Source organism: Chitinophaga filiformis (genome assembly GCF_023100805.1).
In the GTDB taxonomy this organism is placed as follows: domain Bacteria; phylum Bacteroidota; class Bacteroidia; order Chitinophagales; family Chitinophagaceae; genus Chitinophaga; species Chitinophaga filiformis_B.
Window position 1 is genome coordinate 3,906,516 of sequence record NZ_CP095855.1, and the last position, 57,671, is coordinate 3,964,186.

Here is a 57,671-nt window from a genome sequence, read left to right on the forward strand (position 1 = left end):
AAATATATGCGCCTGATCCAGAAAGTGCCTGTTGAACTGCTGGAGATCCTGGAAGTTAAGGGATTTGGGGCGAAGCTGGTCAGGAAGCTGTATGAAGAGCTGAATATCGGCACTATCGAGCAGTTGAAGGCCTTTATTATATCGGGTAAGCTCAAGCGGGTGAGAGGGCTCAGTAATGCAAAGATCGATGATCTGAAACGCAGTCTCAAACTGTATAAATCCAAAGGTTCCCGTTTGTTGTTATGGGACGCCATTCTCCAGGGAAACGAGATACTCCGGGTAATAAGGCTGATCCCTGAAGTGGATGCTGCATCGCTGACCGGCAGCCTGAGAAGAGGCGCGGAAACGGTGGGCGATATTGATATGGTGATAAAAGTAGCAGACGAAGACAGGGAGCGGTTTTTACAACACCTGATGGAGGTACCCCAGGTACAAAGCCTGGCAGCTGCCGGCAGGAAAAGGGTTGCTGCTGTATTGTACAACGATACACAGCTGGATATCAGGATCGCGGATGATGATACTTATGGCGGTACGCTGTTGTATTATACCGGGGCCCTGGAACATATCAGCCAGCTGAGCGAAAGGGCACAGAAGAAAGGGTTTGAGCTGACGGCTCAGGGCCTCTTCGAGCTGGAAAGCGGTGTGCATGTGGCTGGCCGCACAGAAGAAGATATATACAGGCGGCTGGGCCTGTCCTTTATTCCTCCCGAATTGCGTGAAGGCGGCCGGGAAATATTCAGGGCCGCGCGCAATATGTTGCCGGAACTGATCCATGCCAGCCAGATGAAGGGCGACATGAGGATACATACTAATTACGGGAAAGGGGAGGACAGTATTTCTTCCATTGCCCATTATGCATTAAATGCCTTCCCGCATTACGAATATATTGTTATATCCGACCAGTTGCCAGCTGCTGCCTATGCCGGGCAGTTTGCTGAAATAGACCGTGTGAACAGGAGCATCGGGTTCCCTTTCCTGAAGAAAGGGATCGTGGTGGAGATGATGGAAGACGGTTCCACCGGTATTCCTGACGAGCTGCTGCAACAGGCTGACTGGGTAACAGCTGTCATCAATGAAACAGATGCTGAGCATTACAGGAATAAACTGATACAGGCATGCGAACATCCTTACATCAACTGTATTGCCAATCCTACAGGACGGATCATCGGGCAGCAGGAACCAGGGCCGCAGGACTGGTCACAGATCTTTAAAAGGGCCGCGCTTACCGGTACTGCGCTGGAGATCAATGCACAGCCGCAAAGGCTGGATCTTTCAGATCATCTGCTGAAAGGCGCTGCCGAAAAAGGTGTGAAGATCGTTATCAACAGCTGCGCACAGCTGTGCAGTCACTACGACTATATGCAGATGGGCGTCATCATGGCCCGCCGCGGATGGTGCAGCCGGGAAAATGTGCTGAATACCCTGCCCTGGGAAGAAGTGGAAGGCTTTAAACGTTTGTCTGCCGCCAATGCGCGGGTAAAGCTGCATTAGAGAATACCCTCACAGATTATTACTCATCACATAAAATGATATTTTCCATGAAAAAGATACTATATGTAACAGACGTGGTAAAACTGGACCCGGCCACGCTCGATTTTGCCTGCTACCTGTGTAATCTCTCCCATTCAAAACTGACAGGCATCTTCCTTGAAAATCTGAGAGGTGAGGCGCGGTCCGGAAAGATGTTGAAAGAAACGGCCCTGGAAGGCGGTATCAATGTACAGACGGAGAATGTGGAAGAACTTAAAGAACAATGCCTGGCCGACAACATCCAGTTGTTCAAAGACAGTTGTGAGAAGCGGGGTGTAACAGGCATCGTTCACCGCGATCTGGGAATACCACTGGAAGATGTTGTGATGGAAAGCAGGTATGCCGACCTGCTGCTGATAGATGCTGCTACCTCTTTCTCCGTTGCGAAGGAAAACGTTCCTACCAGGTTTGTGACAGATGTACTGGCCGATGCGGAATGCCCTGTTGTTATTCTGCCGGAGAGCTTTGAGGGCCTGAACAAGATCGTATTTACCTATGACGGACGCGGTTCCTCTGTATTTGCCATCAAACAGTTCACCCAGCTGTTCCCCGAGTTGAAAGAGCATCCCGTGGTGGTGATCACGGTTATGGAAGACAAGAATAAACCTTCTCCTGAAGAAAGATATAAGCTGAAAGAATGGTTACATGATCATTACAGCGATGTGGATTTTATTGTCATGGATGGTAATGTGAAAACCGGTTTGTTAGACAGCCTGCTGCTGCGCGATAAAGACTTTATTGTGATGGGCGCTTATGGCAGAAATGCTTTTTCCACCCTCTTTACGCCAAGTCACGCCGCCCCGATACTGAAGCTGATAGCACAACCCGTATTCATCGCACATCAGTAAACCCACAATAGCATTCGTATGAAAAAGATCATTGCCGCATTCGACGGACTTAAATTTTCCGACAGCACCCTGTCTTATGTCCTTACCCTCGGGCAACAGTGTGAGGCGCATATTGTAGGTGTCTTCCTGAATGATATGACCTACTACAGCCGGAATCCCTACAGGGTACTGGTTGAAGCCGACAACAATTACACTACACTGGAAGCGCTGCAGGAAGAGGATGCCGCCACCAGGGCGAAGGCAGTGGAAAAGTTCAGCGCCGCCTGTAGTGAGGCCGGCTTGAATTACAGCGTACATAAAGACCACAACATCGCCCTGATGGAATTATTGCACGAAAGTACCTATGCTGATCTCGTTATTATCGAGGCAAATGAGACCTTCAACAGGTATACGGAAGACCTGCCCACCCGTTTTATCAGGGATTTCCTGGCCGGTGTGCAATGTCCTGTGCTGCTGGCGCCAAAGTTTTATATACCTGTTGTGAAAACGATCCTGTTGTACGACGGACAGCCCTCTTCGGTGTATGCGATCAAGCAGTTCGGTTACCTGCTGCCGGTGTTGAATGCATTACCTGCCGAGGTCATTACGGTGAAAGACAGCAAGGAAGATCTTCACTTGCCGGATAACAGGTTAATGAAAGAGTTTATGAAACGGCATCAGCCTAACGCTACCTATACGGTACTGAAAGGTGATCCGGAAGAAGAGATCGTTTCCCGCCTGAGAAGTGAGGACGCTAAGGCCCTTGTTGTTGCGGGCGCCTACAGGAGAGGAGCAGTATCAAGATTCTTCCGGAATAGCATGGCCGATGTGCTGATGCGGGAACTGAAATGGCCCCTGTTTATTGCTCACCAGTAAAAGTTGCGTTATGGAAGCTTTGGTAAAAGGTTTTGCCGAAATCAGTATGCAGGATGTTGCCCAGGTAGGTGGCAAGAATGCATCTATGGGAGAGATGATGAAACATCTTACTCCACAGGGTATTAATATTCCCGGCGGTTTTGCTACTACCGCTTTTGCCTACTGGACATTCCTGGACTTCAACAACCTGTGGGAGCCGCTGGAAGCGCTGATGGGAGGCCTGGACCGCCGCCAGTTCAATAACCTGAAAGAAACAGGCGCCGCCGCCAGGCAATTGATCCTGCAGGCGGAAATACCCGACTTTATAGTGAAGGCCATCAAAGAAGAATATGCCCGCTTATGTACCAATGGACCTGCGCCGGTTGCCGTGCGTAGCAGCGCCACTGCTGAAGATATGCCTTATGCCAGCTTTGCCGGACAGCATGAGTCCTTCCTGAATGTGAAAGGTGAAGACCTGGTGGTGGAAGCGGTGCTGCATTGTTACTCTTCTTTGTATACGGACCGTGCTATCAAATACCGGGAAGACAATGGTATAGAACACAAGAAGGTAGCGCTCTGCGCCTGTATCCAGAAAATGGTGCGTTCAGATCTTGCGGGGTCCGGAGTTGCTTTTACACTGGAGCCTGAATCCGGCTTCCGCGATCTTGTGCTTGTTTCAGGTACCTGGGGGCTGGGAGAAAATATTGTGCAGGGCAGCATCGAGCCTGACGAATATTATGTTTTCAAGCCAACATTGCGGCAGGGTAAGCAGCCCATCATCCAGCGAAAGCTGGGCAGTAAACAACTGACGATGAAGTATGCCAATGACAGCAGGGACATCGTGAATGTACCTACACCGGAAGAGCAGCAACACCAGCCGGTGCTGACAGACGCGGAAGTGATACAGCTGGCCCGCTGGGGCATATTGATAGAAGAACATTATAAAGGCCCGATGGACATTGAGTGGGCGAAAGACGGACTGGATGGTAAACTGTATATCGTACAGGCCCGTCCTGAAACGGTCCATTCCCGGGAGACGGGCCACGAAGCATTTGAATACCGCCTGAAGCAGAAAGGACATGAACTGCTGCGCGGACAGGCCATCGGCAGTATGGTGGTAACGGGTATTGCCCGTGTACTGGCTTCTCCTGCCGAGGGAAATATGCTGAAAGATGGAGAGATCATCGTTACCCGTACAACAAGTCCGGACTGGGACCCCCTGCTTAAAAAGGCTGGCGCTATTATCACCGATTCCGGCGGGCGCACAAGCCATGCCGCCATTGTGGCGCGGGAGCAGCATGTTCCGGCCATTGTGGGCTGCGGGAAGGCGACTGAATTGATCGTAAGCGGCATGGTGATCACTGTTTCCTGCTGTGAAGGAAAGGAAGGTGTTGTATATGAAGGCGCTGTTCCTTACGAAAAGGTGGAAACCGACTTCAGTCATATCAAGTCTCCCGGCAGGGTAAAGCCGATGCTTATTATGAGCGATCCCGGGCAGGCCTTTAAGCTGGCAGCCTATCCCGCAGAAGGCGTAGGACTGCTCCGGATGGAATTTATTATTACTCATACTATAGGTATACATCCTATGGCACTGGTGCGTTATCCGGACCTGAAAGACGACATTGCCCGGAAACAGATCAGGGAACTGACCACTGGTTTTGACGACAAGAAACGTTTCTTCATAGAACGCCTTTCCCAGGGTATCGCCACTATTGCAGCGGCTTTTTACCCGCGGGAAGTGATTGTCAGGATGAGCGATTTTAAGACAAACGAATACGCCGCCCTGACGGGAGGAATGGAATTTGAGCCCGATGAAGAGAACCCCATGCTGGGATTCCGCGGGGCATCCCGTTACTATCATCCCGCCTATAAAGCGGCCTTTGGGCTGGAATGTGCCGCTATCAAAACGGTCAGGAATGATATGGGCCTGACCAATGTAAAGGTGATGATCCCTTTCTGCCGTACGGTGGCTGAAGGAAGTAAGGTATTGTCCGTGATGGAAGAATATGGGCTAAAGAGAGGCGTGAACGGACTGGAGGTCTATGTGATGGCTGAGATACCGTCCAACGTAGTGTTGGCGGAGAAGTTTGCCGCCATATTTGACGGGTTCTCTATAGGTTCGAATGACCTTACCCAGCTGACCCTGGGCATTGACAGGGATTCCAGCCTGGTGGCAACGCTGTTCAACGAGGAAGACCAGGCCGTAGAAAGCCTTTTATCCGAAGTGATAAAAAGGGCTATCAAATGCAAGAGGCCCGTAGGCCTCTGTGGCCAGGCGCCCAGCGACCTGCCGGCATTCACCGCTTTCCTTGTCAGGAATGGCATCAGTAGTATTTCCTTTAATCCCGATGCTTTGTTGAGGGGTATTGAAAATATTGTAGCCGCAGAAGATGTTGTCAGGGAAGATCAGCCGGGTAAACAACTGGTGAAAGATGACTATTAAAAATGTACAGTTAAGCGCATACAGACACCCTGTCGGAGAACTGGTCAGGATACTGGAAACCGACATACAAAAAGGACTTACCCTGTCACAGGTGGACCTGCGAAAGGAAATGTGTGGCCTCAACGAGATCGTCAATCCCAACAGTTTCGGGATATGGATAACCCTCTGGCGCCAGTTCAAAAGCCCTGTTGTATTGCTCCTGGTGGCCGCCGCGCTTATATCTGCGTGGTACCGCGAGTGGACAGATGCATTGGCTATTCTGGTGGTCGTGCTGATCAATACAGGCATAGGCTTCATCATGGAATGGCAGGCTTTCCGTTCTATGAAAGCCCTGAGCGCCCTTACGGTGCAACAGGCCCGTGTACTACGGGATAATGTGATGAGCCTTATTGATGTGAAGGACATTGTACCGGGCGATATTATCTACGTGGAGGCGGGGGACATTGTACCCGCTGATGGCAGGATTGTTACTGCTTTTTCTCTACAGGTGGACGAATCAACATTAACCGGGGAATCTGTGCCGGTAGAAAAGTACGCCGGCGATATTGACGCCGAGACCGTGCTGGCAGAGCAGACCAATATGCTGTTCAAGGCTACTGCTGTGAAGAAAGGGAATGCCAGCATATTGTGTACGGCCACAGGCATGGCAACCGCATTCGGCGGCATAGCGGGCTTACTTACCCGGACGGAGGATGTGACAGCGCCATTGGAAAAGAAACTGGCGGTGTTCGGCAGGCAGTTGCTGTTATTTTCATTATTGCTTGTTGCGGTTGTTATCGTTGCCGGTCTTGTGCATAAATTGCCAGTCTCCGATGTGCTCAGAACTGCCATTGCGCTAAGTGTGGCGGCCATCCCGGAAGGCTTACCTATTGTGGCTACACTGGCGCTGGCCAAAGGCATGCTGCGAATGGCCCGCAAGCATATTATTGTGAAGCAACTTGCAGCAGTAGAAACGCTTGGGCTTACCACCGTGATCTGTACAGATAAAACCGGTACTTTGACGGAGAACCAGCTGGAGCTGGTGCAGCTGGAATTTCCCCCGGCATATCAATGGCAGAAAAGTGATACCGCCATCGTCCGTTATGGCGAAAGCTATAAACGGTTTTTCCAGGTAGCTGTGCTATGCAATACTTCCACGGTGCGAAGGGAAGAGAACGGAAAGCTGAACACTGCCGGAGATCCGCTGGAGATTGCTTTGCAGCGCTTCATTATGGAAAATGGCAGTGATATCGAGGATGCTCACAGGGGATATGTGAAGGTCAGTGAGCAGCCTTTTTCTTCAGAAACGCGCATTATGGGAATGGTGCATGAGGGGGGAAGGAGCCTGTTGGTAACGGCGAAAGGGGCAATGGAGAACCTGTTACCCCGTTGTACATATATCCTGGAAAATAATCTGCCGAGGCCTGTAACAGCAGATGACCGGAAGCGCTGGTTGTTGCGTAACAACCAGCTGGCCGGAAAGGGCCTGAAGCCATTGGCCTTTGCCTATGGCGAAACGACAGCGACAGGGAAAGATTTTCTTCATGACCTTACTTTTATTGGCCTTGCCGGTTTCCTGGACCCACCCCGTAAAGACGTGGCAAGCGCTGTAAGCCTCTGCCAGCAGGCAGGGATCAGGATAGTCATGCTGACGGGCGATCATCCATCCACTGCTGTTTACGTTGCTGAAAAACTGCGGCTTTCTCCTCATCCGGCCATCATAACGGGCCAGGAAATGAAGCCTTATGAAACCCTGGATATGGCAGAGAAAAAGAGATGGGCGCAGACGGATATTTTCGCACGGGTATCTCCGGCGCAGAAGCTGGAACTGATCAATTTATTGCAGGAAGATCATGAGATCGTAGCTATGACGGGCGACGGTGTCAATGATGCGCCTGCCTTGCGCAGTGCAGATATTGGCATAGCGATGGGAATAAGAGGTTCACAGATCTCCCGGGAAGCAGCAGATATGGTCCTGCAGGACGACGCGTTTTCATCGCTGGTACTGGCTATCCGCGAGGGAAGGGTCATTTTCAATAATATCAGACGGTTTATTGTCTATCTGCTGTCCTGTAATTTAAGCGAACTATTGGTGGTAGGTGTAACCGCTGTTGCCGGCTTCCAGTTCCGCCTTTTCCCATTACAGATCCTGCTGATCAACCTGGTGACGGACGTTTTGCCGGCCCTGGCCCTGGGTATCACAAACGGGAACGGTAATGAAATGGCGCAAAAACCAAAGGCGCTGAATGCGCCGATCATCTCAAAGGCGAAATGGAGGGCTATCGCTATCTATGCTGTGATCCTGACACTGTTTACGCTACTGGGCGCTAAAATAGCAGAATACTGGTCTGCCAACGCTAACAATGTGCTATTCCTGACACTCACTTTTTCACAGTTGCTGCATGTGTTGAACATGGCAAATGCAGCCGATACGTTTTATGACAATCATATTGTAAGAAGTAAATACATCTGGATGGCTTTAGCCATCAGTACTGCGTTTATGTTGTTGATCATGCTGGTACCTGCCTTGGCAGCTCCTTTCAGGTTGCAGTCATTACATATTGCTGATTGGGCAATAGTCATATTGTGCAGTTTTGCCTCCCTGCTAAGTATCAGGATGGTCAGGAAGTTTGGCCTGAAGTATTTCCCGACAAACAATCATCTTTAATTGGATAAGTCAGCAAGCTTTTTCGCGTTGATGATATAAATACAACCTTCTCTTATCTCAATCAGTTTTTCATCTCTGAAATCGCCCACTGTCCGGATCAGCGATTCCTTAGCCACCCCTGCTATGGCAGCAAGGTTCTCACGGCTGATATCAATGCCGAATTTATCTGAAGAGGAAGGATTATATTTTTTGTTGACCGCCAGCAATGCTTCCGCTACTTTTTTACGCAATGAGTTGTAGGCAAGCCCCAGCAGCTGGATTTCCCTTTCTGCCACGTTATTGGCCAGGAGGCGGATAAACTGTTGCATCACCTGTGGGTTGATGCTGGTGAGGTCTTCAAAATCTTTACGGGGTATGATAGCCAGTTCAGTTTCTTCCATTGCCTCAGCGCTGTCTTTGTAGGTACTGCCTTCCAGCAGGGCGGAATAACCGAGGAAGTCGCCTTCATTATATAAGCCGGTGATCAGTTCCTTGCCGTCTTCATTCCTTTTATACGCCTTCACCTTGCCCTTCATCATGTAAAAGAGACAGGAAGGGTGATTGCCTTCCTGGTAGATAGATTGTTTCTTTTTATACCTGTTGCTGTTGCGCCCCTCTTTCAGGGATTCAATGGCCTGTCCGCCCGATACCATTGTCAGCAGGGAGTCAACACCGTTGATGCCATTCAGCGTCACTTCCCTGATACTTGCCGCCTTTTTTAGCCTGGACTCTACGGAGTTGAGTAATTCCGTCGGATTGAAGGGCTTTGTGATATAATCATCTGCTCCCATATCCATGCCCTTGCGTATATCTGCCCGTTCCGTTTTGGCGGTCAGAAAAATGAAGGGGATGTGCCGGACAGCATCTTTCTTGTTCAGCATATGTAATACGCCATAGCCATCGAGAACAGGCATGGCAAGATCGCATACTATCAGGTCCGGATGATGCTCTTCCGCCAGCTGTACGCCCACTTTTCCGTCGGGAGCTGTCAACACCTTATAGTTTGCCAGCTCAAGTATTTCAGCAGTATTTTCACGCACTTCGGCATTATCCTCGATCAATAGTATTGTTGCCATATGGAATGCTTTTACAGAAAATGGTGTGATGGGCAAAGCCGTTATTCAAGGTGTATTCAAATTTAAACATAATTCCTTAACCCTGGAAAATATTGGGTAATAATGTATTACATCTGCGGGCAGGAACGTTGACAGAAATCATCGGGAGCCTTGAGTATCATCATTTTTTCCAGCTGGTGTGGTAAGTAATTTAGCAGTGTTAACATTCCATTATTTCAATCGTAAAAAACAAGGAGGTAATTATGTCCACCAGCTTACTAAGGGCAACTCCACTGCCTGCATTTTTTGATGATGTGTTCAAACCCTGGAAAGATCTGTTTGATATCAATGGCGGCCGTAGCTGGACCGCTACCGTCCCTGCAGTCAATATCAGTGAAGAGAAAGATGCTTTTAAGCTGTCGCTTGCTGCGCCGGGGATGAGTAAAGCTGATTTTAATGTAGATGTTGATGGCGATACCCTGACCATCAGCGCAGAGAAAGAAGAAAAGAAGGAAACTAAAGATGAAAAGATCAGCAGGGAAGAATATAACTACTCAAGTTTCTCCCGTAGTTTCCGTTTGCCGGAAGGCGTGAAGAAAGAGGGTATATCCGCTGTTTACCAGGATGGTTTACTCAAAGTGACACTTCCTAAAAAGGAAGAAAGCCGGAACGGGGGACAAGCCAAAAAGATCGAGATCAGTTAACAATGAAATGAAGCGGCCGGGTACATTGAAAGCCCCGGCCGCTTTAGTTATTGCAGGCAAACAAAATAAAAGATAGCGACTCTCATCGCTATCTTTTATTTTGTTTGCCATTGGCGTTTGTTATGATCAGGTGTATATTACGGATGGGTGATGAACAGCGGTCCGTTCATCATACGAAGTATATTCTCTGCACTGCTGCTGTTAAAGAACCTGGATAACCTGCTGCGGCCATAGGCCCCGAAGGTGGTGACGTGGTCCTGTTTTTCTTCCAGGTAGGCCTGCAACACCGCATCTGCTCTACCGGAGAATATTTTGTAGCTGATATTTTTGTTGTAGCCGTCCAGGTATTCTTTCAGCAACTTTTCGTGCGGTATGGTGTCATGCCCTTTTTCGCATACATAGACCACCGTTGCATCTTTTGCAACCAGTTCAGGGAATATGTTCGCAAAGGCCCTTATAGCGTACATGGAAGAGAAGGTACCGTTGTACGTAAAGACAACGCCTTTCAGTACGGACATGTTCTCAGGTATTACAAGTACAGGGCATTGTGCATTGGCAAGCACATTTTTGACAAACCCGGTCGGTTCCGTATCGAACAGGAAGGGAAAGGACAGTTCTTTACCCAGCAGTACCAGGTCGGCAAACCGGCTTTCCAGAATGGTTTCTTCTGCAGCAGATCCTTTGTCTGTATGGATAGTACAGGTAAGCCCCCGCGCTGTTATTGCCTGACGCAGCGCTTCTGTATTGTCCTGGATGATCCTGCTTTTTTCTTCGGAGGCTTTTATCACGATCTCATAATACCGTCCTGGCACACCGGCGGCGAAATCAGGAGCCATCAGCGGGGTGATGGTGTTCACATCTTCCAGCATAACGATCGTGAGATTGCCGTTTAGCATACCGGATACATATTGTATGGCCTCCAGTTGTTCTTCTTTATAATTAACGGCATCAATAACAGCAAGTATCTTTTTCATAGTCTTTCATTTTTTCAGTGAGGGTTATGTAAACAAATCTACCTCCTTTACAGGGCTGCGCCTATGATGCTGATCCTTTCTGATGTGAACGTCGTTAGTGTTCCGGATGACCATGGTCATGTCCATTTCACCAGCGGCATGTCTGTACGGTGATACAGGAAATGATTTTTTGGAAATACCCTGAATGTATAGGTATATTCTCCACTGTGCAGCAAAGGGATATTGGATGCATAGGTCGCCTCATTGCGTCCCTGTCCGCAAAGTTGTAATTCATGTTTGAACATCAGGTTTTCATTCCTTTGCCGGGCGGTAAAAATGATCTCCACACCGATATCGTCTGCAGTCAGTATACCGGGATTGAGGGTTACAGCCGCTTCCAGGTGCTCTCCTGCTGTTTTTACGGCCAGCAGGCTTTTAGCGGGACTAACGGCAATGATCTCCACACTGTCCCAGCCCTTGCGGATCTTCTCTTTCCATGCTACCAGCTCCCTGGCCAGCGTATAGTTGTTTTCCCTGAGTGAGACGAGGCGTTCGGACAGCTTGTTGTAACAGGTAATGTACTCGTTCATCATCCTGTTCATAGATACCGGCTGTCCGGACAATATGATGGCCCTTTTGATCCTGGCGACCCATTCCAGTGGAATATCCTGTTGATTCCTTCTGAAATACATGGGAATGATCTCATGTTGCAACATGCTGTATACTTCTGCAGCATCCAGGGCATATTGTTTGTCTTCTTCGGGATAAAGTGATTGCGTCGCCAGGGCCCATCCGCTTTCGGGGTTATATTGTTCCGCCCACCAGCCGTCCTGCGTGCTGAAATTAAGCACACCGTTGACAAGGGCCTTCATACCACTGGTGCCCGATGCTTCTTTTCCCCTTACCGGGAAATTCAGCCAGAGATCCACTCCCTGTACAAGGAGGCGGGCAATATCGATATCATAATCTTCCAGGAAGATAATGTGTGTATGTGTAGTTGCGCCTGCGGCGTTACTGATCACCTGCTGCAACATACCCACACCCTCCATATCTGCAGGATGGGCTTTGCCGGAGAAGATGAAGATGACAGGCTGCTGTTCGTTTCCGATGATCTTTTTCAATTGCTCCGGATCGTGGAAAAGCAGGGTCGTTCTTTTATAGGGCGTAAAGCGTCTTGCCATGCCAATATACATGGCCTGTGGATGCAGGGCCGTCAACAGCGCCGCGACCTGTTCAGGGGCACTATGATGACGCATCTGCTGCTGTTGGAGCAATTGCTGCAATCGTTCGGTCATAGCGTGTTTCAACTTGCTCCTGATCTCCCAGATACGGGTTTCGGGCACCTCATTAAGGCGTTCCCAATGTCCTTTGCCCGACTGCAGATCGATATCGTATTCGCGGTACAGATCCTGCCATTCAGGCGCCACCCAGGTAGGGAGATGTACTCCATTGGTGATGTGCCGCAGGGGCAGCTCGTCGGGTTGGTAACCTGTCCAGAGCGGTTGCAATAGTTTGGCCGATACTCCCTGGTGCACGCGGCTTACAGCGTTGATCTCCTGCGCAGCTCTTGCCGCCAGGCGGAACATGGAAAAATCGCCCGGTGTATCACGTTCATCTGCTTTTCCCAGGGCCATCAATTGCTGCCAGCCGATATAGCAGCCTTCCGCCAGCCCGGAAAAATAAGCACGCAGCAGTGTTTCGTCAAATGTGTCCATCGCTGCCGGCACGGAAGTATGCGTGGTGAATAGCAGCGAAGCCTTTACTATTTCAAAAGCGTCTTCAAAAGAAAGGTGATCCCGGTAAATGAGTTGTCTTATCCTTTCCAGTACCAGGAAGGCCGCATGCCCTTCATTACAGTGATAGACGTCAATGGTCAGGTTAAGCGCCTGGAGTAGTTTAATGCCTCCGACACCCAGGAGTATTTCCTGTTGCAGCCGCAGTTCTTTCTCTGAGGGGTACAGCCTGGACGTGATCCTGCGGTCTTCAGTGCTGTTCTCCGGTACGTCAGTATCCAGCAGGTACAGGCTGGTCTTGCCCACCTGTACTTTCCAGGCTTTTGCGTAGACGGTCCTTCCGGGGAAGGCCAGGGATACCTGAGCAGGATTGCCTTTACAATCTCTCACCTCTTCAAAAGGAAGCAGTGAGGGGTCCAGCTGCTCAGCCACGGCCACTTGCCGGCCGTCGTCAGAGAACTGCTGCCTGAAATAGCCCTCCCGGTAAAAGAGGCCTATGGCTATCATCCGGACCTGCATGTCGCTGGCCGTTTTGAGGAAATCGCCCGCCAGCACACCGAGTCCGCCGGAATAGATCCTGAAGGCAGACAGCAAGGCGTATTCCATACAGAAGTAAGCTACTGAAGGACCGGCCTCCAGGGGCTGGTGCCTGTACAGGTCAAACTGTTCATCCAGTTTGTGTAAGCGCTGCATGAAATCATTGTTCCCGGTCAATGCGTCCAGCTTTTCATAATTGAGATGGCTCAGCATCCTGATGGCGTCTTCATGACATTCATACCATAGCACAGGGTCTATGCTGCGGAACAGTTCCCTGGCTGCGGGCGTCCAGCTCCACCATACGTTCCGGCTCAGCTGCCGGAGCGCTTCAAGTCCCGGCGGGAAGGAGGGAGAGATATTTATTTCCCGCCATAGTGGCTGGGCGCTGATGCCAGCATATGCTTCTGCAGGCAATGTTTGTTGTTTATCGCGGAAAAGCCCTTCCCGTTGCCTGCTTTTATGTAATGCCAGGTTATAGGCCTCATAATATCTTCCGATCAGTTTTTCCCATGTGAAATGCAGGCTCAGTGCCCTGGCGCTGTTGCGCATGTCGGCCACCGCTGCAGGCCCCAGTTGGAGAAAGGAGCGGACGAAGGAGGCAATTGCCTTCGGCGCCTCCTGCATGTCTGCATCACGTCTGTCTATCACGCTAACTCCATTCCGCTGGTTTTCGGGGAGTGCTTTTACTGCAATTCCAAAACCTGACAATGATGTTGTCAGGGAGGGGATATGAAATGCCATGCTTTCCATGGGCGTATAACCCCAGGGCTCATAATAAGAGGGAAATACAGCCAGGTCAAAAGCCGGCAGCATATCGTAGTAGCTGAGATTGAAAATGCCGTCCTGACCATCAAGATAAACGGGTGCATAGATCACCCGGAGCTTTGTACCTGGTGCATTATTGAGCCCGCGTTCTTTCATACGGCGGATGATAGCGTCTTTATCGGCGGCATACAGGTTATGCGTCAGTATATTGTCTTCAGGCGTATGCGCTGCCGGCGGATGGGCATGTTCCAGCAGTACTTCCCTGGGCCCTGTATGGCCGGCAGGGATGAACAGCAGGGCTACCACGGTCTTTGGCAGCGTTTCCTGCTGTAACAATGATAATGCGTCTATGAAGACGTCAATACCCTTGTTATGGAATTCATAACGGCCGCTTTTGATGATCAGCAGGCTGTCTTCCGGAAGCGTTTCCTTCACTACGGCGCCCGCCACTTTCAGGACGATGGCCCTGGCCTGTTTTCTTTTATCCTCATAATCATTCACAGGTACTATACCGGTATCGAAACCGTTGGGTGTTACATAATCCGGGTACTTGCCCAGGAAGCTGCGGCACTCCCTTGCTGTTGTTTCGCTGACGCAGGTAAAGCAGTCGGCGGTGGTAGCGGAGGTCTTTTCCAGGGAATATTTGGCGCTTACCTGGAAGTTTCCCGCCTGTGCGGCCGCATCGACCTTGTCGGCGATATTGTAAAAGGGCTGTCCGCTGCCGGCCAGGGTACGGCCCAGTACTGTTGCATGTGTGGTAAAGACGGTTGCCACCTGGGGCACATTCTTTTCCAGGTAGAGGATGCCTGCGCCGGTCATCCATTCGTGGAACTGTGCAATGATCCTATCGGTAGCGTTGAGGTGGAGCTTATAAAAACAGGCGATGATCTGGCCCGCGGCATAACCGAACAATGCGGGGTCTATATAGTCCCATTGCCCGGTGAGCGAGTCCAGTCTGAACCTGTTCCAGAGATCGCCGAAAATTTCGTTCTTATGGCTGTATAAGGGGCTGAAATCAACAAGAATGGTAATGGGTTTGCCCGGTATGTCCCAGCGCCCTGTACGGATACGCAGGCCTTCTTTTCCTGCCTGTTCCTGCCATAAGGGGAAGAGGGACCTGTCTTCGAGGAATGCCGGCTGCTGTCCCCCTGTTTTGGTGAGGTCAGGACCGATCGTGATATAATGGTCTTTCAGCTTCTCCTGCAGCAATTGGGCTTTCGTGCTTAATACGGTATGGATACCACCTACTTTATTACATACTTCCCAGCTTATTTCGAATATATAATCGGGAGACAGGAACGCATTGCCTGCAGGGTTCATATTTGTTGATTTAGGGTGTTGATGGTGTTGGATGACAGTTGCAGTGCCTTGAATCCTGATATAATATGTTCCATCCTGATCAGTTCAGCTACGCTCCATGCCTGGGCCACGGCGCCCCGCGCACTGTGGGGGAAATCGCCGTCAAACAGTTCCGGGATGTTATTGAGACAGTATTCGTCGAGCACATATTTAAAGCCGTCGTAGATCTTTTCCAGGAAGGGCAGTGCTACCGGGCCTTCGGCTTTCAGCAGTGCCTCTGTAAAATGTCCCAGCAGCCAGGGCCATACGGTACCCTGGTGATAGGCCCTGTCCCGGGTCGGTTGATCGCCACTGTATTCCGGCCGGTACTGCGGGTCGGCAGGAGAGAGTGTTCTCAATCCCCTCGGCGTAAGCAATTCTTCCTTTACTTTTTCCATCACCGCTCTTTGCTGTGCGGGCAATAATGGAGAAGAAGGCATTGATACGGCAAATAACTGGTTAGGCCTGACAGACCAGTCAGCGTTGTCGCCATTTACACTGTCGGCCAGGTATTTCTTCTCATTGCTCCAGAAACAGGCGGTAAAAGACCTGGCAATTTTTTCGGGGTATGCTTCCCAGCTTTCAATGAAAGCCTGGTCATTGGCCTCGATGGCGGTATTAAGACAGAAGCAGATGGCGTTGTACCAGAGGGCGTTCACCTCAACCGCTTTCCCGGTACGGGGCGTAACAGGGCCTTCAGGCGCTATTGCATCCATCCAGGTTAAAGCCAGGCCGGGGCCTCCTGCTGCTATCAGTCCGTCTTCTTCCATGTGTATATTGAACAGGGTACCATCCCGGTAAGCTGTCAGTATGCTTTTCAGGGTTTTGCCGTATTCATGCCAGATCTCTTTCCATGAATGTGTTCTCTCTACATATTGTTGTAAGGCCCATATCAGCCATAAAGAGGCATCCACGGTATTATATTGTGCATAGTTACCGGCGCCTGTGTTGGGGAGCAGGCCGTTCTTCACCTGTTTCAGGTGCTGCCGTACAATACTCTTAAAGAGGTTGATCTTTCCGGTCAGTAATGTGAGTCCGGGCAAAGAGATGCAGGTATCGCGTCCCCAGCTGCCAAACCAGTAAAAACCGGCTTTGATGCGGTCGGGCGCCAGGAATTGTTCTGCTGCCAGCAGCAGATGATCTTTCAGTGTTTCCGGTTTCCGGCCTTCCGAGCATTTGGTGAACCGCTCTTCCAGTGAGCTGACGTTGGCAGCAGACAGTCCTGCGCAGAAAATGACGGATTCTCCCGGCGCCAGTGGCACCTTAAAATAACCGGGTGAATACAGGTCTTCCTGGTAGTCGTAGCCCCGTTCTTTTTCCCAGCTGTATTCAAAATTGTAATACCAGCAGCCATCGGCCTGGAAGGAGCCGTTTTTGAGCTGCAGGAAAAGGTCATTGTAACCGGGGTAAAGATTGATACTGATACCCTGTTTAACGGTACGGATAACCGTGTTTGCAGCCGTATTGGCCCTTGTGAGCGCGTGCATATTGCGGAAGGCCACCAGTGGCCGTAGCTGTAGTGTAACCGGCTTTTTGCCGTTCAGCAGGGTATATCTTACCATGACGCTGCCATGCGCGTCCAGCACAATTTCTTTCAGCAACAGGTCTTCATCCAGCTGATACCACCAGCGGGGCAGCGGATTGGCCGAAAACGCATGGATATATTGCTGCGCCGTGGGGGTAGCAGAACCGGTGTAACGGTGAATAGAAAGCGGGAATGACTGGTCGTCGCAGATAAAGGTCTCATCCAGTGAGGAAAGGATCACATAATTATCGTCGCCCGGAAATGACTGAGGCGCCACCAGCAGGCCGTGGTACTTGCGGGTATGACAGCCGGATATTGTACTGGCGCTCCAGGTGCCTGAAGGTCCGGCCAGCAGGTACTCCCTGGACGCCGAGAAGTTCAGGTCCTGCATCAGCGGGCTATGGAAACAGTTATAGAGCATAATCGCAGAAATTAAGGAACAATGATCAGTTCATGCTTTATGTCAATCTTTACCGGTTTGCCATGAGGTCGTGTTAGTATTGAAGGTCTTTTTCTGATGGACGTATTGCAGCTTGGGAAAAGATTGACTGATACCGAAATTATTGCACACCGGCTGTTTGTTCAATGATGCTCATTGCAGGGGATACTGATGTTTATCCACCTGTTTGTATGACAGTCATCATTGATCGCCGGGCATTCATTTCGGAACTTCAATGTTCAATCATCTCTCATGAAAGCTACATTCAACCTGTTTACGCTGAAAGGCACCAAAATCGGGATACACTGGACCTTTATCCTGCTGATCAGCTGGATACTGATTGCCGACGGGATCACCGGTAAAACACCGGCTGAATCCCTGTGGAAACTGATAGCCGTTACGGCAGCTTTCGCTTCTGTTGTACTACATGAACTGGGCCATATGTTTGCAGCCCGTTTCTATGGCATACCCGCCAAAGAGATCCTGTTATTGCCCATCGGTGGTATGACGCAGCTGAAACGCCAGCCGGAAACGCCGGGGCAGGAAATAATGATCAGCCTGAGCGGTCCGCTGGTGAACCTGACGATAGCCATACTGCTGATACCCTTTCTGGCCGGTCATGCGCCTTTGTGGAGATCCGTGCCTTTCTTCCTAAGTATAGACCGGCTGAATTTTGTCTTCTTTTTACATGCGGTGAATGTTCTGCTGGGAGTGATCAATCTTATTCCTGCCTTTCCTATGGACGGCGGCAGGGTGCTGCGGGGCATGATGGAACTGTTCACCACACCCCTGAAAGCTACTAATATCGCGGTATGGGTGAGCCGTTTTGTGTCATTGTTGTTTCTGGTGTCCGGCCTGTTGAATATGAACCTGCTGCTAGTTGTTGGCGGGGTGGTATTACTGCTGCAGGGAACCATGGAGAAGCACAATGCCATGGTACGGGATGCCCTGAAAAATGTAGCGCTACAGGATGTCCTGGTGACAGACTATCGTACCATATCATCTTCTTTGACATTAAGAGAGGCCTTGCCGCTGCTGACAGACTACCGTCAGCCTTATTTTGTGATCACTGCCGCCAGCTACCCGGTAGGTGTTCTCAGCAGGGGAACGCTTGTCAGCAGCGTTGACAAGAAGCATATCGACCAGCCGGTAGAAGAACTGATCACCGAAGAGCATCCTCCTTTTGATATCAGTATGACAGCGCTTAGCGCCTGGGAAAACCTGCCTCCCGAAACAGACATGATCGTCCCTGTGATAAACAATGGAGACCTGGTGGGCGTTATCAGCCGCGATGCGATTATCGAATACCTGGCACTGCATAAGCATAGCAACGCGATCCAGGAAGTGTTCAGTTAATAATGCTGCATGATCAGCACTTCATACAACTTTTCGAATACGAATACCACAAGACTTTTCCATAAGGGGAAAGTCATTCCGGCAAGCAATAAGGCTGTCAGCCAGGCCAGGACCTTTTCAATCTGCACCTGCCATTGGCCGTGAATGTTGCCCTTTACAGGGAGCGGCGTGAGTTGTGTATACATGGTAATGATATTTGACGTTTGTATATGAAATCAGCGTACATCATTCATGGGTAATGAATAGCGGTCCTTTTGTTGTGCGGAGTATATACCCTGCGGTGCTGCTGTTAAAGAAACGGGATAACCTGCTTCTGCCATGCGCCCCCAGGGTGGTGATATGATCCGGTTTTTGTTCCAGGTATGCCTGTATTACGGTATCGGCTTTGCCCGACAGGGTCATGTAAGAGATATTCCGGTTATAAGCGCCCAGGTACTCTCTCAATAACCTTTCATGTGGCATGGCCTTATTCTCTTTTTCATTTATATAGATCACCGTTGCATGTTGCGTTACAATTTCGGGAAACATACCTGTAAATGACCTGATAGCGTACATAGAAGAATACGTGCCATTATAAGTGAAAACAACGCCCTTTACTGCCGGCATATCTTCCGACGTAACAAGCACCGGGCATTCTGCATTTGCGAGTACATTCCTGACAGATCCTGTCGGGCCGTTGTCAAACTGCAGGTGGAGGGACAGCTCTTTTCCCAGCAATACCAGGTCGGCAAAGCGGCTTTCGAGTATGATCTCTTCCGGAGTAGCGGCCCTGTCACCATACATTGCGCAGAACAGGTTCCGTGCCTGGCATGCCATCCGCATAGCGGTTGTATTGTGTTTGATGATGTCGTCCTTTTCCCGGGATGCTCTTATCCCCAGCTCAAAATAGCTTGCCGGTGCGTTGGCGGCAAAGTCGGACGAGGTAAGGAAGGAGCTGCCGTTTATTTCCTGTGGCATTACAATGGTGAGATTACTTTTTAATATCCCGGAGACATATTCTATCGTATCAAGTTGTTCTTCTTTGTAGTTAAGCGAATCAACAACAGCGAGTATCTTCTTCATGGTCGCTTTTTTCAGTAAAGGGTAATAGAACAAAAAATAACTCCTGAGCCGGCAGCACCTATGATGTTTAATTGTCCGGTGCAGCATTGTTATATGACAAGACGTTGGTCCTTACTGATACTGAATATAGACAGGGCTTGGATATAAGGCCAGCACTTCCTCCGGCCGCATTATCCGCCTGCCTGTCTGTGGATCTACTTTATAAAATAGTTTGAAACCGGTATACTGCACCGGTTCTGCGGCCACGAAGCCCTTGTAGCTATCTATCTTTTTGGCCGGACTGCCAAAACCATCCATGTTGATCACCAGCTGTACCTCAGGTACTTTTCTGATATCCTTGTAATTGGTGAGCATCGCCTGTGTAAAGCGGTGTACCACCAGTACTTTCGGAGGAAGGTGATATCTTTTTACAATGTCCGACAAAAACTTAATGGCATAGTTAATATCAGCCGCATCAAAGGTGCCGATACTGGAACTGGGGACCTGCAGGTTTTTCATAGAGTATTCCGGATCTATTCCCAGGTGTGTGCCGGGCAGGCGCAGATACGGTTCCAGTGGTGGCAGTTCATCCTGCAGGGTACTAAGTCCCACCTGTACGTCGAGGAATAGCATGGTCTTTTCCTGGTAGGCAAGGGCCACCACTTTGTCAAGCTGTGCCTGCGGCATTCGCAGCCGGTATTTACCTGAAGGTCCGGGATTGGCCTGAGCGGTAACAGCGATGTAATGTAGTGCGGGCAATACCGGCAGCATGGTGTCAGCCTGTTGCCATCTGGCGGTTTCCTCTTTTAATTTTGCAAGCATTTCCTTTTCCGGCTGCATGCCCAGTATGCCCATGGCGGGCGTATAAAGGTTGCCATAATAGGCAAGGATCCTGTGATATGGAAGCAATGCCCCTTCGGGGGGAACTGCTCCATACACAGGCCACTTCTCCGATGGATTGTTATGTACAAGATGAAGAAGGAAACGCTGATAGCCTATGGTATCCTTTATTTCATCTGACAACACTGCTGAAAAACCTGCAGATGCCTGTTGCTGACTATCCCGCGGGCTGGCGTGACGGTCTTCCGGCGCTGGCCGGGTACAGGCTAATAAAAAACCTGAAATGCACATGAACGCTGCTGACCTGTAGAACAGTGATAGCATACACAGTTGTTTTTCAGAAGTTAGGTGACGCTCTCCGTAGAAAAAGATACTATCCCGGTAGTCTGATGACCCCCATCATCACACAAAGTAATAGCTGGCATATTGACCCGGTCTACGGAGCATTGATACAACTGATAACACATATCAAAGCCCTAATGTTTGAAAAAACTGTATAAACTCTTATCTGAACTTATTATAAACGTCGTCATAGAACCGGATGCTGCCCTGTTGATCGGGCCAGGCTACTTCATACAGTATGAACAGGGGCGTTTTCTGCTTTACCTGGATGCTGACAGGGCCTTTCTGCGGTGCGGCAGCCGCTTTTTCAAGGCTGTCTATACGTTGCGCTTCCTCCGGCAACAGCAGCTTTGCCAGCGGGATGGCATCTTCCACCCTGATACATCCATGACTGAAATACCGTTTGTTGAACATAAAATAGCTTTTACCCGGTGTATCGTGCAGGTAGGTACTGTAAGGATTGAAGAAATTCAGCTTGATGATGCCCAGTGAATTGTCGCAGCCGTTCATCTGCCGGATGGTATAAGGAAAATTGGTCCTGCTGAGAGATGACCAGTTGATGGTGGAAGGATCCAGTATTTTGCCTGATTTGTCCAATACCTGGTAATTGCCTGCATCCAGGTAAGCTACCGGATTACCTTTGATGCCTGGCAGCAGTTCCCTCGTGGCAATGTTGTAAGGCACCGTCCAGTAAGGATACATGATGATCTCGTCTATACTGCTTGTAAGGGGAGAAGTTGGCGTAGCTTCTTTTCCCACGATGGTACGGGAATAGAGCAGCAGGCTGTCGCCCTGGTAAAGATACAGTCCCGCAGCGGGGATATTCACGACAATGACTGACTGGTATTGACGTACGCAGTTCAGCCAGCGGTATGTATTCAAGGCATGTTTTAACTCGGATAATCTTTTTTCCAGTGATATATTCAGCTCTTCCAGTACACCGCGTCTCAGGGCGCCATCTTCCATGAACTCGAACAGGCGTTGTGCTGCGCGGACCCTTGTCCTTAAAGTATCTTCCTGTATGCTGTAGCTGATGGTATCCAGGCAGCCCAGCTGGTAGAGCTTTTCTATCAGGGGATGATTGCTGCTGTCTACCAGGTCGGAACTGATCTTTACCGGATGGTAACTGCTTTCCTGCAGCCGCCGGGTGTATACAGCGATCATACTTTTGATGGAACGGTATTCCGGACAGGTCGGTTCCAGTTTATTGAGCAGTTGCCCGAATGTATTGTCTGCAAGCGCCTGGTGCAGCAGCTGGGGTATATCCCTGCAGTCGGGCGTATATTTCAATCCGTCGTATCCAACCCTGGTTACCTTCGTACCATATGCCACATCGGTAAAGAATGCGATGGCGGCTTCGGAGAGCTGTTTGTCTGCTGCTGCGGAATCTGCAGGCGCGCTACCCGCTTTCAACTGTTGTACCAGCGTGTAGGCATAATCATGTGGATCCAGCCCGAGTAATGGAGACTGTTCAAAATAGTTAAAAAGTGTCTGTCTGTCTCCGGCACGATCTGCGGGTAGCCAGTACATTTGCTGCCCGGCTGCAACACGGAAATACTGCATTAATATGATCAATAACAGGCAGGCTCTTTTCAGCATACGGTTTTTTACCATAAATGTAGTATGGCAGCAAGGAGGGGAAAATGATCATGGTTGCCCGGAAAGATGTTTGTGGTCATCCGGGATCAGTGCCCGATCCATTCATACAGCCGGTACGCGTCTTCTTTTTTGAAGAGCTGTGTGCCTGCGTTCATGGTAGCAGCGGTGCCGCAGGCCACACCAAATTTCGCGGCCGTCAGTAAAGGCTCGCCCTTGTCCAGCATCCAGGCCATACCACCTACCATGCTGTCGCCTGCACCCACAGCAGTACGCTTCTTTACGGCCGGAGCGCTGATCCGTTCACTCATCTCTTTGGTGACCAGCAGTGCGCCGGCAGGTCCCATAGAGATCACCAGCACTTCACAATAGCCTTTATCAATCACCTTCCTGGCTTCTTCCGTTACACTATCCAGTTCCAGGTATTCTTTACCCGCCAGGCTGCATAGTTCAGACATGTTGGGCTTCAACAGGTAAATGCCTTTCCCCGCCGCCTGCAGCAATGGTTCTCCGGATGTGTCGGCGATCAGTTTTGCCCCCTTACGCCTGCAGAGTGCCGCCAGCTGTGCAAGAAAATCGCCGGGTACACCAGGCGGCAGACTACCGCTGGCTACAATGATGTTGGGTACCGGTTGTATGGCTTCGATAGCGGCAAGACATCTTTCTACATCTTCTTTGTCGAGCGTGGGGCCCGGCATAACAAAGCGGAATTGCTGATTGTGACTGAGCTCCGTAACAGTGATGTTCTCTCTTGTTTCTCCCTTCAATGGTACCACGGCACTGCGGATGCCCGCTGCTGTGAGTATTTCCTGCAATCTTGCGCCATTGGCGCCGCCGGCAGGGTAGAACGCTATACTTTCTCCCCCCAGTTCCCTGATGGCCTTACTGACATTGATACCGCCACCGCCGGCTTCTGTGACTGGTGCTGCACAGCGGAGTTTTTTCTCGGGGAATAATTTATCGACAGTAGTGCTTTTGTCAAGTGCAGGGTTCATTGTTATTGTCAGGATCATAAGAACTGGTTTACTATCCAAAGGTATTTTATTAATGGATGTGGTAGTATGATCGTGGTCAGGGTTTTTTGAAAACGCTGTGGTATGTGACATGACCGTTCAACCCTGTTGTATATAAATAGTATAATTAGTATTATTACAAGATCTATACGTAAGGCACTGTTATGAAAAATTACAGGTTGCTGACAGCGGTGGATGCATGGCATCTGCTTCAGCAAGTACTTTGCGTAAAGGGCTGCAATATTGCAGGTCACGGTTTACAAGGGAAATGAATGTATGCAAGACGAAAAGACGTTTCAGCTGGCTCAGAAATTATGGGACTATCTATGCCTGCACCAGGATATCAAAGTATCGGATTGTATATTGGTATTGGGGAGTCATGATACCAGTGTTGCCGAAAGAGCTGCAGATATTTTCCTGGAAGGCTTCGCACCGCTGGTCGTATTCTCGGGCGGTTTCGGATACCTGACACAGGATAGCTGGAAAGTAAGCGAAGCTGAAACATTTGCGGAAATAGCGATAAAGAAAGGGGTGCCGGAATCTGCCATCATCCTCGAGCGTAAATCGACCAATACCGGGGAAAATGTTATTTTCAGTATGCAGTTACTGAAGGAGCGGCATATCAGTCCCTCGAGCTTTATACTGGTGCATAAACCTTATATGGAGCGGCGTACATACGCCACCTTCAGGAACCATTTTAAGGAAGTACCTATAACAGTAACATCTCCGCAAATATCAATGAGCGATTATTTATCGCGTGGCACTATTTCCTATGAAACATTTCTCGATACGCTGGCCGGTGATCTGTACAGGATAAAAACATACAGCAGTAAAGGATTCCAGATACCTCAGGAAATACCGGAAGATGTATGGAAGGCCTATACAGAACTTGTAGCATTAGGATTTGATAAGCGCATCAATTAGTATTTATATCCTTTTATCTGGCTTTTGGCTTAACCCTGTGTATATTCTCCGGGAACGGGCTTCCTTTCCCGTGGCCCGACCTTGAAAAATACCTTTCTTACCCAAATAAATACTCTTCCATTGGTATACTTTGCCTCAATTTTGAGTTGTCAATGCAGGCAGAAGGCAAGATGCTCCATCATCATGCTCCTGCTTATTAAACAGTATTAACATACAAGCAATGAAAGCGATTATCATCAGGGAATTTGGCGGAACAGACAAATTGGAATATACCACTGTTCCAGAACCGGTTATTAAAGAAAATGAAGTATTGATAAAGGTGCATGCAATTGCCATTAACCCGGTAGATGTAAAGACAAGAGCGGGGAAGGGGATGGCTGGCCGTATGAAAGATGAGTTGCCGATCACCCTGGGCTGGGATGTTTCGGGTACCGTAACAGCGGCAGGCGCTGGAGTGACAGCATTTGTAGTAGGAGACGAGGTATTTGGCATGGTGAATTTCCCCGGCCACGGCAGGGCTTATGCAGAGTATGTGGCAGCTCCTGCTGCTCACCTGGCGAAAAAGCCTGCTAATGTTACGCACCAGCAGGCAGCGGCCACCACGCTGGCCGCGCTGACAGCTTACCAGGGCTTGTTCCAGCAGGCCAACCTGAAAAAAGGCCAGCGGGTATTGGTGCATGCGGCGGCCGGCGGAGTGGGGCATTTTGTGGTACAGTTAGCCAGACATGCAGGCGCTTATGTAATAGGCACCTCCTCAGTCGCCAATAAGGATTTCGTATTGGGACTGGGCGCAGATGAGCATGTGGATTACCGGAACCAGCGCTTTGAAGAAGTTGTGAACGATGTGGACCTGGTATTTGACGGTGTAGGAGGGGAACTGATCAGCAGATCTATATCTACAGTTAAGCCGGGCGGAATGATCATCAGCATTCCCACCGGTGTGCCGGCAGAAATTGCTGAGACAGCAAAGGAAAAGGGGGTAAAGGCCTTCTTCTTCCTGGTTGAGTCCAATGGCCGTGATATGGAGGCCCTGGCAGGACTGCTGGAGCAGGATATTATCCGCCCATATGTCAACCATTTTGACTTTTCCCAGATGGATATCGCTCATCAGCAGCAGGAAACAGGTAGTACCCGGGGACGGATTGTGCTGACCCTTCCCTGATACTTATCGGATGGTGATAAAAACAGGTGTTTTTGCATTAACTTGACGGCCGATTCAGGATCTAATTTTCGACGAGTAAATCAGGAATACACATGCAGGTAGAAAATTCAGCTCAGCCTTTTTTCATTACAAGAGAGGAATTACAGGAATGGAACCAGCGGCCGCATAAGCATAATTTTTTTGAGCTTGTTTATATCGAAGCCGGTAGTGGTCAGCAATGTATCAATCATAGCGTAATTCCCTACCAGCAGGATAACATCTTCCTGTTGCCTCCTTACGACTGCCATTCGTTTGAGATAACAGCGCCGACCACTTTCATTTTTATCCGCTTCAATAGCTTGTTCTTCAGGAAGGATAGTATGCAGATGATGGATTACACGGAGTGGTTCCAGAACCTGCACTATATCTTGAGCAGCTACAACAGGCAGCCCGGAGATATTGTACACAGCGCTTCCGATAAGAATATGCTGGCCCATCTGATCAAGGGTATATATGATGAGTATACGAATAAACGCGGGCAGTCGGACTCTATCATACGCGGTCATATGTTTGCACTGCTTAACATTCTCCGGCGTAATTTTGAACAGACCTTCAAAAATGATCATCCGGCGGGAGACAAGCAGATAAGCGATATCCTGCAGTACATACAGTTCAATTTATTTGACAATGAGAAATTACGCATTGAAGCGATTGCCGGCGAATTTCATCTGTCTGCTACCTATGTAAGCGAGTACTTCAAGAAGAAGACAGGAGAGACCCTGAAGGAATATGTGCTGAAATCGAGGGTGAATGTGGCCCAGAGCCGGTTGAAACATTCCGATCAGAGTGCAAAGGAGATAGCTTATGAATTAGGATTTACAGATGCCAGCCATATGGCGAAGGTGATCAAGAAATATTATCCTGCAGGCGCAGATTCCTGCTCACCATTAGGTGTATGATGTATTTAAGCGGCAACCGGTACTGTACCGGTTGCCGTTATTATCGATACCTCTTCTTTCACATTCTCATCTATTCGGAAAGATACCTTACAGATCAGCCCATAAGTGGTTATTTCCTGCTTGTGCCAGACAGAACACGGCTGCAAGCGGATTGAGGTATAATTATTGTGGCTTGATCAATGTTAAAACCTGACGCTATGCATGTTTTGACAGCTACCGAGGACAGCAGATCATATTGTTCTGTTCAGTGGCATGCATTTTGAGCCGATTACAGAAAAAAGACCATGAAAAATTTCGTCAGATTATATTCGGGTCTTGTAGTTATTTCCTTCCTTTTCAGTTGCAATAGCAAAGCTCCCGATAGTGTAAAGAGTGCCAAAGAGGTAAATGCCAAAAGGATCGAAACAGAGAACCGTCCGGACGATTCGACGGCTATTGTATTGACCAGGGATGATGCAGATTTCCTCGTTAATACAGCCAGTGGAGTAATGCTGGAAGCGGAAATGGGTCAGATGGCCATGGATAGATCCGAAAATCAGCGGGTAAAAGATCTGGGTGCGATGATCGTCAAAGATCATAAGGAAGCAGAAGCCCGGCTGAAGAAGCTGGCAGCCGCCAAGAATGTAACACTTCCAACAGACATTTCCAACCATCAGCAGAAGCAGAAGGAAAATCTGCTTCAAAAGAAAGGCATTGAGTTCGACAGGTCGTATGTAGACCTTACGGTGAATGACTATAACAAGGACATCAAAGATTTTGGAAAGGCTGCAAAGTATGGTACAGACCCGGAGATAAAATCCTTCGCCAGTAATAGTCTGCCACTGCTATACACACATCTTGACTCTGCAAGAAGTCTGCAGAAGGAGATGAAAAAGCGGATAGATATCAGTACGGCGGTGCCGAAGTAAGCTATTAAAAAATGCTGGCCGGAACATTCCGGCCAGCATTTTAGCATATCAGCGGCCGATTGACCGCGTTAGTGTCATTAACAGGTATTTTCAACAGTAAGGGTATACGTTCGTGTATACATACCGTTGTTTAGCTAACCATCGGGAGATATTTTTCCCTGTTCTCGATGATCACCCAGATGTTGATGGCCAGTAATGTCAGTGCAATAGGCAATCCTGACGGCGCTACAGTGATATTGGTGAGAATGATCCCGACCATTACCGGCAGAATAATGATGGCGCCCAGAGCCCTGGTTTTGGGAATAATGAAAAGGATGCCACCTACGATCTCCGCGATCCCGATAAGCGGCATTAACCAGGTGATCTTCATGAACGCACCCATTGCTTCCATCATTTTTTCAGGCATATCTTTCGGAGGCGGCATGTAATTGAGGAACTTGTTTAATCCTGCGTTGATGAACATTAGTCCAAACAGCAGGCAGACAACAAATAGAATTTTTTTCTTCATAGTGTTTGTTTTTCCTGAATGTGGTTTTCTGTTTACGTGGTGAGATAGGTCTAAATTTAACTTATTTTTTTAATGAAGGCAACAATTCGTCCAGACCTTCCATAGCCATTGACAAACCTTCTCTGAAGCCCATCTGGATAGTTGTTTCCAGCTGAGCCAGGTCATCGTAGGAGATATGTATCTGTACAAGGGTAAGCTGTCCTTTCTCAATGAAAGAGATCTCCCATTTAGACTGTGGCAGCTGTTTATTTACATTGCCTTCTGCATCAGCAAAGGCATCAAGTCCGGTAAAAGCTTTTTGCGGTTGTATCTGCACGTAGTTAGCCAGTGCCCAGTGTTCTTCACCTTCCGGGCCTACCATGGCATAATGCCAGTATCCACCTTCTCTGAAGTCCATGGTTTTGGTCCTTGCTTTCCAGGGTTTTGGCGCCCACCACTGGTCAAGGAGCTCGCTTTTGGTGTAGGCGTCCCATACCAAAGCAACTGCTGCATCAAATTCCCTTTTTACAGTGATTGTCTTGTTTTCCTTATCAACGGAAAAATCAAAGGCTAAGTTGACGTTCATTTTTTATCATTTTTAAGTGTTAGTAATAATTTATCGAGCTCGTTAAAACGGCTCTCCCATATTTTCCGGAATTGGTCGAGCCATTTGTCGATCTCTTTCATTTTGTCACCGTTTAACTGATAATAAATTTCCCTGCCCGACTGTTCCTGCTTTACCAGCTGGCATTCTGCCAGGATGCGCAGATGTTTGGACACCGCCTGCCGGGTGGTGTTAAAATGCTCTGCTATAGTATTGGGTGTCATCGCCTGCGATGCGATCAATAATATAATAGCTCGTCTTGTCGGATCTGCGATGGCTTGAAAAACATCTCTCCTCATTGCTCAGATAATTAGTTTTAGAAACCGTTCGGTTGCGAATATATGCAAATAATCGGTTGCGGATACTGTCTGGCCGGTTTTTTTAAATCTTGAAAAGTTGGGAACAGTGCTTGGGTTATTGCTTATCAGCGGACGTCGGGACAAGCGTGATATCATTTCACCGGTGTTGTAACCGGAACGTAATACAGATATTGCTGATGCCTTTGAAAATGCACGGCAGATGGTGGCTGATCTGACAAAGCGGACAAATTGCGGGAAGAGAGGGTAAATGTGTCTATCTCTCAGTTACCGGAGATTGTATGGGAGGTCATAGATGTTTTTGTTACAAAGAATTCCTTAGAATTAATTTAAAGGGATTTTTGATCCGTGCCTGTTTTTTCTCAGTGATCATTCGTGCAGCGGCGGCGCCCATCTGCTCATGATCGGTTGATATTACTGTAATACCATCGAGTAATATTTCTTTTAACAGGGTTTCATTATATGAAACTATGCCTACGTCTTTTCCAATGGTGAGCTGTTCATTCCTGCATATCTTCACCAGGTTCACCAGGTCAGTTTCTTCTATAATCACATAGGCTTGTCCTTTAGTAACGGGCGTATGCATTTCTATACCTTCAATGACTGAAAAATTAAAGTCCTGCATACGACAGAAGTACCGGAAGCCTTTTTCGATCTCTATCGGGTAAGGAGTAATGCCCGGGTTTACAAATACCAGGTTATCGTATTTTTTCAACACGGGTAGTGCTTCATGCAGTGCTTCATATATATCCTTTTCAAAATTCTGATATACCGTTCCGTAATTGCCCTTTAGTTCCTGCAGGTCTTTATCGAGCAGGATTAATTGCTCAGCGGGTATCTTCCGCAGTATTTCCAATACTTTCCCAGGTTGTTCGTAAAAATGCGGCATGATCACATAGTAATCATAATCTCCGAGATGATTGTTGATCAGGTTTTCGAACAAAGGAACACTATGGTGATGAATATGAAGATCTACAAATACATTGTCTCCCAGGGCCTTTACAAAGGAATTATACACCTGTTTTTTATAGTTACTGATCTTGTTGAAGATCAATAATATCCGGAGGGGAATGACTACGTCTGTCCTGTTAATGAAATATCCTTTGCCTTTTACTGATATAATAACCTTTTTATCCCGCAGTTCTTTATACGCCTTCTCTACCGTGCCCCGTGAAAGCAGATATTGTTCGCTCAGCTCATTGATGGAAGGGATCTGCTGGTCGCGGGTCAGCATTCCATCGCGGACTGCCACCATAATGGAATCCACAATCTGCATATATACGGGAACTTTGCTACTGGTATCTATTTGCAAGCCTTTCATTGCGGTAAAATAACAAAGAAATCGGAATTAGAAGCGGATGGCAAAAGTGAGGTCCCTTCGTTCAGATAGTGATGCAAGAGAACAGAAAGCGGACATTGGCAATGGAGTTGTTTAAAATGGCCGGTCAGATGGTATTACTCGTATTAGTATATATTGAGAAAGAGCTTCCCGGGCAGTCAAAGGAGCCCGGCAGGGGATCGGCGCCCGGGCCCAGGCGCTGAAAGACATCTATCCCTTATTGGAGGGATGCTAAAAGATTCATCCTCATGTACTTAAAAAAGCATGGTGTCCTGCGGCTCCATATGGGGTATTGGCCTGGAAAAAGATGATTGACAGCATCAACTGATTTGCAACTTTACGTATATAAAGTACTTCTCAAAGTAAAAATTAAATTAATGCAATAATAATATTATTTGTATTTTTGTACAGTAGTTCGTGAACAAACTACGATCCCTTACCAGACTAATTAATTACCTATGAGTTACATTTTGCTACAGGGCTCATCTTCCAACGTGGAGCGTATTGAATTGCATGATTGCCCTAAATGTAAACACGGTGTTCTTGAAGACAGGGTACCCCGTGGTTTCTTTGTTAAATATGTGTTGGGCTTATTTCCTATCCGCAGGTATATCTGCTATTCATGTCTGAAGAGAAGTTACGTATGGCATAAACCGCAGAAGAAACAGATCTTCACTGAAGAGGCTATGCCAGCGATCAGAACAAAACCTGTGGCTATACCGGCACACTAACTGTGGAATAACGTTAAGACATATATTTTTTTGTAGTAAACTTTACCCGGTGCGGCTTTTCGCTCCGGGTAATTTTTTTTCAGATAGCCCCAAGTGTTTATACAATCAATAATTTGAATTTGTTTATTTTTTTATTTGTTAGTCCTTTTTGTTTAAAGACAACGGATGAGCTAAAGGTTTTTAAAATCCCAAAACAAACACTCGTCAATAGTTGTTATCAAGTGTAGCCTTGAGAAAGAATTGGCATTGCTGCTTTTTGGTATAGTGTTTGTTTCAACTGTCTCACCAAATCACTTGAATAGCAAACATTACTTTAAAGTCTGCTTATAACGCCTTTAGAGTGCAAAGTACATAACCAAGTAGTCAACTTAACTTGCATGCCATGGAAAACTCATTGCTTCACGCTAATACCATATTCTTAAGGATAACAACCTATGTAAGGTGGCGTACGTCATCAGGATATTTGTTGTGTCTTTAGATATGTATGATGCATTGATAATGTCACTTTAACGGCGCGTAGAAATACGCAATATTAAAATAGGCATAAGTGTTACTTCCAAAAGATTGAAAAACCCTGCGGTGGAGAAAAGGCCGGCAGCAAGCAGTATAGAAGAATTGTATGAATCAATGTGTTTTTAATATTAAGGAATAAAAATATTAGTGATAAAAACATGTGGTTAAACTCATCTATAAACTGGACAAAATTTCACATTATGTATTTATTTTGCACACAGGTTAAAACATAAATTGTTGAAAAAGACACTGTTTTAAGAGATTCCGTTATAGAAAAAGTACTGATACAGTTTTAACCTTATCTAATTAAACCGATGACTAAGAGATCATGGATTACCCCATCCTGGCTGATTTTGTTATTAGACCTCGGGTGTTCGATTGTTGCAATGAGCTTGTCTTTTTTACTCAGGCTTAACTTCGACCTCGAAGACTTTGGTCGATACCCCATGCAGGATATTGTATTGGTTGTTGTGAGTGTGAATTTATTACTGTCGTTATTGTTTCGTACTTACACAGGCATTGTGAGGTATACGAGTATGGCCGATATAGGACGCATATCATGTGTGAGTCTTATCAGTGCTGTTATCTATTATTATATCAATGTTGCTGCCGTTACATACACGGCAGAGAACATGATCCCACTATCCGTTATCACTATCAACTTCTTCATCAATACCTTCTTCCTGTTGTCTTACAGGCTTTTTGTAAAATGGGCTTTCCGTTATTACAGCAGGTATGGCGGCATCAACAAAACCAAAGCTGTTATATATAACGCAGGCCATTCCGGGCTGATGGTGCGGAAGGCTATCAGCGAAGATCAGACAGGAAATATCCGTGTCAGCGGCTTCCTGGACGACAAGCTTACCCGCGCGGGTAAACGATTGGACGGACTGCCTATATTCGCCACTTCCAGGAGCTCGCTCGAGCGACTGATGAAACAGGAGAAGGTCAGGTTGCTCATCGTTGCAGAAGAAGCACCCGATGCACAGGTACTCAACGACCTTGTTGATAATTGCATTGCACTGAACATTAAAGTACAGAAGGTATTACCCGTTCATAAATGGATCAACGCTGAATGGAGCCCTGCCAAATTGCAGGATATAAAGATCGAAGACCTGCTGGACAGATCTGTGATCAGCATCAATAATGAACAGGTTAGCCGTGAAGCAAGAGGTAAAGCGATCCTCGTTACAGGCGCTGCCGGTTCTATTGGTAGTGAGCTGGTAAGACAGCTGGTGAAGCTTGAACCTGCTGTGGTCGTAATGTGCGATAAAGCAGAATCACCCTTACACGAACTGGAACTGGAAATGGCAGAAATGGCGCCGAATACGCCCGTAGTGCCTTATATCGCAAATATCTGTGACCGCATCCGTATGCAGCAGTTATTTGAGGTGTATGAACCTTCTGTGGTGTATCATGCTGCTGCCTATAAACACGTGCCCATGATGGAAAAGAACCCCTCTGTGGCCGTGCTGAACAATGTAATGGGCACGAAGATGCTGGCAGAGCTGTCAGTAGAATTTGGGGTGGAGAAATTTGTAATGATCTCTACCGACAAAGCTGTGAACCCTACCAATATCATGGGCGCTTCCAAACGCATAGCCGAGATATTTATACAATCCTACAATAACCATGTTAACCGTCAATATAAAAAGTCAGGTCCCGTATATGGTATGCCGCCTACACGGTTTATTACAACGAGGTTTGGCAATGTATTAGGATCTAACGGATCCGTTATACCGCGATTTAAACAGCAACTGGAAAAAGGAGGTCCGCTGACTGTTACACATCCGGATATCACCCGTTACTTCATGACCATTCCCGAAGCATGTCAGCTGGTGCTGGAAGCAGGGGCAATGGGACAAGGTGGCGAGATATTTGTGTTTGATATGGGACAGCCGGTGAAAATTGCAGATCTGGCCAATAAGATGATCCGCATGAGCGGGAGAGAGCCTGGCAAAGATATACAGGTCGTGTTTACAGGATTACGCCCGGGGGAAAAACTATTCGAAGAACTATTGAACAATGCAGAAAATACACTCAGTACCTATCATGAGAAAATCATGATAGCCCGCGTTCGTGAATATGATTTTGTTGAAGTGAATGAACATGTTGAAAAGCTGATCGCTTCTGCCCAGAAGCATTACATTACCCCTACAGTAGTTCTCATGAAGCAACTGGTACCGGAATTTATCAGTAAGAATTCTGCATACGAACAACTGGATAAGGACAAAATTAAACTATAGTAACCAATCAATACATGATTATCGGGCATGTCCAGCGGTATGCCGGTAATAGACCTTTTTTAAACAGTTAATTTTATAATGAGGATTATTAATCGCGGGAGTCGCACTACAAAACCTGGAGTTTACCTGCTACTGCTTTTGGCAGGTGCTATGTCTCTATATTTTACATCCTGTTCCAGCCCGAAGAACATCGCCTATTTCAAAGATATTCCTGATTCCGTAAAAAAGACAGCCATCGATCAGGCTGCTTTTACTACCCCGCCCATACAGCCTGACGATATCTTACAGGTAAGCATACAAACACTCGATCCTTCTGCTACAGCTTTGCTGAACCAGCAAAATACCGCTACCTGGCCTATCGACGGGAATCCCCTGGGGGCCGGCAATTCACCATCTTCTCCCGGTTCTTCCATCAGCGGATACCTGGTTGACAAAGACGGGTATGTAGTGCTGCCGCTCATCGGGAAGGTGTTCGTAAAAGGAAAGACCACCGACATGGTGCGCGATGAGGTCAGGGCAAAAGCTGCTGAATATTACAAAGACCCTGTAGTAAACGTCCGCTTTGTCAATTTTAAGATCACGGTATTGGGTGAGGTAACAAAACCTTCCTCTTATGTCATGCCGAATGAGAAAGTAACATTGCTGGATGCGCTGGGTATGGCAGGCGATCTTACCATTTATGGCAGAAGGGAGAACATCCTGCTGATAAGAGATGCGGGCGCCAAAAAAGAATTCATACGTTTTAATATCAACGATAGTAAAATGTTTACTTCCCCCTATTTCTATTTACGCCAGGGAGATGTTATATACGTAGAACCGAACAAGACTAAAGTTGCGTCTACAGATGTTGCAAAAACAAGGAATTTCACCATCGCCGTGTCTCTGTTGTCTTTATTAGTTGTGCTTGCAACCAGAATTAAATTATAATTAATCCCATAATATGAGTGGTACGAATCACATTAACGGTGCGGTAAATAACAAGATAGAAGCGGAGCTTTTACCTGACAATACGCTTGATGTACAAAACATCGTAGAAAAGCTGCGCAACAGGTGGTATTGGTTTGTAATATGCCTGTTACTGACTGGTACGCTTGCATGGGTGTATCTGAGATATTCAACCGCGAGGTATAATATCAATGCCAAGATCCTGGTGAAAGACGACAAGAAGGGCGGCGACATCCAGGGCCAGGAAATACTGGATCAGCTGGGGGTGTTCAACACCAAAAGTAACGTCGATAATGAAGTGGAGATCCTGAAATCAAGATCTATCATCGAAAAGGTAGTAAGGGATCTGAAGCTGAACGTTACCTATGTAGTGGAGGGGCATCTGAAAAAGGCAGAGGTACTCGATGTGCCCTTCACTGCCAGTTGGTTGTATCTGAAAGACACCCTCAAGAATGTACAGTATGTACTAAAGCCGCTTGATGAAACCAAATTCAGGTTCAATACCAGCCATAGGGAGAAAACCCTGAACTGGGGCGATACCATTCAACTGGAAGAAGGTGTCCTGCGTGTTACGCGGAACAAACAGGTTGAGCTGGTGGGTGAGGAATATCTTATTAACGTTACCTCCTTTGATAATGCTGTGGCCGCCTATCAGCAGAAGATCAACGTTGAAATACCGAACAAACAGGTTAGTGTGATCAATCTCAGCATAGAATCCACCATTCCAAGGAAAGGAGAGATCATCCTGAACAAGCTGATCGAGAAATACCTGCAGGCCAGCGTTGAAGATAAAAACAGGATAGTAGACAGCACGATCGCATTCGTCGATAACCGCCTCATGCTGGTAAGTAGTGAACTGTCCGGCGTTGAAAAACAGATCCAGCAGTTCAAACAGGAAAATGACCTGGCCGACCTCGAGGAACAGTCCAAGGTATTGGTATCCGGTACGGAAGACCTCAACAAGCAACTTACCGAGCAGGAAGTCAGGCTGAGTATTGTAGAGTCTATTGAACAATACATCAAAGACCAGAACAACAGTAAACGTATCGTACCTTCTTCGCTGGTCGTACAGGATCCCACCTTCCTGGCCATCGTCGAGAAATATAATGCCATGCAGTTGGACAGGCAGCGTAGCCTGATGACCACCACAGAAACGAATCCTTTTATAAAGAACATTGACGAGCAGCTGGCCTCCCTGAGGGCCGACCTGAGCGCTAATATTGCCTCACTGAAAAGTGGCATTGTCATAGCCATTAATCAGCTGAAAACCCGTATGGGGGGCATCAGCAGCCAGATCAAACAGGTGCCTGGCAAAGAAAGGGTATTCCTGGACTTCTCAAGGCAACAAGCCGTAAAACAGGAACTGTACCTGTTTCTGCTAAAGAAAAGAGAAGAGTCAGCCATCTCCAAATCATCCAACCTGGCTATCGCCAGGATCATAGATCCGGCTAAGAGTGATTCCGCTCCGTTTGCTCCCAAGCGGACCATGATCTACCTGTTTGCCCTGGTGGCCGGCCTGGCAATTCCGGCAGTTGCATTATATCTCAAAGATCTGTTCAACCGCAGAATAGGAAGCAGGGAAGATATTGTTCACAATACAACTGTGCCTATTCTGGCTGAAGTAGGTCACTCAGATCATAAGGAACTGGTTGTAGTGCGGAAAGGCTCTGTTGCACCCGTGGTGGAACAGTTCAGGGCTATCAGGACAAACCTCCAGTTTATACTGGGCGACAAAGGACAGGTGATCCTGCTGACTTCCAGTATGAGTGGCGAGGGTAAATCTTTCGTGGCTACCAACATAGCCTCTGTACTGGCGCTGTCCGGCAAGTCGGTTGTACTCATGGAAATGGACCTTCGTAAACCGAAGATCTCTGAACAACTGGGATTGGTGAACCAGTACGGGTTCAGCACCTATGTGATCGGTAAATCAACGGTAGATGAGCTGATCAAACCTTCCGGGTTTCACGAGAACTGTTACATCGTTTCCTCTGGCCCTATTCCGCCTAATCCAGCGGAATTGCTCCTGCTGCCTGCTACAGAAAAATTGTTCCGCGAGCTGAGACAGCGTTTTGATTATGTCATTGTAGATACCGCGCCTGTGGGCCTTGTAACAGATGCGCAGCTGCTGGGACGCTTTGCCGATGCAACGCTTTACCTGGTAAGACAGGGATACACGTTCAAGCAACAGCTGCTGCTCTCCAGGGATCTGCATGTCAATGGTAAACTGCCTAAGATGAACATCATTGTGAATGATGTGAAGATCGGCAGTGGTTACGGTTATGGATATGGTTACGGATATGGTTATGGTTACGGTTACGGATATTCGGATACAGTACGGCCTACCAATGGATTAATATCAAAGGTGAAACGCTCGCTGGCAAAGAAATAAACGATATGTCAACTGGAATTTTATTCTAAACATCTTTTTTAATCTGTTTTTTATGAACAATGTGGTCGAAGAAATTAATCAGGTTCAGATAGCTGCAGAGACAGAAATCGTTGTAGCGCAACGCAGCATCGCGATAATAGGCTTAGGATATGTTGGATTACCCCTGGCCATTGAATTCGGGAAACATTACAATGTGATGGGTTTCGACATCAACCAGGAACGCATTGCAGAATTGAGCGAGGGGCATGACCGCACAAAGGAAGCGGATATGGAAGAGTTGCTGGAAGCAATGAACATGAAGAAGAAAAGCGGTAAGTCCCGTAAAGGATTGGGTTTTTCTTTTAACAAAGAAGAACTGAAAGACTACAATACATTCATCGTGACGGTGCCTACGCCGATCGACCAGTTTAAGGCGCCTGACCTGAAGCCCCTGCTAAAGGCTTCAGAAATGATCGGAGCAGCCCTGAAACCGGGCGATATCGTGATCTATGAATCCACCGTATACCCCGGCTGTACAGAAGAGGATTGTGTGCCTGTACTGGAAAGAGTGTCGGGCCTGAAGTATAATAAAGATTTCTTCGTTGGTTATTCCCCTGAAAGGATCAATCCCGGCGATAAGGTGAATACACTCACCAAAATAAAGAAGGTCACCAGCGGTTCCACGCCGGAGATAGCCACCATCGTGGACGATCTCTACAGCTCCATCATTAAGGCCGGCACGCATAAAGCGCCGAGCATCAAGGTGGCGGAAGCATCCAAGGCTATTGAGAATGCACAGCGTGACCTGAACATCTCATTCGTGAATGAACTGGCCCTGATCTTCGATAAGATAGGTATAGATACCAACGATGTTATTGAAGCAGCAGGTACCAAATGGAATTTCCTGAAGTATAAACCAGGACTGGTAGGTGGTCACTGTATCGGTGTGGATCCTTATTACCTGGCGCATAAGGCGGAATCACTGGGATATCATCCACAGGTGATCCTGTCGGGAAGAAGGGTAAATGATACCATGGGACAGTTTGTAGCCAACAAGGTAGTGAAACTGATGATCGAAAAGGATCATAAAATAAAAGGCTCCAAAGCCCTGATACTGGGTATCACCTTCAAGGAGAATTGTCCTGATGTAAGGAATACAAGAGTAGTGGACATCTACCATGAACTGGAGCAGTTCGGACTGGATGTGGACATATATGACCCCTGGGCAAATGAAGAAGCGGTGTACCATGAATACGGCGTGGATATCATCAAGCAGTTAAGCAATTCTGTTGTGTATGATGCCATCATCGTAGCAGTAGCCCACCAGGAATTCCTGGAACTGGACTATAAAAAGATAATCCGAAATAACGGTGTCATTTTCGATACCAAAGCCTGTCTTAACAGGGATCTTGTGGATGCAAGGTTGTAAAGCACAACATATATGAGGAAAAAAAAAGTACTGGTTGTTTTTGGCACGAGACCGGAAGCCATAAAAATGGCTCCATTGGTAAAAAGATTGATGAGCCATCCGGAGCAATTTGAAGTGATTGTATGTGTGACAGGACAGCATCGTGAGATGCTTGACCAGGTGCTGAAGATCTTTGATATCACACCGGATTATGATCTGAATATTATGAAGCAGGGGCAGGACCTGACAGATGTAACCGTCAGGGTGCTGCAAGGTATGAGAGATGTACTGAGTGAGGTGACGCCCGATATTGTGCTGGTACACGGCGATACAACAACATCCACCGCTGCCGCACTGGCGGCCTTTTACAGGCAGATCCCGGTGGCGCATGTGGAGGCCGGACTGAGAACGCATAATATCTACAGTCCATGGCCGGAAGAAATGAACCGCAACCTCACAGGGCGCCTGGCCAGCTGTCATTTCGCACCAACGGAAACCGCCAGGCAGAACCTCCTGCGGGAAGGGGTGCCCGATGAAAGGATACATGTGACCGGCAATACGGTGATCGATGCACTTTACCTGGTGCTGGACAGGGTGCTGACAGATGAACAGTTAAAACAGGAGACAGAGTGCGAGCTGGCGAAGATGGGCATCTCACGCGAGCTGATCAATGAATGGCAACTGAAAGATGGTAGCGCGGGCCGGCGGATGATACTGATAACAGGGCACCGCCGAGAGAATTTCGGTGACGGATTCCTGAATATCTGCAGTGCTATCAGAGAGCTGGCAGAGAAGCATAAGAACGTAGACTTTATTTACCCGGTACATCTTAATCCGAACGTAAGAAAGCCGGTAGCAGATGTACTACTGAATGAACAGTTACCGAATGTGTTCATTATAGAGCCGCTGGAATACCTGCCTTTTATCTACCTGATGAACCGCAGTTATCTTATTCTCACCGATAGCGGAGGCATCCAGGAAGAGGCGCCGGGACTGGGTAAACCGGTACTGGTGATGAGGCATACCACTGAAAGGCCGGAAGCGGTGGCAGCGGGAACAGTGTCACTTGTAGGTACAGACAAAACAAAAATATACGAGTACGTTGATAGTCTTCTTACCAACCGCCAGGCATACGAAAGTATGTCGAATGCGGTAAACCCTTACGGGGATGGAAGATCGTGCGAGAGGATAGTAGCGCACATAAATGAACTGGAAGCAATATGAATCGCAGTGTGCTGATTTCAAGAGTGGCAGGCATTTTACCCGAAAAAGCGACTGGCTTCATTAAGGGGAACCTGAGCTCAGACCTTGCCAAAAAGGTGTCTTCGGGCATCATCTGGAGTTTTATCGGAACTATCGGCTCAAGACTGCTGATCTTTCTGACGTATGTGGCTATAGCCAGGATACTGAAGAAACAGGGCTTTGGAGAGCTGGGCATGATCCGGTCCACGGTAGATATGTTCTCAACATTTGCCGGGCTCGGGCTGGGTGTAACCGCAACGAAGTTTGTTTCTGAATATAGTGTGAAAGATAAGATCAAGGCAGGACGTATTATCAGAATGTCGTACCTGATCTCGTGGGTAACAGGTGTAGTGGTGGCCGGATTGATCTTTATTTATGCCAAACCGCTGGCATCTGTTTCTTTGAAATCGACAGAGCTGATCAGGGATCTGCAGCTGGGCGGACTTGCCATTCTCTTCTACTCTGTAAATGGTGTACAGAACGGTATACTGCTGGGGCTGGAAAAGTTTAAGAGCATTTCCAGGATCAACCTGATCGGAGGCCTTATCAATATACCGGTGGCTATCGGGCTGTCGTGGTTCTTTGGCGTGGCGGGTGCTGTCATTGCTTTGGCGAGCAATGCCGTTGTGATCTGCACCATCGGTTTTTTCGAAGTGAGAAAGGCGGCCAGGGCGTATGATATCAATGTGAATGAGACTGGTTTTACAAAGGAACTGAATGTACTGTTCTCTTACAGTCTGCCGGCGGTATTGAGCGGAGGACTGGTGTTGCCGGTGAACTGGTTTTGCAACGCCTTCCTGGTGGAGCTGCCGAATGGTTATCAGCAGCTGGGTATCTATAATGCCGCCTTAAATATCATGCTGGTAGTAACGGTGATCAATGGCATGATAGGACAGGCTTTTTTACCATATGTGGTAAAAAACCTGGAGAATATGAACAAGAAGTTCGAGATGGCGAACAATTACCTGCCCTGGATCGTTGGCATCTTTATATCACTTCCGTTCATGTACGTTCCCGAGCTGGGCAACCTGCTGTTTGGTCGTGATTATGCCGGTGAGGCCCTGAAGAGCTCTATTGTACTGGTCATGTTCACCACTGTCATTGTTGCACATCGCCAGGGCATAGCGCGGAACTTCACGGCCAGAGGGTACATGTGGTGGAGCCTGATCACAAATGTTGTATGGGGCGTAATGGCCCTCGTCAGCATGCAGTTCCTGAAACACTATGGCGCCATCGGGCGTTCCGCTGCTTACGCAATTGCCTATTTTCTGAACACGCTTGTGTTCATCCCGTTCTATACCTCGAGAAAGTTGTGCGAAAAGGACTTTGTCTGGTCGTTCGAAAGTATATCAATATGGCTGCTGATCCTGTTTTCGGCAGCGCTGATGATCTTTACTGAGATCGCGATCGCATTGAGAATATTCATATTACTATCTGTGTTGGGAGCAATAGTTTTTTTTCTGATCAGGACATTTAAGCGACATACTGCTTAATGAGCAGGGTATCGCGAGGTGTATGATCAATGTTAATCAAGAGAATCGGCGAACTAAATTTTTATGAACTATGTTCAATACAGACCTATATGCGAGCGGCCTCATTGGCTAAATACCCTTTGTTGAACATAGTTTGTTAATTGTTATACCATGGGAAAAAATGTTGTAGTAAAAGGTGCATACGGCGAAGCGAACTTTGGAGATGATGCTTTAATGTGTACAATAGAAAATTTCTTTATAACGAATGATCTGAGTCTGAATGTTGATTTTTGTGGCAGCTCGAGCGATTACTGCCAGCGCTTACTGAGGAAGTCGGGATATGTAGACGCAAATGACAATAAGAGAACGGCGGTTGATGTATTGATCTATGGCGGAGGAACACAGTTCTTTTTATTTAACTCGAATAAAGGTGGGTTCTATCTGAAGCTATTCTGGAAGTTGCTGACAGATAACCCGGCACTACTTGTAAAAAAGGTCATCAACAAGTTCGCGCCGCCACCGCCGGTACCGGCCAAGAAATCGGTAGGGCTGGGACTTGGACTAGGGCCCTTCAATCCTGAGAACGACAGGATAGAGCAGGTGAAAACACTGGTGGGGCAGATGGACCTGTTGTACGTGAGGGACGACACTTCGTTGTCATATTGTAAGGATTGGGGATATGAAGCAGTGAATGAAGGCGCAGATATCTGTTATTCCAGCTTTCTGAATTACGATAAAGCTGTGGCCAAAAATGGAGTAGATCATCACAACGGGCAAAAGCGTAAGAAGATAGGAGTAATAGTGAGGGACTGGCGATATGAAAATGGTGGTAATGCATACCAGGACACTTTGCTGAAAATGGTGGACGAGCAAAAGGATGCCGGTTATGAGTTTACGTTCATTATTTTCTCCAGCCTGCGCGATGTGGAATGGAAGAAGCTCATCACCGAAAGAGGGTATCCCTGTCTTGAATGGGACCCGTTTAAAAGCCGTATAGAACATTTTATGGACAAGCTGGATGCGTTTGATGGGTTTATAACAGCGCGCTACCACGGAGGCGTAATGGCCTCGCTGCTGAATAAACCTGTTGTGTGCATTGGCATAGAGCCCAAGCTGGGCATACTGACCCAACAGGTCAAAGGTTTCAGACTGTGGGATATGCCCTTCCGGGCGGATGACCTGCGACAGGCCATGAAAGTATTTGACGAAAAGGATTTTGATTGTTCCGATTCAGTGAACACATTAAGAAAAAAGGCAGACGCAATGTTTGATTCATTACACCAGTATTTATGTGAGCTGTAAATTCTTATAATGAAAGGACCTGCAGTAATAAAGTGATAAAACTAACCACGATAAATGAAAGTTGAGACGTCATACAAGTTGGCTATTATAGTATGCAAGGGTAATCCGTCGTTTATTGCACCCGTTCTGAATGTGGTGCTTGGGCTCTCGAAATTGTATGAAAGCGTAAAGCTGATCTGCGGTGATATCAGTAAGGAAAGTGAAACCTTCCTTTTGGGAGAATGTAAGAACCTTTCCATAGAGAACCTCCGGCTGCAAAGCAGGGGCACTTCCAAGATATTATCTGTTTATTACTTCAGGAAAAAAGTATTCCAGCTCGTTAACAGTACCCCGCATGATCTTTTATGGATCGCTACAGGCGATACTGCTGTCAGCCTCGGAACAAAACTGAAAGAACACCGGTTTGTGATGTGCCTGCTGGAATTGTATGATGCGGTGCCTGTATATAATTTTTTGCTGAAGCGTCTCTCTCAGTATGCACATAAGATCGTAACGGCAGAATACAACAGGTCTGCTATTCTCCGGGTGCGATGGAAACTGAAGCATACACCTTATGTATTGCCGAACAAGCCTTATTTCAAACCGCTGGAACAGGCCAGCATCAACGGATCGAACGGGCCGTTGGTACAGCAGGTGAAAGATGAGATCGGCAAAGGGAAAAAGATCATTCTTTACCAGGGCATCATCACCCATTACCGCAGGCTGGATACTATTGCGAAAGCGACATTGGAAAACGATTCACAATTCGTATTCCTGATTGTAGGCAAGGACTTTGACTATATAGATACCCTAAAGGAGATCAATCCGAATATCATTCATATTCCTTTCATTGATGCGCCTCTGCACCTGGAGATCACGAAGCTGGCAGATATTGGTATCGTGGTATACGATTTCATTGACCTGAACAATATCTACTGCGCGCCTAACAAGATATGGGAATATGCCATGTTCTCGAAACCCATGCTGTGTAATGACATACCAGGATTAAAGTATACAGTGGAACATTATAAGGCAGGGCTTTGTACGGATTTTAACTGTGTGGAGTCTGTGAAGGATACAATGGGAAAGATCTTCTCTGATTATAAAGAATATGCTGCCAACGCGGCTACATTTTATGACAGCGTAGACCTTGATTCAATTATAAAAAACATTGTAAGATGAGCCTGAGACCCGGAAGACTGTTTATTATCAACAAGGTGATCCGTGCGCTGCCCGGCACCAGGATGTTCGGCCTGAAAAGAAAGTTGCTGGCCTTTGCAGGCGCCAGACTGGGCATGAATGTGCGGGTGATGGCAGCGAAAATATCAGGGCCCTTTGAACTGCAGGTAGGCGACAACACCTTCATCGGTGAAGATACTTTCCTGGTGGGCGCTGTTAACAGCCGCATTAAGATCGGAAAGGACTGTGATATCTCCTCCCGGGTGACCATCGTTACGGGCACGCACGAGCTGACCCCCGACGGAGATAAGATGGCAGGAGAAGGGTACGGTAAGGATATAGTAATCGGTAACGGCGTCTGGATAGGTATCGGGTCTATTATCCTGGGAGGCGTTACCATCGGGAACCGGGCGATTATAGGCGCCGGATCTGTGGTAACAAAAGACGTTCCGGATTATTGCGTGGTAGCAGGTAATCCTGCAAAAATTATTAAGAAATATGATAACGTTCTGAAGATATGGGAAAAGACATGAGTATACGAAACTTTGTGAAGAAAGGATTGAATGTTGTTTTCATCATGTTCATCGTTTTGAACTTCGGCCTGAAATACGCCCATCTCAGCTTTCTGAATGGGGATGTCCTTTTTGTGCCCGTAATGGCCGGCTTGCTCCTGTTCATTTCCTTCCTCAGGAGAGAGAAGGTGTTTTCCCTGTTCATTCAATTCAGGCTGTTTACAGCGCTGACATTGCTTTTTATTGTTTACTATATATTCCTGGACCCCCTGAAGGATGAATCATTTGTGTACCTGGTGTCCAAAACACTGTTGTTCCTGATGTTTGCGCTGTTTATGTCACTGAATACTGACGAATATAAACAGAAGTGCTTAAAGGGACTGGCCATATTGATCCTCCTGGGGCTTATTTATGGCTCCTTTTCACAGACGGTGGATTCGGAGACATTCAGGCTGAGCTTTGGATTTATGAATGCGAACAGCGCTGGTACGCTGGCAGCTATTGCGTTTGGTATCATCATACAGAACAAGTTCTTCAAAAAGATCATAGCTATACCGCTGATGATCTACCTGACCTATGTGGTGCTCATGACGGGATCAAGGGCGGCACTTGTTGTCTATATCGTAGCATGGTTCTTTTCCGATGTCAGGAAAATGCCTGCATACAAGTATCTGTTGCTGCTGTTGCCCTTGTTGCTGATAGTACCTTATTTCATTTCCTATATGGGTGATATGGATGCCAATAATGCTGTTACCAGGTTGATGGACAGCCTTAGCGGCAAGGAGAGCATTTTCCGTAACAGGGAGTACGCATACGGATGGGGACTGAAAACCTTCGAGGACCAGTTTATGAGGGGACACGGCCTGGCCAGGTATGGCTGGACAGACCCCAAGTTCAGTAATAACAATATAACGAGTAATCCGCATAATGGTTACCTGGGCCTTGGTATCATGATAGGGGTGGTGTTCGGGGCCATTTTTGTGATCATACTATTCTGGAACTGCGCTTTGTATACGATAGACTTCTTTAAGCATAAAAAGGAAGAGCTACGCACTTATCTGTTTATTGTTATCAGCATCCTGATAACGGCGTTCGTAGAGTCTTACCTGATCGGGATCAATGAATTGATGACAAGCCTGTTTTGGTGTTGTGTGGCCAATATTCAGTTCGATTACTATATAAAATCACGTGTTGAATTGCATACCGGAGAAAATAGATATGCGCATGGCTAAGAATAGAAAGTTCGTTTTCTGGCAGAATATGGTGAGCGTACACCAGTCGTGCTTCCTGCATTGCCTCTCGATGAGGGAGGATGTGGAGGTTGTGCTGGTAGCGGTTGTTGCTATAGAAGAAAAGAGGAGAAGGATGGGCTGGACACTTCCGGATATGGGCCGCGTAAAACTGATCATATCACCGGAGCAGGCAGTGATCAATGATATTGTCAAGTCCTCGGACGAGCATACCTATCATATTTTCAGTGGTTTCGACAGTGAGCCTTTGTTCAGAAATGCTTTCGCCTATCTGACCGCTCACCGCCATCACCTGGGCATTATGGCGGAGCCATATAGCTGGCTGGGAGTAAAAGGGCAGCTGAGGTATCTGCGCAGCATCTACCACAGGCTGCGGTACGGCAACCTGTTTGATTTCATTCTGGCGATAGGCAGCAAGGGCATGGAAGTGTATAGCAAGGCGGGATATAAGAAGGATAAACTCTTTGAATGGGGATACTTCGTAGAACCTGCACCTCCGGCCGGAACGGCAGCAGACGGGCCTTTCCGTGTGATGTATGCAGGAGGGCTGGTACCTAACAAAGGGGTGCATACCCTTATAAGGGCCTGGTCAAATGTGAGGGGTAGTAATACCGAATTGAACATCATTGGAGACGGGCCGGAAGCGCCTATGTTGAAAAGCCTGGCGGGTGAGCTTGGTTTGCAGAACGTATATTTTTCCGGCTTCCAGGACAATGAGACCGTTACAAAACTCATGGGCCAGCACGATCTGCTGGTGCTGCCCAGCATACTGAAAGAAGGCTGGGGCGCTGTGATCAATGAAGCGTTGCAGCAGGGCACGCCAGTGATCTGTACAGACCATTGCGGCGCCTCTGTGCTGCTGGGCGATCATAATTTCAGTACCGTCATCCGGGCTGGCGACATCAGCCGGCTGTCGGACGAAATGAATAAAAGGATAAGGGCCGGCAAAGTACCCGCCGGCGCCCGGGAGAAGATCAGGAGCTGGTCTGAATGCCTGTCGGGCGCGCATGCGGCCGATTATTTCCTGGATATCATGAATTGCGTGTATGAGGAAGGGGCTGCTCCGCTGGCGCCCTGGCGGAAAGGGAAGCGGAGGGAAACGCTTGTTGACGGTTAAAAATAAAGGATACAAATGATACTATTGGACGCGGTGTATATCAATAATAGCGGAGGAAAGGTCTTACTGGATTATCTCGTATCGGAGATCAGTAGTGCAGGGCTGGACTGTTTCTATTTATTCGATGCCAGGTGTGAGGGTGATTACGGGTTTATAGCAGCAGACCGTAAGACTTTTATGAAAGCATCGCTGATGGAGAGGCACCGGTTTTACAGGCAACGCGGCAAGCAATTCGATAAGGTGTTTTGCTTTGGTAACCTGCCGCCCACTATACGTTTGAAAGCAAAGGTCTTTACTTATTTCCATAATGTTTCGCTCTTCAGCTATCCGGCCAATTATGGCTTTAAGGAGAAAACGCTGAAGAAGATCAAAGGGAGGCTGATCACCTTTTTAAGCGGGAACACCGATTATTTCCTCGTTCAGACGAATGAGGTAAAAGCCCTGTTGGGACAAAAAGGTGTGAAGGCTGATAAGGTGATCGTAACGCCGTTCTATCATGTAGCACCTTGTAATGGCAATGGCAGCAGAAAAGATTCTTTTGTGTTCATCAGCAATGGTAACACACACAAGAATCATAAGAACCTGCTCCAGGCCTGGCGTTTGCTGGCAGAGAGGAGTATGTTCCCCGAACTGCATTTAACTGTCACGGGCAATTACAGTGAGTTGATCAACACCATCGAAGCCGACAGAAGCAAGGGACTGAAGGTGGTCAACCATGGATTTGTAAATGCCTACGATCTCTACAGCCAGCATAAATACCTGGTGTATCCCTCCCTTTGCGAAAGCTTTGGATTAGGGCTGATCGAAGCTGTGAAATGTGGTTGTGATGTGGTGGCGGCTGATCTGCCATATGTATTTGAAGTAGTTGATCCGACACTGGTGTTCGATCCCATGGAGCCCCGTTCAATAGCCAATAGCATCGAACAGGTACTGAAAGGTGATCAGCTTAAACCGACAACACTCGTAGTAGAAAATAAGATCAAAGAAATTGTAGACTATTTAAAATAACATATGAAACAACTGATTCAATCCTTCAAAACAGGTGAAACCATCCTGGAAGAAGTACCTGCACCGCAGGTGGCGAGAGGGCAGGTATTGATAAGGACAACAAGAAGTCTTGTTTCACTTGGTACGGAAAGAATGCTGGTGGAGTTTGGCAAGGCGAACCTTGTCCAGAAAGCCAGGCAACAACCTGATAAGGTAAAGCAGGTGCTGGACAAGATCAGGACAGAAGGACTGATGCCGACATTGGAGGCGGTATTTAACAAGCTGGCGCAACCGCTTCCGCTGGGTTATTGTAATGTGGGGAAAGTAATAGCAGTAGGAGAAGGCGTCAGCGAATTTAAGGTAGGCGACCGTGTGGCCTCCAATGGTCCGCATGCGGAGATAGTATGCGTGCCACAGAACCTGGTGGCCGCAATCCCTGCAAATGTATCTGACGATGAAGCGGCATTTACGGTGATCGGCTCCATCGGGCTGCAGGGCATCCGCCTCTGTAACCCTACACTGGGAGAGACGATCGTGGTAACAGGACTGGGGCTGATAGGTATGATCACCGCTGAACTGCTGCTGGCCAATGGCTGCCGGGTAATAGGCATTGACCTGGATGCGGAGAAGATCGCGCTGGCGAGGAAGAAAGGTATTATCGGCATCAATCCGGCAGAAGGCGGAGATGTGGTGAAATCAGTGCTTGACGAAACGCATGGACGCGGTGCAGATGGTGTGATCATCACTGCATCCGCCAAAACGGACGAGATCATATCACAGGCGGCGAGAATGAGCCGCAAACGGGGAAGGATCATATTGGTAGGCGTGATAGGGCTGAACATCAGCCGGGCGGAGTTCTACGAAAAGGAGCTCACATTCCAGGTGTCGTGTTCCTATGGACCGGGACGATATGATGAAGAGTATGAACAGCGGGGAGTAGATTATCCGCTGCCTTTTGTAAGGTGGACAGAGAAGCGAAACTTCGAAGCCGTTTTACAGGCTGTTTCTTCGCGTAAACTGGACGTGGCTTCACTCATTTCTGAAAGGGTGCCGCTGGACGAATACGACCGGGTATATGGCAGTATTGGTAAAAGCCGCTCCATCGCCTCCCTGCTGGTGTACCGGGAAGATGCCAACCCTCAGCATACCGTACATGTACTGCCTGCCACTTCCTTTGCAGGCAAGAAAGGCGTATGGGGTATCATCGGTGCGGGCAACTTTACGAAGATGACCATGCTGCCGGCATTGGAGAAGGCCAGAGCAGACATCAAATATATCGCCAGTGCAGGCGGCATCACCGGCACAGCGCTGGCGAAGAAATATAAAATAGCGTTCAGCACAACAGATTACCAGGAGATACTGAGAGACAGGGAAACAGATGGCGTGATGATCACCACACGTCATAATACCCATGCAGCGATGGTATTGAAAGCGCTGGCCGCAGGGAAACACGTGTTTGTAGAAAAGCCTCTGGCATTGAATGAAGAAGAACTGGAACAGATCATAGACGCCTATGACGGCTCAGTGACACTGACAGTGGGCTTTAACCGCCGCTTTTCTCCCCATGTACAGAAGGTGAAGCAACTGGTAGGGAATACCCCGATGAATGTGATAGCGACCATGAATGCAGGCGCTATTCCACCGAATGTATGGGTGCATGATATGAAGGTAGGCGGTGGCCGCATTATAGGAGAAGCCTGTCACTTTATTGATCTCATTACCTACCTGACCGGCAGTAAGATCATTGCCGTCTGCATGAATGCGATGGGGGTACATCCGGCAGAGAATACCGACAATGCCTCTATACTGTTGCAATATGAGAATGGGTCTACCGGTGTGATCAACTATTTCTCAAACGGATCGAAAGCTTATCAGAAGGAGAGGATAGAGGTCTATTCACAAGACAGAACTGCCATCATCGATAACTATAAACAGACCACCGGTTATGGTTTCAAAGGGTTCTCGAAACTGAAGACAACGTTGGACAAAGGGCATAAAGCGCAGTTCCAGGCTTTGATCAGCAGCATCAAAAACGGTGGCGCTCCGCTGATCCCCTTCGATGAGATCGTCAATACCACCAGGGCCAGTTTTGCCGCTGTCAGAAGCCTGCAGCAAAGCGGATGGGTGAGACTGGACCAGGTCAGGGTAGCAGCGCCGGTTACCGCAGAGCCGGAAGAAGCGCTTCAATGAACAGCACCTTGTTAATCTGTCTAATAAACATTACTGAATGAAAATAACGCTTATTGCCGGAGCCAGGCCAAACTTCATGAAGATAGCCCCCATCATTGCCGCCATCAGGGACCGGCAGCAACAGGGGGAGGATATCCATTACCGGCTGGTACATACAGGTCAGCATTATGATAAGAACATGAGCCAGTCTTTCTTTGAACAGCTCAACATACCGGAGCCGCATGTGAACCTGGAAGCAGGGGGCGGCTCCCAGGCAGAGCAGACGGCCAATATCATGGTGCGTTTTGAAAAAGAGTTAACAGAACATCGCCCGGACCTCGTGCTGGTAGTGGGCGATGTTACCTCGACCCTTGCATGCTCTATTGTTGCCAAAAAACTGATGGTGAAAGTAGCGCATGTGGAAGCGGGTATAAGATCGGGCGATATCACTATGCCGGAAGAGATCAACCGGATGGTGACAGATGCCATCACGGACTATTTCTTTACCACATCGGAGATAGCGAACGCCAATCTGCGTAAAGAAGGTAAACAGGAAGAACAGATCATTTTCGTAGGCAACACGATGATCGATACTTTACTGAAACAACGCAGCCGTTTCACGGCGCCGGCCATCTTCGCAACGGCGGCATTAAAACCCCAGGGCTACCTGGTGATGACGCTGCACCGTCCTGCCAACGTGGATGTGCAGGAAAACCTGTCACTGCTGATCAGTGAGATCATGAACAACAGTAACGGACTGCCGGTGATCTTCCCGGTGCATCCCCGCACGGCAAAGAACCTGGAGAGCAGCCGGCTGTCATATCCCAATCTCCACCTGGTAGAACCATTGGGATACCTGGAATTCAATTACCTGGTGGAGAATGCCAAAGCGGTTATTACCGACTCCGGTGGCATTACAGAAGAAACAACGGTGATGGGCGTGCCCTGCATGACCCTGAGAGATAGCACAGAGCGGCCGGAAACATGTACGCTGGGCACAAATGAATTGCTGGGTACCGATCCCCGCGCTATAAAGCCGGCCATGGAAAGATTGTTCAGGGGCGAGTGGAAAAAAGGCAGCATACCGCCATTATGGGATGGGCATGCCGCTGAGCGGATCATCGAAAGCCTGATAGAAATATTTGCTGTTACTGAAAAATATAGTCGTGCGATATGAGTAGCTGGACGACGTTGAAGAAAGGCATCAGGGTAGTGCACAACATGGGCTGGCGATACGTCGCCTTTCGCTCGGTCTATGAACTGAACAGGAGAACGGGGAGACTTAAAAAACGTTTTCCCCACACGCCGGCCAAGGTGAAGTACCTTACACTGGACAACTGGAAAAACCAGACCGTAAAATTCTTTTTCGAAAGCAGGGAAGACCTGAATATTCCCCGCAACCCGGAACAGGGACTTGCTACCCGTTACCGGGAGATAAAGGCCGGTAAACTGCCTTTCTTCAACGGGAAGGTGATAGACCTTGGCATTGACAGTGACTGGATGAGGAACCCTGACAGTGGCTTCGTATATGACCGCGACAAGCACTGGACAGAGATAGAAGATTACTCCAAGCAGGCCGGCGATATCAAGTTCGTATGGGAAAGGGCGAGGTTTGCTTACCTGTACGATATCATCCGTTACGATTATCATTTTAAGGAGGATTGCGCCGCTTTTGTGCTGCAGAATATCCTTTCCTGGATAAAGGCCAATAAGGTGAACTGTGGCCCTCATTATAAGTGTAGCCAGGAAATAAGCCTGCGGGTATTGAACTGGACCTTTGCATTGTATTATTACCGCAATTCCGCACACCTGACAGAACAGGTATTTGAGGAGATCCAGCATGCTATATACTGGCAGCTGCATCATGTGTATGAGAACATCAACTTCTCCAGGATCGCTGTAAGGAACAACCACGCCATTACGGAAACGCTGGCCCTTTACCTGGGCGGCCTGTTATATCCTGCATTCCCCGGCGCTGCCAACTGGAAGGAAAAGGGCTGGAAATGGCTGATACAGGAAGTGGAATACCAGATCTATCCTGATGGCAGCTACCTCCAGTTTTCCATGAACTATCACCGGGTAGTGATACAACTGTTGACCTGGGCCATCCGGCTGGCAGGCCTGAATGGAGAAACATTCCCGCCTGTTGTAACAGAAAGGGCGGAAAAGTCCCTGAGGTTCCTGCGTTCATGTATGAACGACAGCGATGGCTGGTTGCCCAACTACGGCGCGAATGACGGGGCGCTTTTCTTCCGGCTCAACAACCGGCATTACCGCGATTACCGGCCACAGTTGCAGGCACTGGCTGTATTGCTGGATGCGGATGTGGCATTTCCGGAAATTTATGAAGATGTATACTGGTATGGCAAGCTGCCCGCTGCAAGTGAGGTGGGGCCCAAGGAATATCATGGTATGTTCAGCTACCCGAATGGTGGCTTTTACGTGTGCCGTGAACAGGATACGCTTACGTTCATGCGTTGCGGTGATCACCGCGACCGGCCTTCTCAGGCTGATAATCTCCATCTCGATATCTGGTATAAGGGTGAGAATCTGCTCATGGATGCGGGGAGTTATAAGTATAACACTAACGATCAGACGCTGCGCTATTTCATGGGCACCGCTTCCCATAATACCGTGATGCTGGGCGACCTTGACCAGATGGAAAAAGGGCCCCGGTTTATCTGGTATAACTGGACGCAAAGCAAGAACGCTGTGCTGTATGAAACAGCGGAAGAGTATATATGGGAAGGAACGATATCTGCCTTTCAGCATGCAGGTCCTGATATTACACACAGGCGTGTTGTAAAGAAGAAAAAAGGAATGCCCTTCTGGCGGGTGGAGGACTATATCACGAATAAGCCGGCGCAGCTCAGTATGCGCCAGCTATGGCATACTGCATTGCCGAAAGCGATCGTCTTTAATGCCACAGACGGGCAGGGAAACAAACTGAAGGCAGAAGAAAGAACGGGCGCTTATTCTTCACTGTATGGCGTCAGGGAAGAAAGCCGCGAGTTCATCTTTACCACTAACCAGCATGCAATCATCACAGAGATAAGTTTAAACAGATAGTTATGAAGATCTTACTGATTCACCAGTATTTTTTAGAAGAAGACGATCCCGGGGGCTCCCGCTGGAATGAGATCACAAAAACATGGACTGAACAGGGACATAGTGTAACGGTGCTGGCTGGAATGATGCATGCCAACGGATCGGAGAAACGTGCAGAGTACAAGAAGAAATATTTCGTGAAAAAACAGCAGGGCGATGTAACGGTCTGGAGGTGTCATGTATCAGAATCTTACAACCGTAATTTCCTGGGCCGTTTATGGGGGTATTTCTGTTTTATGTTCTCTTCGTTGTGGGCAGGGCTGGTGAAAGTGAAGGGCGATTTCGATGTGGCCATTGTTACTTCGCCGCCTTTGTTCGTAGGCTTTTCAGGGTATGTGTTGTCGCGGGTGAAGCGTGTGCCTTTCCTGTTTGAAGTGAGGGACCTGTGGCCGGAATCGGCCATTGACTCCGGCGTGCTTAAAAGTAAATTGATCATTAAAATGGCCTGCTGGTTTGAAAGTTTTATCTACAGGAAGGCATCGCTGATCAATGTACTGACGCCGGCATTTTTCAATACGTTAAGAGATAAGAAGAATGTGCCGGAAGACAAGCTGATCTTTATTCCCAATGCGGCCGACTTCACGCTGTCAGACAATTTGCTGGATACGTTTGACAGGGATGCATTCAGGGAGGAGCATCGGCTGAATGGTCATTTTGTTATTACCTATGTAGGTGCTCATGGTGTAGCCAATGACCTTGAGCAGGTGCTGAAAGCCGGCAAACAGCTGGAAGATACGCCTGTGCTGTTCCTGCTGATAGGGCAGGGGATGGACAAAAAGCGGCTGCAGCAGGTAGCGGAAGATATGAAGGTAACGAACGTACGTTTTCTTGACCCGGTGCCTAAGCGCGAAGTGTTCAAATATATACTGGCATCGGAAATGGGCGCGTCTGTTTTAAAAAAAGCGGATACTTTCAAAACAGTTTACTCCAATAAAACGTTTGATTATATGGCATGCAAGAAGCCTATCCTGATGGCTATTGACGGCGTATCGCGGGAGTTGGTGGAAACAGCGGCAGCAGGCGCTTATGTGGAGCCTGAAAATATTGCTGAATACAACCGCATCATCCGGGAATACCTGTTACAGCCGGAGCGGCTTAAAAGGGAAGGAGAGAACGGCTTTGCTTATGCGAAACAGAACTTTGACAGGCAGGTGCTGGCATTACGGTATATAGATTTTATTCAACAAAAAATATTAAAAACCGGTAGTTTGAGCAATGCAGTTGTATAGTAAGATCATAAAGCCGCTGCTGGACGGCATTATCGCCTTTGTTGGCCTTGTAGCACTTTCACCGTTGCTTGTTTTGCTTACAGTGTTCCTCTATCTGGCCAATAAAGGAAAGCCCTTCTTCCTGCAACCCAGGCCTGGCACACATGGACGGATCTTCAAAGTGGTCAAGTTCAAAACAATGAATGACAGGCGGGGCCCGGATGGAGAGCTCTTGCCCGACGAAGTAAGGCTGACCCCGGTAGGAAAATTTATAAGAAAAACCTCTCTCGATGAACTTCCACAGTTATTAAACGTTTTAAAAGGAGATATGAGTTTGGTAGGCCCCCGACCCCTATTAGTTGAATATCTGCCATTGTATAATGACCTGCAGTGGAAAAGACATAGAGTAAAACCGGGTATTACAGGATGGGCACAGGTAAATGGCAGAAATGCCATCAGCTGGCCGGAAAGATTTGCCTACGACGCGTGGTACGTAGACAACATCAGCTTCGCGCTGGATGTAAAGATCATGCTGATGACCGTACTGAAGGTGATACGATCCGAAGGTATCAGTTCCTCTTCATCAGCTACCATGGAAAAATTTAAAGGAAACGAGATACAACGATCAGAAGATATAAGTTCCGCATCATCAGTAACCATTGGAAAGTATACCGGAAACGAGGTACAATAAGTAATGAAAAATTGATACAAAACCTTTAAACATTACGCGTGTGAATACAAAAATCTGGCTCTCATCGCCCCATATGGGAAACAAGGAAATTGAATACGTACACGAGGCATTTAACACCAATTGGATAGCCCCCCTCGGACCTCATGTGGACGGATTTGAACGTGACGTTGCTGCATACACCGGCGCAGGTCATGTTGCTGCATTATCATCCGGAACCGCAGCGTTGCATATGGCGCTCATTTTGCTGGGCGTAGGAAAAGGAGATGAAGTGATCTGTCAGAGTATGACATTTGCTGCATCTGCCAATCCTGTTATGTATCAGGGCGCCACACCCATATTTGTGGACAGCGAGGAGGAAACCTGGGGTATGGACCCTGAACTGCTGGAAGAAGCCATTAAGGACAGGATTGCCCGCGGTAAAAAGCCGAAGGCGATCATTCCGGTGCACTTGTACGGCATGCCCGTAAAAATTGATGAAATAATGACCGTTGCTGCCGCATACGACATTCCTGTGGTGGAAGACGCTGCGGAAGCGCTCGGTTCTACTTTCCAGGATAAAGCCTGTGGCACATTCGGAAAGCTGGGCGTACTCAGTTTTAACGGCAATAAGATCATCACTACCAGTGGCGGAGGAGCCCTGGTGGGAAATGATGAAGAACTGATAAAAAAGGCCCGCTTCCTGGCAACCCAGGCCAAGGATGCTGCACCTCACTACCAGCACAGCCAGATAGGCTACAATTACCGCATGAGTAACGTCTGTGCAGGCATAGGCCGCGGACAGATGGAAGTGCTGAATGACCGTGTAGCGCAAAGAAGGGCAAATCATGACTATTACTTAAACCAGCTGGGCGATCTTCCGGGCATTACTTTTGTTATGGAACCGGAGGGTTATTATTCCAACAGGTGGCTGACCACTATACTGGTCAACCCTGCCGAAAGTAACGGCGTTACCAGGGAAGAACTGAGAATTGCGCTGGAAAAGGAAAATATAGAATCGAGGGCTGTATGGAAACCAATGCATATACAGCCGGTATTTGAAGGCGCTCCTGCTTACGTAAACGGTACGTCAGAAAAATTGTTCGAACAGGGGCTTTGCCTGCCCAGTGGCTCGAACCTTACCCACAACGAACTGGATAGAGTAATCAATATATTCAATGAAGTAATGCAGCCGCAAAAGGTATAGGCGGGCCGGTGCCGCCAGTATAAAGATGCGGTTGCGTATAAAAAAGACGTGGACATGAAAAAGGCATTTTTATTACTGGCAGTATTATCGGGCGCTTTTATCAGCTGCGCACAGGGCATTGTGCTTGTAAAAAACAATGTGGCCGTATCAGGGATCGTTGTGGCAAAAAACGCCAGCGACCAGGTCCAGACTGCGGCGAAGACGCTACAGCTGTATCTGCAAAAGAGTACGGGCGCTACCCTGCCTATCAGGAACACCGGGCAGGGTACCTCTAATCTGTATGTTGGTAAAGGCGCTTATGCCGGTATCGGCAATGTTAACCTGGATGAAGATGGGTTCCTCCTGCAGTCGGTGGGCGGGAATAATTTTGTTATTCTCGGTGGCAGCGACTGGGGGACGGAATTTGGCGTATATGATTTTCTCGAAAGATTCGTAGGCGTAAGATGGCTGATGCCTACAGACGTGGGAACGGTGATCCCTAAACTGAATACACTGCAGATACCCACTGTTAAGATTGTCGAAAACCCCGTTTTCCTCTCGCGTGCCATATCTCCCATCTGGATAGACAAAAATACTACTCCGATGAATCAATGGGGTAGGTTCAACAGGCTGAGAGGCAGGGTAGATGCCTCGCATAACCTGAAGAACCTGTTCCCGCCTGAGAAATTTTCCAGGTCCCATCCCGAGTTTTACCCGATGGTGAAGGGACAGAAGGTATTACCCCAAACGAACGCCGATCAATCCTGGCAACCCGATTTTACAGCCCCCGGTATTTCGGACGCGGCATCGAAAGAGATCATCAACTGGTTTGGCCAGCATAAGGATGCGACGAATTTTTCCCTGGGCATCAACGATTCGGGAAACTTCAATGAATCGGCCAGTATCCGAAGCAGGGGACAAAAGAACACACTCGGATTTCTCAGTTATTCTGACCAGTACTATGCCTGGGCCAATGATGTGGTGAGTAAGGTCAGGAAGATATATCCCGGGAAAAAATATCCCGTGCTTGCCTATACTTTTGTGGTGGACCCGCCTGCCAATAGTAAAGTTGACAAAGATATCATCCCATTTATTGCTTACGAAAGGGCGCGCTGGGGCGCGAAGGCATTGAAGCAGCAGGATCAGGACCTGACAGAGCGCTGGGGACAGGCGGCTGAGTCGCTGGGCTGGTACGATTATATCTATGGCCTTACCTACCTGCTGCCGAGGGTTTGGTTCCATGCCATGAAAGACTATCTCGTATGGGGAAGCACGCATAAGGTGAAATATTATTATGCTGAGCTGTACCCTAACTGGGGCGAAGGTCCTAAAGCCTGGGTGCTGTCAAAATTGTTATGGAACCCTAACCAGGATGTGGACGCCTTGCTGGATGACTGGTACAGGAATGCCGCCGGTAAACAGGGCGGTCCTAAACTGAAGGCATTTTATGCCATATGGGAGAAGTTCTGGACACAGGACGTATTCGCCAATGGTGGCAATTCCGATACAAAGAGCCGGATCCTGTTCTATGATCCGTCTTATTTACAGCTGGTACCGGACGATTATCTGACCCAATCCGATAAACTGCTCGGAGACGCGCTGAAGCTGGCAGAAACAGACCAGCAGAAGCAGCTGGTAACCAGGTTAACCCAGATGTGGACTATCTACAGGCTGTCTGCGGTAGCGTACAAAAAATATAAACAGGGGAACGGCAACTCACCAGAAGGCCGTCAAAGACTACAACTACTCCAGTCACTAAAGACCGACCTCCTTTATTCATTACCGGCCAATTCTATTCTTTCCCGGGCTAGTGTAACAGGTAATGACTGGTAATACTTCACAGGAAAAATGAGATTTTCATGTTCATGTATTGTAAAATTTTAAA

At 48.0% G+C, this 57,671-nt stretch carries 44 protein-coding genes (1 of these 44 only partly in view); 31 read left to right on the top strand and 13 right to left on the bottom strand.

Annotated elements, in window-relative coordinates:
• The 5 genes in view from MYF79_RS15620 to MYF79_RS15640 are tightly spaced (at most 47 nt apart) and all read left to right on the top strand, a layout consistent with a single transcriptional unit that may run on beyond the window.
• Positions 1–1,491, top strand: the 3' portion of a protein-coding gene (locus MYF79_RS15620; protein WP_247814900.1) for a hypothetical protein. 258 nt of this gene lie to the left of the window's left edge; the window shows 1,491 of its 1,749 coding nt (coding positions 259–1,749); its start codon lies off the left edge, out of view; its stop codon occupies positions 1,489–1,491.
• Between the two features lie 47 nt (positions 1,492–1,538).
• The gene (locus MYF79_RS15625) at positions 1,539–2,378 is read left to right on the top strand and encodes a universal stress protein (RefSeq protein WP_247814901.1); all 840 of its coding nucleotides are present in this window, start codon (positions 1,539–1,541) and stop codon (positions 2,376–2,378) included.
• Positions 2,379–2,396: 18 nt separating this feature from the next.
• Positions 2,397–3,233 carry a universal stress protein gene (locus MYF79_RS15630; RefSeq protein ID WP_247814902.1) on the top strand — a complete coding sequence of 279 codons (837 nt, stop codon included), beginning with the start codon at positions 2,397–2,399 and terminating at the stop codon, positions 3,231–3,233.
• Positions 3,234–3,243: 10 nt separating this feature from the next.
• On the top strand, positions 3,244–5,655 hold the full coding sequence (ppsA, locus tag MYF79_RS15635; RefSeq protein WP_247814903.1) for a phosphoenolpyruvate synthase: 2,412 nt from the start codon (positions 3,244–3,246) through the stop codon (positions 5,653–5,655).
• Positions 5,645–8,302 (top strand): cation-translocating P-type ATPase, encoded by a 2,658-nt coding sequence (locus MYF79_RS15640; protein ID WP_247814904.1) that lies wholly within the window; start codon positions 5,645–5,647, stop codon positions 8,300–8,302. Before ppsA ends, MYF79_RS15640 begins: the two co-directional genes overlap by 11 nt.
• On the opposite strand, the gene MYF79_RS15645 is transcribed toward MYF79_RS15640, so the two are convergent.
• Positions 8,299–9,357, bottom strand: a complete 1,059-nt coding sequence (locus MYF79_RS15645; RefSeq protein WP_247814905.1) for a response regulator — start codon at positions 9,355–9,357, stop codon at positions 8,299–8,301. The two genes, MYF79_RS15640 and MYF79_RS15645, sit on opposite strands and share 4 nt — an antisense overlap.
• A 242-nt stretch (positions 9,358–9,599) precedes the next feature.
• On the opposite strand from MYF79_RS15645, the gene MYF79_RS15650 reads away from it, so the two are divergent.
• The gene (locus MYF79_RS15650; protein ID WP_247814906.1) at positions 9,600–10,040 is read left to right on the top strand and encodes an Hsp20/alpha crystallin family protein; all 441 of its coding nucleotides are present in this window, start codon (positions 9,600–9,602) and stop codon (positions 10,038–10,040) included.
• 137 nt (positions 10,041–10,177) lie between these two features.
• On the opposite strand, the gene MYF79_RS15655 is transcribed toward MYF79_RS15650, so the two are convergent.
• From MYF79_RS15655 to MYF79_RS15665, 3 genes are all read right to left on the bottom strand, one after another.
• Positions 10,178–11,014 carry a universal stress protein gene (locus tag MYF79_RS15655; RefSeq protein WP_247814907.1) on the bottom strand — a complete coding sequence of 279 codons (837 nt, stop codon included), beginning with the start codon at positions 11,012–11,014 and terminating at the stop codon, positions 10,178–10,180.
• Positions 11,015–11,130: 116 nt separating this feature from the next.
• Positions 11,131–15,348 (bottom strand): alpha-glucan family phosphorylase, encoded by a 4,218-nt coding sequence (gene glgP, locus MYF79_RS15660; protein WP_247814908.1) that lies wholly within the window; start codon positions 15,346–15,348, stop codon positions 11,131–11,133.
• Positions 15,345–17,312 carry an amylo-alpha-1,6-glucosidase gene (locus tag MYF79_RS15665; protein ID WP_247814909.1) on the bottom strand — a complete coding sequence of 656 codons (1,968 nt, stop codon included), beginning with the start codon at positions 17,310–17,312 and terminating at the stop codon, positions 15,345–15,347. Before MYF79_RS15665 ends, glgP begins: the two co-directional genes overlap by 4 nt.
• A gap of 270 nt (positions 17,313–17,582) precedes the next feature.
• Between MYF79_RS15665 and MYF79_RS15670 the strand changes: the two genes are divergently transcribed.
• On the top strand, positions 17,583–18,686 hold the full coding sequence (locus MYF79_RS15670) for a site-2 protease family protein (RefSeq protein WP_247814910.1): 1,104 nt from the start codon (positions 17,583–17,585) through the stop codon (positions 18,684–18,686).
• Here the strand turns inward: MYF79_RS15670 and MYF79_RS15675 are convergent.
• The 5 genes from MYF79_RS15675 to MYF79_RS15695 form a co-directional block, all read right to left on the bottom strand.
• Positions 18,683–18,871 (bottom strand): hypothetical protein, encoded by a 189-nt coding sequence (locus MYF79_RS15675; protein WP_247814911.1) that lies wholly within the window; start codon positions 18,869–18,871, stop codon positions 18,683–18,685. The genes MYF79_RS15670 and MYF79_RS15675 overlap by 4 nt on opposite strands.
• Before the next feature lie 40 nt (positions 18,872–18,911).
• Positions 18,912–19,748, bottom strand: coding sequence for a universal stress protein (locus MYF79_RS15680; protein ID WP_247814912.1), 837 nt, complete (start codon positions 19,746–19,748; stop codon positions 18,912–18,914).
• Between the two features lie 111 nt (positions 19,749–19,859).
• Positions 19,860–20,891, bottom strand: a complete 1,032-nt coding sequence (locus MYF79_RS15685) for a hypothetical protein (protein ID WP_247814913.1) — start codon at positions 20,889–20,891, stop codon at positions 19,860–19,862.
• Positions 20,892–21,071: 180 nt separating this feature from the next.
• Positions 21,072–22,523 (bottom strand): L,D-transpeptidase family protein, encoded by a 1,452-nt coding sequence (locus tag MYF79_RS15690; RefSeq protein ID WP_247814914.1) that lies wholly within the window; start codon positions 22,521–22,523, stop codon positions 21,072–21,074.
• Positions 22,524–22,594: 71 nt separating this feature from the next.
• Positions 22,595–23,518, bottom strand: a complete 924-nt coding sequence (locus tag MYF79_RS15695) for a 1-phosphofructokinase family hexose kinase (RefSeq protein ID WP_247814915.1) — start codon at positions 23,516–23,518, stop codon at positions 22,595–22,597.
• Positions 23,519–23,794: 276 nt separating this feature from the next.
• Between MYF79_RS15695 and MYF79_RS15700 the strand changes: the two genes are divergently transcribed.
• From MYF79_RS15700 to MYF79_RS15715, 4 genes are all read left to right on the top strand, one after another.
• Entirely contained in the window at positions 23,795–24,442 is a 648-nt protein-coding gene (locus MYF79_RS15700) for a YdcF family protein (protein ID WP_247814916.1), read from the top strand.
• A gap of 220 nt (positions 24,443–24,662) precedes the next feature.
• The gene (locus MYF79_RS15705) at positions 24,663–25,604 is read left to right on the top strand and encodes an NADP-dependent oxidoreductase (RefSeq protein ID WP_247814917.1); all 942 of its coding nucleotides are present in this window, start codon (positions 24,663–24,665) and stop codon (positions 25,602–25,604) included.
• A 92-nt stretch (positions 25,605–25,696) separates the two neighbouring features.
• The gene (locus MYF79_RS15710; protein WP_247814918.1) at positions 25,697–26,542 is read left to right on the top strand and encodes an AraC family transcriptional regulator; all 846 of its coding nucleotides are present in this window, start codon (positions 25,697–25,699) and stop codon (positions 26,540–26,542) included.
• 284 nt (positions 26,543–26,826) lie between these two features.
• Positions 26,827–27,450 (top strand): DUF4142 domain-containing protein, encoded by a 624-nt coding sequence (locus MYF79_RS15715; protein WP_247814919.1) that lies wholly within the window; start codon positions 26,827–26,829, stop codon positions 27,448–27,450.
• A gap of 130 nt (positions 27,451–27,580) precedes the next feature.
• On the opposite strand, the gene MYF79_RS15720 is transcribed toward MYF79_RS15715, so the two are convergent.
• The 4 genes from MYF79_RS15720 to MYF79_RS15735 all read right to left on the bottom strand — a co-directional run bounded on the left by MYF79_RS15720 (position 27,581) and on the right by MYF79_RS15735 (position 30,179).
• Complete coding sequence (locus tag MYF79_RS15720; RefSeq protein WP_247814920.1) at positions 27,581–27,958, bottom strand: DoxX family protein; 378 nt, start codon at positions 27,956–27,958, stop codon at positions 27,581–27,583.
• A 61-nt stretch (positions 27,959–28,019) separates the two neighbouring features.
• Complete coding sequence (locus MYF79_RS15725; protein WP_247814921.1) at positions 28,020–28,523, bottom strand: SRPBCC domain-containing protein; 504 nt, start codon at positions 28,521–28,523, stop codon at positions 28,020–28,022.
• Positions 28,520–28,840, bottom strand: a complete 321-nt coding sequence (locus MYF79_RS15730; protein WP_247814922.1) for an ArsR/SmtB family transcription factor — start codon at positions 28,838–28,840, stop codon at positions 28,520–28,522. The genes MYF79_RS15725 and MYF79_RS15730 overlap by 4 nt, the downstream gene beginning before the upstream one ends.
• A 322-nt stretch (positions 28,841–29,162) precedes the next feature.
• Complete coding sequence (locus tag MYF79_RS15735) at positions 29,163–30,179, bottom strand: GntR family transcriptional regulator (protein ID WP_247814923.1); 1,017 nt, start codon at positions 30,177–30,179, stop codon at positions 29,163–29,165.
• 476 nt (positions 30,180–30,655) lie between these two features.
• Here MYF79_RS15735 and MYF79_RS15740 point away from each other — a divergent pair, with 476 nt between their 5' ends.
• From MYF79_RS15740 to MYF79_RS15835, 20 genes are all read left to right on the top strand, one after another.
• Complete coding sequence (locus MYF79_RS15740; RefSeq protein WP_199656229.1) at positions 30,656–30,928, top strand: hypothetical protein; 273 nt, start codon at positions 30,656–30,658, stop codon at positions 30,926–30,928.
• Between the two features lie 899 nt (positions 30,929–31,827).
• Entirely contained in the window at positions 31,828–33,687 is a 1,860-nt protein-coding gene (locus tag MYF79_RS15745; protein WP_247814924.1) for a polysaccharide biosynthesis protein, read from the top strand.
• Positions 33,688–33,837: 150 nt separating this feature from the next.
• Positions 33,838–34,614 carry a polysaccharide biosynthesis/export family protein gene (locus tag MYF79_RS15750; RefSeq protein ID WP_247814925.1) on the top strand — a complete coding sequence of 259 codons (777 nt, stop codon included), beginning with the start codon at positions 33,838–33,840 and terminating at the stop codon, positions 34,612–34,614.
• Positions 34,615–34,627: 13 nt separating this feature from the next.
• Positions 34,628–37,021, top strand: coding sequence for a GumC family protein (locus tag MYF79_RS15755; RefSeq protein ID WP_247814926.1), 2,394 nt, complete (start codon positions 34,628–34,630; stop codon positions 37,019–37,021).
• A gap of 52 nt (positions 37,022–37,073) precedes the next feature.
• The gene (locus tag MYF79_RS15760; RefSeq protein ID WP_247814927.1) at positions 37,074–38,429 is read left to right on the top strand and encodes a nucleotide sugar dehydrogenase; all 1,356 of its coding nucleotides are present in this window, start codon (positions 37,074–37,076) and stop codon (positions 38,427–38,429) included.
• 12 nt (positions 38,430–38,441) lie between these two features.
• Entirely contained in the window at positions 38,442–39,632 is a 1,191-nt protein-coding gene (wecB, locus tag MYF79_RS15765) for a non-hydrolyzing UDP-N-acetylglucosamine 2-epimerase (RefSeq protein ID WP_247814928.1), read from the top strand.
• Positions 39,629–41,143 (top strand): oligosaccharide flippase family protein, encoded by a 1,515-nt coding sequence (locus MYF79_RS15770; RefSeq protein ID WP_247814929.1) that lies wholly within the window; start codon positions 39,629–39,631, stop codon positions 41,141–41,143. The genes wecB (MYF79_RS15765) and MYF79_RS15770 overlap by 4 nt, the downstream gene beginning before the upstream one ends.
• Positions 41,144–41,293: 150 nt before the next feature.
• Entirely contained in the window at positions 41,294–42,424 is a 1,131-nt protein-coding gene (locus MYF79_RS15775; RefSeq protein ID WP_247814930.1) for a polysaccharide pyruvyl transferase family protein, read from the top strand.
• A 54-nt stretch (positions 42,425–42,478) separates the two neighbouring features.
• Positions 42,479–43,585: a glycosyltransferase gene (locus MYF79_RS15780; protein WP_247814931.1), complete on the top strand. Its 1,107-nt coding sequence runs from the start codon at positions 42,479–42,481 to the stop codon at positions 43,583–43,585.
• A complete protein-coding gene (locus MYF79_RS15785) occupies positions 43,582–44,115 on the top strand; it encodes an acyltransferase (RefSeq protein ID WP_247814932.1) in 534 nt (177 codons plus the stop codon). The genes MYF79_RS15780 and MYF79_RS15785 overlap by 4 nt, the downstream gene beginning before the upstream one ends.
• On the top strand, positions 44,112–45,326 hold the full coding sequence (locus tag MYF79_RS15790) for an O-antigen ligase family protein (RefSeq protein WP_247814933.1): 1,215 nt from the start codon (positions 44,112–44,114) through the stop codon (positions 45,324–45,326). Before MYF79_RS15785 ends, MYF79_RS15790 begins: the two co-directional genes overlap by 4 nt.
• Positions 45,319–46,461: a glycosyltransferase gene (locus MYF79_RS15795; RefSeq protein ID WP_247814934.1), complete on the top strand. Its 1,143-nt coding sequence runs from the start codon at positions 45,319–45,321 to the stop codon at positions 46,459–46,461. Before MYF79_RS15790 ends, MYF79_RS15795 begins: the two co-directional genes overlap by 8 nt.
• A gap of 15 nt (positions 46,462–46,476) precedes the next feature.
• Positions 46,477–47,469, top strand: coding sequence for a glycosyltransferase (locus MYF79_RS15800; protein ID WP_247814935.1), 993 nt, complete (start codon positions 46,477–46,479; stop codon positions 47,467–47,469).
• A 3-nt stretch (positions 47,470–47,472) separates the two neighbouring features.
• The gene (locus tag MYF79_RS15805; RefSeq protein ID WP_247814936.1) at positions 47,473–49,638 is read left to right on the top strand and encodes a bi-domain-containing oxidoreductase; all 2,166 of its coding nucleotides are present in this window, start codon (positions 47,473–47,475) and stop codon (positions 49,636–49,638) included.
• Positions 49,639–49,675: 37 nt separating this feature from the next.
• Positions 49,676–50,794 (top strand): non-hydrolyzing UDP-N-acetylglucosamine 2-epimerase, encoded by a 1,119-nt coding sequence (wecB, locus tag MYF79_RS15810; protein WP_199656243.1) that lies wholly within the window; start codon positions 49,676–49,678, stop codon positions 50,792–50,794.
• Positions 50,791–52,686, top strand: coding sequence for a heparinase II/III family protein (locus MYF79_RS15815; protein ID WP_247814937.1), 1,896 nt, complete (start codon positions 50,791–50,793; stop codon positions 52,684–52,686). Before wecB (MYF79_RS15810) ends, MYF79_RS15815 begins: the two co-directional genes overlap by 4 nt.
• A gap of 2 nt (positions 52,687–52,688) precedes the next feature.
• Positions 52,689–53,954, top strand: coding sequence for a glycosyltransferase family 4 protein (locus MYF79_RS15820; RefSeq protein WP_247814938.1), 1,266 nt, complete (start codon positions 52,689–52,691; stop codon positions 53,952–53,954).
• A complete protein-coding gene (locus tag MYF79_RS15825; RefSeq protein ID WP_317233116.1) occupies positions 53,941–54,624 on the top strand; it encodes a sugar transferase in 684 nt (227 codons plus the stop codon). The genes MYF79_RS15820 and MYF79_RS15825 overlap by 14 nt, the downstream gene beginning before the upstream one ends.
• 40 nt (positions 54,625–54,664) lie before the next feature.
• Positions 54,665–55,807 (top strand): DegT/DnrJ/EryC1/StrS family aminotransferase, encoded by a 1,143-nt coding sequence (locus MYF79_RS15830; protein ID WP_247814939.1) that lies wholly within the window; start codon positions 54,665–54,667, stop codon positions 55,805–55,807.
• 54 nt (positions 55,808–55,861) lie between these two features.
• On the top strand, positions 55,862–57,619 hold the full coding sequence (locus tag MYF79_RS15835) for a DUF4838 domain-containing protein (RefSeq protein WP_247814940.1): 1,758 nt from the start codon (positions 55,862–55,864) through the stop codon (positions 57,617–57,619).
• The last annotated feature ends 52 nt before the right edge of the window (positions 57,620–57,671 follow it).

Coding starts and splice junctions, on each gene's coding strand:
- MYF79_RS15625 (WP_247814901.1), top strand. CDS start 1,539: ATGAAAAAGATACTATATGTAACAGACGTGGTAAAACTGGACCCGGCC.
- MYF79_RS15630 (WP_247814902.1), top strand. CDS start 2,397: ATGAAAAAGATCATTGCCGCATTCGACGGACTTAAATTTTCCGACAGC.
- ppsA (WP_247814903.1), top strand. CDS start 3,244: ATGGAAGCTTTGGTAAAAGGTTTTGCCGAAATCAGTATGCAGGATGTT.
- MYF79_RS15640 (WP_247814904.1), top strand. CDS start 5,645: ATGACTATTAAAAATGTACAGTTAAGCGCATACAGACACCCTGTCGGA.
- MYF79_RS15645 (WP_247814905.1), bottom strand. CDS start 9,357: ATGGCAACAATACTATTGATCGAGGATAATGCCGAAGTGCGTGAAAAT.
- MYF79_RS15650 (WP_247814906.1), top strand. CDS start 9,600: ATGTCCACCAGCTTACTAAGGGCAACTCCACTGCCTGCATTTTTTGAT.
- MYF79_RS15655 (WP_247814907.1), bottom strand. CDS start 11,014: ATGAAAAAGATACTTGCTGTTATTGATGCCGTTAATTATAAAGAAGAA.
- glgP (WP_247814908.1), bottom strand. CDS start 15,348: ATGAACCCTGCAGGCAATGCGTTCCTGTCTCCCGATTATATATTCGAA.
- MYF79_RS15665 (WP_247814909.1), bottom strand. CDS start 17,312: ATGCTCTATAACTGTTTCCATAGCCCGCTGATGCAGGACCTGAACTTC.
- MYF79_RS15670 (WP_247814910.1), top strand. CDS start 17,583: ATGAAAGCTACATTCAACCTGTTTACGCTGAAAGGCACCAAAATCGGG.
- MYF79_RS15675 (WP_247814911.1), bottom strand. CDS start 18,871: ATGTATACACAACTCACGCCGCTCCCTGTAAAGGGCAACATTCACGGC.
- MYF79_RS15680 (WP_247814912.1), bottom strand. CDS start 19,748: ATGAAGAAGATACTCGCTGTTGTTGATTCGCTTAACTACAAAGAAGAA.
- MYF79_RS15685 (WP_247814913.1), bottom strand. CDS start 20,891: ATGCTATCACTGTTCTACAGGTCAGCAGCGTTCATGTGCATTTCAGGT.
- MYF79_RS15690 (WP_247814914.1), bottom strand. CDS start 22,523: ATGGTAAAAAACCGTATGCTGAAAAGAGCCTGCCTGTTATTGATCATA.
- MYF79_RS15695 (WP_247814915.1), bottom strand. CDS start 23,518: ATGATCCTGACAATAACAATGAACCCTGCACTTGACAAAAGCACTACT.
- MYF79_RS15700 (WP_247814916.1), top strand. CDS start 23,795: ATGCAAGACGAAAAGACGTTTCAGCTGGCTCAGAAATTATGGGACTAT.
- MYF79_RS15705 (WP_247814917.1), top strand. CDS start 24,663: ATGAAAGCGATTATCATCAGGGAATTTGGCGGAACAGACAAATTGGAA.
- MYF79_RS15710 (WP_247814918.1), top strand. CDS start 25,697: ATGCAGGTAGAAAATTCAGCTCAGCCTTTTTTCATTACAAGAGAGGAA.
- MYF79_RS15715 (WP_247814919.1), top strand. CDS start 26,827: ATGAAAAATTTCGTCAGATTATATTCGGGTCTTGTAGTTATTTCCTTC.
- MYF79_RS15720 (WP_247814920.1), bottom strand. CDS start 27,958: ATGAAGAAAAAAATTCTATTTGTTGTCTGCCTGCTGTTTGGACTAATG.
- MYF79_RS15725 (WP_247814921.1), bottom strand. CDS start 28,523: ATGAACGTCAACTTAGCCTTTGATTTTTCCGTTGATAAGGAAAACAAG.
- MYF79_RS15730 (WP_247814922.1), bottom strand. CDS start 28,840: ATGAGGAGAGATGTTTTTCAAGCCATCGCAGATCCGACAAGACGAGCT.
- MYF79_RS15735 (WP_247814923.1), bottom strand. CDS start 30,179: ATGAAAGGCTTGCAAATAGATACCAGTAGCAAAGTTCCCGTATATATG.
- MYF79_RS15740 (WP_199656229.1), top strand. CDS start 30,656: ATGAGTTACATTTTGCTACAGGGCTCATCTTCCAACGTGGAGCGTATT.
- MYF79_RS15745 (WP_247814924.1), top strand. CDS start 31,828: ATGAGCTTGTCTTTTTTACTCAGGCTTAACTTCGACCTCGAAGACTTT.
- MYF79_RS15750 (WP_247814925.1), top strand. CDS start 33,838: ATGTCTCTATATTTTACATCCTGTTCCAGCCCGAAGAACATCGCCTAT.
- MYF79_RS15755 (WP_247814926.1), top strand. CDS start 34,628: ATGAGTGGTACGAATCACATTAACGGTGCGGTAAATAACAAGATAGAA.
- MYF79_RS15760 (WP_247814927.1), top strand. CDS start 37,074: ATGAACAATGTGGTCGAAGAAATTAATCAGGTTCAGATAGCTGCAGAG.
- wecB (WP_247814928.1), top strand. CDS start 38,442: ATGAGGAAAAAAAAAGTACTGGTTGTTTTTGGCACGAGACCGGAAGCC.
- MYF79_RS15770 (WP_247814929.1), top strand. CDS start 39,629: ATGAATCGCAGTGTGCTGATTTCAAGAGTGGCAGGCATTTTACCCGAA.
- MYF79_RS15775 (WP_247814930.1), top strand. CDS start 41,294: ATGGGAAAAAATGTTGTAGTAAAAGGTGCATACGGCGAAGCGAACTTT.
- MYF79_RS15780 (WP_247814931.1), top strand. CDS start 42,479: ATGAAAGTTGAGACGTCATACAAGTTGGCTATTATAGTATGCAAGGGT.
- MYF79_RS15785 (WP_247814932.1), top strand. CDS start 43,582: ATGAGCCTGAGACCCGGAAGACTGTTTATTATCAACAAGGTGATCCGT.
- MYF79_RS15790 (WP_247814933.1), top strand. CDS start 44,112: ATGAGTATACGAAACTTTGTGAAGAAAGGATTGAATGTTGTTTTCATC.
- MYF79_RS15795 (WP_247814934.1), top strand. CDS start 45,319: ATGGCTAAGAATAGAAAGTTCGTTTTCTGGCAGAATATGGTGAGCGTA.
- MYF79_RS15800 (WP_247814935.1), top strand. CDS start 46,477: ATGATACTATTGGACGCGGTGTATATCAATAATAGCGGAGGAAAGGTC.
- MYF79_RS15805 (WP_247814936.1), top strand. CDS start 47,473: ATGAAACAACTGATTCAATCCTTCAAAACAGGTGAAACCATCCTGGAA.
- wecB (WP_199656243.1), top strand. CDS start 49,676: ATGAAAATAACGCTTATTGCCGGAGCCAGGCCAAACTTCATGAAGATA.
- MYF79_RS15815 (WP_247814937.1), top strand. CDS start 50,791: ATGAGTAGCTGGACGACGTTGAAGAAAGGCATCAGGGTAGTGCACAAC.
- MYF79_RS15820 (WP_247814938.1), top strand. CDS start 52,689: ATGAAGATCTTACTGATTCACCAGTATTTTTTAGAAGAAGACGATCCC.
- MYF79_RS15825 (WP_317233116.1), top strand. CDS start 53,941: ATGCAGTTGTATAGTAAGATCATAAAGCCGCTGCTGGACGGCATTATC.
- MYF79_RS15835 (WP_247814940.1), top strand. CDS start 55,862: ATGAAAAAGGCATTTTTATTACTGGCAGTATTATCGGGCGCTTTTATC.